General features: G+C 72.5%; 45 protein-coding genes, 1 tRNA gene and 2 pseudogenes (1 of these 48 running past the window's edge). 25 read left to right on the top strand and 23 right to left on the bottom strand.

Features of this window, described 5'->3' with window-relative positions; genetic code table 11:
• From KUM39_RS20840 to KUM39_RS20815, 6 genes are all read left to right on the top strand, one after another.
• Positions 1-1,195, top strand: the 3' portion of a protein-coding gene (locus KUM39_RS20840) for an aspartate aminotransferase family protein (RefSeq protein WP_217787251.1). 89 nt of this gene lie to the left of the window's left edge; the window shows 1,195 of its 1,284 coding nt (coding positions 90-1,284); its start codon lies off the left edge, out of view; it ends in the stop codon at positions 1,193-1,195.
• Between the two features lie 32 nt (positions 1,196-1,227).
• Positions 1,228-2,823, top strand: a complete 1,596-nt coding sequence (locus tag KUM39_RS20835) for a PucR family transcriptional regulator (RefSeq protein ID WP_217787250.1) — start codon at positions 1,228-1,230, stop codon at positions 2,821-2,823.
• A gap of 174 nt (positions 2,824-2,997) precedes the next feature.
• On the top strand, positions 2,998-3,840 hold the full coding sequence (locus KUM39_RS20830) for a nitrilase-related carbon-nitrogen hydrolase (protein WP_217787249.1): 843 nt from the start codon (positions 2,998-3,000) through the stop codon (positions 3,838-3,840).
• A gap of 103 nt (positions 3,841-3,943) precedes the next feature.
• Positions 3,944-5,347 (top strand): dihydropyrimidinase, encoded by a 1,404-nt coding sequence (hydA, locus tag KUM39_RS20825; RefSeq protein WP_217787248.1) that lies wholly within the window; start codon positions 3,944-3,946, stop codon positions 5,345-5,347.
• A gap of 11 nt (positions 5,348-5,358) precedes the next feature.
• Positions 5,359-6,381, top strand: a complete 1,023-nt coding sequence (locus KUM39_RS20820; protein ID WP_217787247.1) for a TIGR03842 family LLM class F420-dependent oxidoreductase — start codon at positions 5,359-5,361, stop codon at positions 6,379-6,381.
• A gap of 201 nt (positions 6,382-6,582) precedes the next feature.
• A complete protein-coding gene (locus KUM39_RS20815) occupies positions 6,583-8,118 on the top strand; it encodes an NCS1 family nucleobase:cation symporter-1 (RefSeq protein ID WP_217787246.1) in 1,536 nt (511 codons plus the stop codon).
• A 343-nt stretch (positions 8,119-8,461) separates the two neighbouring features.
• Here KUM39_RS20815 and KUM39_RS20810 read toward each other — a convergent pair.
• Positions 8,462-9,130: pseudogene (locus tag KUM39_RS20810) on the bottom strand (hypothetical protein); the annotation flags it as partial.
• A 304-nt stretch (positions 9,131-9,434) separates the two neighbouring features.
• Here KUM39_RS20810 and KUM39_RS20805 point away from each other — a divergent pair.
• The 3 genes and pseudogenes from KUM39_RS20805 (at position 9,435) to KUM39_RS20795 (ending at position 13,402) form a co-directional block, all read left to right on the top strand.
• A complete protein-coding gene (locus tag KUM39_RS20805; RefSeq protein ID WP_217787245.1) occupies positions 9,435-10,304 on the top strand; it encodes a hypothetical protein in 870 nt (289 codons plus the stop codon).
• Between the two features lie 607 nt (positions 10,305-10,911).
• Positions 10,912-11,718, top strand: a pseudogene (locus KUM39_RS20800) (SigB/SigF/SigG family RNA polymerase sigma factor); the annotation flags it as partial.
• A 184-nt stretch (positions 11,719-11,902) separates the two neighbouring features.
• A complete protein-coding gene (locus tag KUM39_RS20795) occupies positions 11,903-13,402 on the top strand; it encodes an MFS transporter (protein WP_308288190.1) in 1,500 nt (499 codons plus the stop codon).
• A 27-nt stretch (positions 13,403-13,429) separates the two neighbouring features.
• Here the strand turns inward: KUM39_RS20795 and KUM39_RS20790 are convergent, their stop codons facing one another.
• The 4 genes from KUM39_RS20790 to KUM39_RS20775 all read right to left on the bottom strand — a co-directional run bounded on the left by KUM39_RS20790 (position 13,430) and on the right by KUM39_RS20775 (position 19,277).
• A complete protein-coding gene (locus KUM39_RS20790; protein WP_217787242.1) occupies positions 13,430-13,861 on the bottom strand; it encodes an ankyrin repeat domain-containing protein in 432 nt (143 codons plus the stop codon).
• A gap of 167 nt (positions 13,862-14,028) precedes the next feature.
• Complete coding sequence (locus KUM39_RS20785; protein WP_217787241.1) at positions 14,029-14,919, bottom strand: SPFH domain-containing protein; 891 nt, start codon at positions 14,917-14,919, stop codon at positions 14,029-14,031.
• A 379-nt stretch (positions 14,920-15,298) separates the two neighbouring features.
• The gene (locus KUM39_RS20780) at positions 15,299-18,166 is read right to left on the bottom strand and encodes an SUKH-4 family immunity protein (protein ID WP_217787240.1); all 2,868 of its coding nucleotides are present in this window, start codon (positions 18,164-18,166) and stop codon (positions 15,299-15,301) included.
• A gap of 10 nt (positions 18,167-18,176) precedes the next feature.
• The gene (locus KUM39_RS20775) at positions 18,177-19,277 is read right to left on the bottom strand and encodes an SMI1/KNR4 family protein (protein ID WP_246620482.1); all 1,101 of its coding nucleotides are present in this window, start codon (positions 19,275-19,277) and stop codon (positions 18,177-18,179) included.
• A gap of 325 nt (positions 19,278-19,602) precedes the next feature.
• Here KUM39_RS20775 and KUM39_RS20770 point away from each other — a divergent pair, with 325 nt between their 5' ends.
• Together KUM39_RS20770 and KUM39_RS20765 are read left to right on the top strand one after the other, a co-directional pair.
• The gene (locus tag KUM39_RS20770; RefSeq protein WP_217787239.1) at positions 19,603-20,118 is read left to right on the top strand and encodes a YwqJ-related putative deaminase; all 516 of its coding nucleotides are present in this window, start codon (positions 19,603-19,605) and stop codon (positions 20,116-20,118) included.
• 202 nt (positions 20,119-20,320) lie between these two features.
• The gene (locus tag KUM39_RS20765) at positions 20,321-20,812 is read left to right on the top strand and encodes an SUKH-3 domain-containing protein (protein WP_217787238.1); all 492 of its coding nucleotides are present in this window, start codon (positions 20,321-20,323) and stop codon (positions 20,810-20,812) included.
• 22 nt (positions 20,813-20,834) lie between these two features.
• On the opposite strand, the gene KUM39_RS20760 is transcribed toward KUM39_RS20765, so the two are convergent.
• Positions 20,835-22,160 carry a sensor histidine kinase gene (locus tag KUM39_RS20760; RefSeq protein WP_217787237.1) on the bottom strand — a complete coding sequence of 442 codons (1,326 nt, stop codon included), beginning with the start codon at positions 22,158-22,160 and terminating at the stop codon, positions 20,835-20,837.
• A 146-nt stretch (positions 22,161-22,306) separates the two neighbouring features.
• On the opposite strand from KUM39_RS20760, the gene KUM39_RS20755 reads away from it, so the two are divergent.
• The 7 genes from KUM39_RS20755 to KUM39_RS20725 all read left to right on the top strand — a co-directional run bounded on the left by KUM39_RS20755 (position 22,307) and on the right by KUM39_RS20725 (position 28,226).
• The gene (locus KUM39_RS20755; protein WP_217787236.1) at positions 22,307-23,188 is read left to right on the top strand and encodes a terminase gpP N-terminus-related DNA-binding protein; all 882 of its coding nucleotides are present in this window, start codon (positions 22,307-22,309) and stop codon (positions 23,186-23,188) included.
• Positions 23,189-23,199: 11 nt separating this feature from the next.
• Positions 23,200-23,270: transfer RNA gene (locus KUM39_RS20750), tRNA-Gln, on the top strand.
• A gap of 133 nt (positions 23,271-23,403) precedes the next feature.
• Positions 23,404-24,852, top strand: coding sequence for a bifunctional UDP-N-acetylglucosamine diphosphorylase/glucosamine-1-phosphate N-acetyltransferase GlmU (gene glmU / locus KUM39_RS20745; protein ID WP_217787235.1), 1,449 nt, complete (start codon positions 23,404-23,406; stop codon positions 24,850-24,852).
• A 150-nt stretch (positions 24,853-25,002) separates the two neighbouring features.
• Entirely contained in the window at positions 25,003-25,983 is a 981-nt protein-coding gene (locus tag KUM39_RS20740) for a ribose-phosphate diphosphokinase (protein WP_217787234.1), read from the top strand.
• Positions 25,984-26,228: 245 nt separating this feature from the next.
• The gene (locus tag KUM39_RS20735; protein WP_217787233.1) at positions 26,229-26,831 is read left to right on the top strand and encodes a 50S ribosomal protein L25/general stress protein Ctc; all 603 of its coding nucleotides are present in this window, start codon (positions 26,229-26,231) and stop codon (positions 26,829-26,831) included.
• A gap of 169 nt (positions 26,832-27,000) precedes the next feature.
• Positions 27,001-27,606, top strand: coding sequence for an aminoacyl-tRNA hydrolase (gene pth / locus KUM39_RS20730; protein WP_217787232.1), 606 nt, complete (start codon positions 27,001-27,003; stop codon positions 27,604-27,606).
• 122 nt (positions 27,607-27,728) lie between these two features.
• Complete coding sequence (locus KUM39_RS20725) at positions 27,729-28,226, top strand: hypothetical protein (RefSeq protein WP_246620481.1); 498 nt, start codon at positions 27,729-27,731, stop codon at positions 28,224-28,226.
• 81 nt (positions 28,227-28,307) lie between these two features.
• On the opposite strand, the gene ppc is transcribed toward KUM39_RS20725, so the two are convergent.
• Complete coding sequence (gene ppc / locus KUM39_RS20720; protein WP_217787230.1) at positions 28,308-31,043, bottom strand: phosphoenolpyruvate carboxylase; 2,736 nt, start codon at positions 31,041-31,043, stop codon at positions 28,308-28,310.
• 321 nt (positions 31,044-31,364) lie between these two features.
• On the opposite strand from ppc, the gene KUM39_RS20715 reads away from it, so the two are divergent.
• Together KUM39_RS20715 and KUM39_RS20710 are read left to right on the top strand one after the other, a co-directional pair.
• Complete coding sequence (locus tag KUM39_RS20715; protein ID WP_217787229.1) at positions 31,365-32,366, top strand: acyl-CoA desaturase; 1,002 nt, start codon at positions 31,365-31,367, stop codon at positions 32,364-32,366.
• Entirely contained in the window at positions 32,363-33,067 is a 705-nt protein-coding gene (locus tag KUM39_RS20710) for a TetR/AcrR family transcriptional regulator (protein WP_217787228.1), read from the top strand. Before KUM39_RS20715 ends, KUM39_RS20710 begins: the two co-directional genes overlap by 4 nt.
• Positions 33,068-33,175: 108 nt before the next feature.
• Here KUM39_RS20710 and KUM39_RS20705 read toward each other — a convergent pair whose 3' ends face one another.
• The gene (locus tag KUM39_RS20705; RefSeq protein ID WP_217787227.1) at positions 33,176-34,033 is read right to left on the bottom strand and encodes a trans-aconitate 2-methyltransferase; all 858 of its coding nucleotides are present in this window, start codon (positions 34,031-34,033) and stop codon (positions 33,176-33,178) included.
• Positions 34,034-34,121: 88 nt separating this feature from the next.
• Here KUM39_RS20705 and KUM39_RS20700 point away from each other — a divergent pair, with 88 nt between their 5' ends.
• Positions 34,122-34,619, top strand: a complete 498-nt coding sequence (locus KUM39_RS20700) for a MarR family winged helix-turn-helix transcriptional regulator (protein ID WP_217787226.1) — start codon at positions 34,122-34,124, stop codon at positions 34,617-34,619.
• Here KUM39_RS20700 and KUM39_RS20695 read toward each other — a convergent pair.
• Positions 34,578-35,348: a LuxR C-terminal-related transcriptional regulator gene (locus KUM39_RS20695; RefSeq protein WP_217787225.1), complete on the bottom strand. Its 771-nt coding sequence runs from the start codon at positions 35,346-35,348 to the stop codon at positions 34,578-34,580. The two genes, KUM39_RS20700 and KUM39_RS20695, sit on opposite strands and share 42 nt — an antisense overlap.
• Positions 35,349-35,628: 280 nt before the next feature.
• Between KUM39_RS20695 and KUM39_RS20690 the strand changes: the two genes are divergently transcribed.
• Complete coding sequence (locus KUM39_RS20690) at positions 35,629-36,069, top strand: GNAT family N-acetyltransferase (RefSeq protein WP_246620480.1); 441 nt, start codon at positions 35,629-35,631, stop codon at positions 36,067-36,069.
• Positions 36,070-36,097: 28 nt separating this feature from the next.
• On the opposite strand, the gene KUM39_RS20685 is transcribed toward KUM39_RS20690, so the two are convergent.
• The 4 genes from KUM39_RS20685 to galT all read right to left on the bottom strand — a co-directional run bounded on the left by KUM39_RS20685 (position 36,098) and on the right by galT (position 40,166).
• A complete protein-coding gene (locus tag KUM39_RS20685; protein WP_217787223.1) occupies positions 36,098-36,844 on the bottom strand; it encodes a class I SAM-dependent methyltransferase in 747 nt (248 codons plus the stop codon).
• A 147-nt stretch (positions 36,845-36,991) separates the two neighbouring features.
• Positions 36,992-38,146, bottom strand: a complete 1,155-nt coding sequence (gene galK, locus KUM39_RS20680; protein WP_217787222.1) for a galactokinase — start codon at positions 38,144-38,146, stop codon at positions 36,992-36,994.
• Entirely contained in the window at positions 38,146-39,108 is a 963-nt protein-coding gene (gene galE, locus KUM39_RS20675) for a UDP-glucose 4-epimerase GalE (RefSeq protein WP_217787221.1), read from the bottom strand. Before galE ends, galK begins: the two co-directional genes overlap by 1 nt.
• Positions 39,105-40,166: a galactose-1-phosphate uridylyltransferase gene (gene galT / locus KUM39_RS20670; protein ID WP_217787220.1), complete on the bottom strand. Its 1,062-nt coding sequence runs from the start codon at positions 40,164-40,166 to the stop codon at positions 39,105-39,107. The genes galE and galT overlap by 4 nt, the downstream gene beginning before the upstream one ends.
• 224 nt (positions 40,167-40,390) lie before the next feature.
• On the opposite strand from galT, the gene KUM39_RS20665 reads away from it, so the two are divergent.
• Both KUM39_RS20665 and KUM39_RS20660 read left to right on the top strand, forming a co-directional pair.
• A complete protein-coding gene (locus KUM39_RS20665) occupies positions 40,391-42,085 on the top strand; it encodes a sodium:solute symporter family protein (protein ID WP_217787219.1) in 1,695 nt (564 codons plus the stop codon).
• A 21-nt stretch (positions 42,086-42,106) separates the two neighbouring features.
• Positions 42,107-42,460: an NUDIX hydrolase gene (locus tag KUM39_RS20660; protein ID WP_246620478.1), complete on the top strand. Its 354-nt coding sequence runs from the start codon at positions 42,107-42,109 to the stop codon at positions 42,458-42,460.
• 84 nt (positions 42,461-42,544) lie between these two features.
• Here KUM39_RS20660 and KUM39_RS20655 read toward each other — a convergent pair whose 3' ends face one another.
• The 10 genes from KUM39_RS20655 to rsmI form a co-directional block, all read right to left on the bottom strand.
• Complete coding sequence (locus KUM39_RS20655; RefSeq protein WP_217787218.1) at positions 42,545-43,258, bottom strand: helix-turn-helix transcriptional regulator; 714 nt, start codon at positions 43,256-43,258, stop codon at positions 42,545-42,547.
• 154 nt (positions 43,259-43,412) lie between these two features.
• The gene (locus KUM39_RS20650; RefSeq protein WP_217787217.1) at positions 43,413-45,269 is read right to left on the bottom strand and encodes an outer membrane protein assembly factor BamB family protein; all 1,857 of its coding nucleotides are present in this window, start codon (positions 45,267-45,269) and stop codon (positions 43,413-43,415) included.
• An 88-nt stretch (positions 45,270-45,357) separates the two neighbouring features.
• Positions 45,358-47,157 (bottom strand): outer membrane protein assembly factor BamB family protein, encoded by a 1,800-nt coding sequence (locus tag KUM39_RS20645; RefSeq protein WP_217787216.1) that lies wholly within the window; start codon positions 47,155-47,157, stop codon positions 45,358-45,360.
• 292 nt (positions 47,158-47,449) lie between these two features.
• The gene (locus KUM39_RS20640; RefSeq protein WP_217787215.1) at positions 47,450-49,255 is read right to left on the bottom strand and encodes an ABC-F family ATP-binding cassette domain-containing protein; all 1,806 of its coding nucleotides are present in this window, start codon (positions 49,253-49,255) and stop codon (positions 47,450-47,452) included.
• A gap of 166 nt (positions 49,256-49,421) precedes the next feature.
• Positions 49,422-50,318, bottom strand: a complete 897-nt coding sequence (locus KUM39_RS20635; protein WP_217787214.1) for a 4-(cytidine 5'-diphospho)-2-C-methyl-D-erythritol kinase — start codon at positions 50,316-50,318, stop codon at positions 49,422-49,424.
• Positions 50,315-51,214, bottom strand: a complete 900-nt coding sequence (gene rsmA, locus KUM39_RS20630) for a 16S rRNA (adenine(1518)-N(6)/adenine(1519)-N(6))-dimethyltransferase RsmA (RefSeq protein WP_217787213.1) — start codon at positions 51,212-51,214, stop codon at positions 50,315-50,317. The genes KUM39_RS20635 and rsmA overlap by 4 nt, the downstream gene beginning before the upstream one ends.
• Positions 51,215-51,286: 72 nt before the next feature.
• Positions 51,287-52,594, bottom strand: coding sequence for a resuscitation-promoting factor (locus tag KUM39_RS20625; RefSeq protein ID WP_217787212.1), 1,308 nt, complete (start codon positions 52,592-52,594; stop codon positions 51,287-51,289).
• A 184-nt stretch (positions 52,595-52,778) separates the two neighbouring features.
• Complete coding sequence (locus tag KUM39_RS20620) at positions 52,779-53,663, bottom strand: TatD family hydrolase (RefSeq protein WP_217787211.1); 885 nt, start codon at positions 53,661-53,663, stop codon at positions 52,779-52,781.
• A 141-nt stretch (positions 53,664-53,804) separates the two neighbouring features.
• Positions 53,805-54,212, bottom strand: coding sequence for a hypothetical protein (locus KUM39_RS20615; RefSeq protein WP_217787210.1), 408 nt, complete (start codon positions 54,210-54,212; stop codon positions 53,805-53,807).
• Between the two features lie 357 nt (positions 54,213-54,569).
• Positions 54,570-55,418 (bottom strand): 16S rRNA (cytidine(1402)-2'-O)-methyltransferase, encoded by an 849-nt coding sequence (rsmI, locus tag KUM39_RS20610; protein WP_217787209.1) that lies wholly within the window; start codon positions 55,416-55,418, stop codon positions 54,570-54,572.
• Positions 55,419-55,569: 151 nt separating this feature from the next.
• Here rsmI and KUM39_RS20605 point away from each other — a divergent pair, with 151 nt between their 5' ends.
• Entirely contained in the window at positions 55,570-57,318 is a 1,749-nt protein-coding gene (locus KUM39_RS20605) for a dolichyl-phosphate-mannose--protein mannosyltransferase (RefSeq protein ID WP_217787207.1), read from the top strand.
• The last annotated feature ends 353 nt before the right edge of the window (positions 57,319-57,671 follow it).

Below are 57,671 nucleotides of genomic sequence, written 5' to 3'. Positions count from 1 at the left end.
GGGCCGCCACGTGTGGGACGCGGACGGCAACCGCTACCTGGACTTCTTCGGCGGCATCCTCACCACGACGACCGCGCACGCACTGCCCGAGGTCGCCAAGGCGATCGCCGAGCAGGCCGGGCGGATCATCCACTCCTCCACGCTCTACCTCAACCGCCCGATGGTCGAACTCGCCGAGCGCATCGCCCGGTTGAGCGGCATCCCGGACGCGCGGGTCTTCTTCACCACCTCCGGCACCGAGGCCAACGACACCGCGCTGCTGCTCGCCACCACCCACCGGCGCAGCAACACCGTGCTCGCCATGCGGAACAGCTACCACGGGCGTTCCTTCAGCACCGTCGGCATCACCGGCAACCGGGGCTGGTCCCCGACCTCCCTGTCCCCGTTGCAGACCCTCTACGTGCACGGCGGGGTCCGCACCCGCGGCCCGTTCGCGGAGTTGGACGACCGTGCCTTCACCGCCGCCTGTGTCGCGGACCTGCGGGACGTGCTCGGGCACACCCGGCCGCCCGCCGCGCTGATCGCGGAACCGGTGCAGGGCGTCGGCGGGTTCACCTCCCCGCCCGACGGGCTGTACGCCGCGTTCCGTGAAGTGCTGGACGAGCACGGGGTGTTGTGGATCGCGGACGAGGTGCAGACCGGGTGGGGCCGCACCGGTGACCACTTCTGGGGCTGGCAGGCCCACGACCGCAACGGCCCGCCCGACATCGTCACCTTCGCCAAGGGCATCGGCAACGGCGCCTCCATCGGCGGAGTGATCGCCCGCGCCGAGATCATGAACTGCCTGGACGCCAACAGCATTTCCACCTTCGGAGGCAGCCAGCTCACGATGGCGGCCGGACTCGCCAACCTCGACCACCTGATCGAGCACGACCTCCAGGGCAACGCCCGCCGGGTCGGCGGCCTGCTCATCGAACGGCTGCGGACCATCGCCGCCCCGCTCCCCGGCGTCCGCGAGGTGCGCGGACGCGGCCTGATGATCGGCGTCGAACTCGTCAGACCCGGCACCGACGAAGCCGACCCCGCGGGAGCCGCCGCCGTCCTGGAGGCGGCCCGCGCCGGGGGCCTGCTCATCGGCAAGGGCGGCGGCCACGACACCAGCGCCCTGCGCATCGCCCCACCCCTGTCCCTCACCGTCGCGGAGGCCGAGGAGGGCGCCGCGATCCTCGAACACGCCCTGCGGAGCACCCGCTAGAGACCTTCTTCCGAGAGGCGGGCGCCCACCCCGTGACCACCTTCGCGCGACCTCCGCACGCCCCGCCGCCCGAACCCGAGCCCGAACTCGCCCTGACCGTACGGCAGGTGCTCGCACTGGAACGGGTGCAGGCCGGGGACCCCGAGGTGGTGGCCGGTGCCGCGCGGCTCGACCGGGCGGTGCGCTGGGTGCACGTCGCCGAGGCCGCCGACGTGGGCGTCATGCTCACCGGCGGCGAGATGGTCCTCACCACCGGGGTACTGCTCGCCGGTGACCCCGCCGAACAGGCCGCCTACGTACAGTCGTTGCACCGCGCGGACGCCGCCGCGCTCGTCCTCGGGCTCGGCCGCGCCTTCCCCGCCCCGCCCGAGGCGATGCGCCGGGCCGCCGAACGCTGCGGGCTGCCGATGATCGTGCTGCACCGCCCCTTCCCGTTCGCGGAACTCACCGAAGAGGTCCAATCACGGCTCGTACGAAGGAAGTTTGCAGCCGTCAGCCTCTCCGAGAGCGTCCGCACCGCCCTCACCGCGCTCATCACCTCCGGCGCCCCGCTGCAACGCCTGCTGGACGAGATCGCCCGGCACGCGGGCTGCCCGGTCGTCGTCACCAACCTCGCCCACCGGGTGCTCGGCACGGCCGGGGAACGGCCCGCCGTGGACGACGTGCTGCGCGACTGGGAACGCGTCGCCCGGCAGGCCGGAGCCGCCGAGGCCGACGGCTGGGTCCGCGCCGAGCTGGGCGGCCGGGGCGAGAGCTGGGGGCGGCTGCTGCTGTGCGGGCACCGGGGCGGCCCGGCGACCGGACGGCTGCTGGCCGACCGCGCCGCCGAGGCCCTGGTCCTGCACCGGATGCTCGGCGGCCCCACCGCGCCCAGCTGGGAGGAGCAGTCCGCGCGCGATCTGCTCACCGACCTCGCCTCCGGTGTCGTACCGCCCGCCCGGCTGCTCACCCGTGCGCGCGCGGCCGGACTCCCCGTCAACCGGCGGACGTTCGTGCCGCTCGTCGTACCCGGCACCGAACCCGCCTCCCTGGAACGCCTGTTGCGGCTGCTCGGACTCGCCGGGCTGGCCGGGGAACTCGGGGACGGCGCCACCGCCGTGCTGCTGAGCCTCGCCCGCGACCAGCACGCCGAGACGCTGACCGCGCACTTCGCGGAGCGGCTGCGGCACGAGACCGGCCGCCCGGACGCCGTGGTCGCCGCCGCCGGACCGTGCGCCGACTGGGAGGCCGTACCCGCCGCGCTGCGCGAGGCACGGCATGTCGCGGACGCCGTCACCGGCCCCGCGGCGGCCCTGCCCCCGCCCGCCGTGGTCCGCCTCCGCGATGTCCATCTGCGCGGTCTTGTACGGCTGTTGCGGGACGATCCGCAGGTGCAGTCCTTCGCGGAACGCGAGCTGGACGGGCTGCTAGGGGACACCGACCCCGAACTCCTCGACGTGCTGCGCACCTACCTCGCCACCGGCCGCAACAAGTCCCGCACCGCCCAGCTCCACCACGTCTCCCGGCCCGCGCTCTACCGCCGACTCGAAGCGATACACGCCCTGCTCGGCATCGACCTGGACGACTTCGAACAGGCCGCCTCGGTGCACATCGCGCTGCTCGCCCACGACGCCCAGCGCCGCCGCTGACCCCACCCGCACCCGCCCCGTACCCGTACACCCCGCACGACTTGGGAGAACGATGGCCCCGCCGACCCGTGACACGGTGACACGCACCGCCGCCCCGGACGTGACACGCTGCCCGTCGCCCCGCGCCCGCGCGCTTCCTAGGCTCACCGCACACCCAGCCGACGGAGGTTCCCGATGAGCCGAGTGATCCGCGCCGCCCTCTTCCAGACCGCCTGGACCGGCGACAAGGAGTCCATGATCCAGGTGCACGAGCGGGCGGCCCGCGACGCCGCCGCCCAGGGCGCCCAAGTCCTGTGCTTCCAGGAGCTGTTCTACGGCCCCTACTTCTGCCAGGTCCAGGACAAGGCGTTCTACGAGTACGCCGAACGCATCCCCGACGGTCCCACCGTCCGCCGCTTCCAGGACCTCGCCCGCGAACTGAACCTCGTCCTCGTACTGCCGATGTACGAGGAGGAGCAGCCCGGCGTCCTCTACAACACCGCCGCCGTCATCGACGCCGACGGCAGCTACCTCGGCAAGTACCGCAAGACCCACATCCCCCAAGTGCAGGGATTCTGGGAGAAGTTCTACTTCCGCCCCGGCAACAGCGGCTGGCCCGTCTTCGACACCGCCGTCGGCCGCATCGGCGTCTACATCTGCTACGACCGCCATTTCCCCGAGGGATGGCGGGCGTTGGGCCTGGAAGGCGCCGAGATCGTCTTCAACCCCTCCGCCACCTCACGCGGACTCTCCCGCTACCTCTGGCAGTTGGAGCAGCCCGCCGCCGCCGTCGCCAACGAGTACTTCGTCGGCGCCATCAACCGCGTCGGTGTCGAGGACCTCGGGGACAACGACTTCTACGGCACCACCTACTTCGTGGACCCCGAGGCCCAGTTCGTCGGGGAGGTGGCGAGCGACAAGGAGACCGAACTCGTCGTCCGCGACCTCGACCTCGCCAAGCTCCGCGAGGTGCGCGACCGCTGGCAGTTCTACCGGGACCGCGCGCCGGGCGCCTACGGCCCGCTGACCCGGCCCTGACCGCACCGGCCCCGACCGCTCCGGCCCGCCCGGCCCGGTCCGCGCCGGTCACCCGGCCCCGATCCGCACCGTTCACCCCGCCCGCCGGGAGGAGAGAGGGAGCATGAGCAGCCGTACCGTCATCCGGGGCGGTCTCGTCGTCACCGCGGCCGACGAGATGCACGCCGACGTCCTGATCGAGGACGGCCGCGTCGCCGCCCTCGCCGCCACCGGCACGCCCGCCGCCGAGGCGTTTGGCGACGCGCGGACCGTCGATGCCACCGGGAAGTACGTCATCCCGGGCGGGGTGGACGCCCACACGCACATGGAGATGCCGTTCGGCGGCACCACCGCCGCCGACACCTTCGAGACCGGCACCCGCGCCGCCGCCTGGGGCGGCACCACCACCATCGTGGACTTCGCCATCCAGAGCGTCGGCTCCACCCTCCGCGAGGGACTGGACGCCTGGCACGCCAAGGCCGAGGGCAACTGCGCCGTCGATTACGGCTTCCACATGATCGTCTCCGACGTCAACGAGGAGACCCTGAAGGAGATGGACCTGCTGGTGGAGGAGGGGATCACCTCCTTCAAGCAGTTCATGGCCTATCCGGGCGTCTTCTACTCCGACGACGGCCAGATCCTGCGGGCCATGCAGCGGGCCGCCGACAACGGCGGGCTGATCATGATGCACGCCGAGAACGGCATCGCCATCGACGTCCTGGTCGAACAGGCCCTCGCGCGCGGCGAGACCGACCCCCGCCACCACGGCGAGGTCCGCAAGGCGCTGTTGGAGGCCGAGGCCACCCACCGCGCCATCCGGCTCGCCCAGGTCGCCGGTGCCCCGCTGTACGTCGTGCACGTCTCGGCCACCGAGGCCGTCGCGGAACTCGCCCGCGCCCGCGACGAGGGGCTGAACGTCTTCGGCGAGACCTGCCCGCAGTACCTGTTCCTCTCCACCGACAACCTCGCCGAACCCGGCTTCGAGGGCGCCAAGTACGTGTGCAGCACCCCGCTGCGGCCCCGCGACCACCAGGCCGCGCTCTGGCGGGGGCTGCGCACCAACGACCTCCAGGTGGTCTCCACCGACCACTGCCCGTTCTGCTTCACCGGGCAGAAGGAACTCGGCCGCGGCGACTTCTCCAAGATCCCCAACGGGCTGCCGGGCGTGGAGAACCGCATGGACCTGCTCCACCAGGCCGTGGTGGACGGGCACATCACCCGGCGCCGCTGGATCGAGATCGCCTGCGCCACCCCGGCCCGCATGTTCGGCCTCTACCCGCGCAAGGGCACCATCGCCCCCGGTGCCGACGCGGACATCGTCATCTACGACCCGCGCGCCGAGCAGATCATCTCCGCCGACACGCACCACATGAACGTGGACTACTCCGCCTACGAGGGCCGGCGGATCACCGGCCGCGTCGAGACCGTGCTGTCGCGCGGCGAACCCGTCATCACCGAGCGGGAGTTCACCGGGCGGGCCGGGCACGGCGCCTTCACCCCGCGCGGCACCTGCCAGTATCTGAACTAGGAGTGGCGCCGATGGACTTCGGACTCGTCCTGCAGACCGACCCGCCCGCCTCCCGCGTCGTCAGCCTGATGAAGCGGGCCGAACGCAACGGCTTCACGTACGGCTGGACCTTCGACTCCGCCGTGCTGTGGCAGGAACCGTTCGTCATCTACAGCCAGATCCTCGCCCAGACCGAACGGCTCACCGTCGGCCCGATGGTCACCAACCCCGGCACCCGCACCTGGGAGGTCACCGCCTCCACCTTCGCCACCCTCAACGACATGTTCGGCAACCGCACGGTCTGCGGCATCGGGCGCGGCGACTCCGCCATGCGCGTCGCCGGACGCAAGCCCAACACCCTCGCCCGGATCAGCGAGGCCATGAAGGTCATCCGCGCCCTCGGCCGGGGCGACGAGGCCGACCTCGGCGGCACCGTGATCCGCTTCCCCTGGATCGGGCCCGGCGCCCGACTCCCCGTCTGGATGGCCGCGTACGGGCCGAAGGCGCTGAAGATGACCGGTGAGGAGGCCGACGGGTTCATCCTCCAGCTCGCCGACCTCTACCTCACCGAGTACATGGTCAAGGCCGTCCGCGACGCCGCCTCCGCCGCGGGGCGCGACCCGGCCGAGGTCACCATCTGCGTCGCCGCACCCGCCTACGTCACCGAGGACGACTCGCCCGAGGCGCTCGCCCACGCCCGCGACCAGTGCCGCTGGTTCGGCGGCATGGTTGGCAACCACGTGGCCGACCTCGTGGAGAAGTACGGCGCCGACTCCGCCGCCGTACCCGCCGAACTCACCGACTACATCAAGGCCCGCCAGGGCTACGACTACGCCCACCACGGGCGCAGCGACAACCCGGACACCCGGTTCGTGCCCGACGAGATCGTGGACCGCTTCTGTCTGATCGGGCCGCCCGAGGCGCACATCGAGAAACTGGCCGCGCTGCGCGACCTGGGCGTGGACCAGTTCGCCGTGTACGACATGCACGACGCGCAGGAGGCCGTCATCGACGCCTACGGCACCCGGGTCATCCCGGCGCTCGACGCCCGCTGACCGCAACCCTGTCGATCTCCCCCTTCCCCCGACCGGGGAAGGGGGCCAGGGCGCTCGCACCGCACCACGACATGTGACAGCGCCACATGTGACAGCACCACATGTGGCGCCACCACATACGGCACGGCGATCGGGCGCACCCCCCCTCGGAGCCACCCGCACGGCCTCCTCCGTTCCGTCCCTCTCCGATTGGGCCCGCCCATGACCGACACCGCTCCCTCCGCCATACCGCCCACCGCCCAAGTCACCCTGGCCGACGGGCGGGTGGAGATCGCTCCCGGCGCCGACGCGCCCAGCGGCCCGTACGCCAACGCCGACCTGCTGCCGGTCCCGGCGTCCGGGCGTACCTGGACGACGTACAACTTCTCCGCGCTCTGGGTCGGCATGGCCCACAACACGGCCTCCTGGACGCTCGCCTCGGGGCTGATCGCGGTCGGCATGGACTGGAAACAGGCCGTTTTCACCATCGCGCTCGCCAACCTGATCGTGCTGGTGCCGATGCTGCTCACCGGGCACGCCGGACCCAAGTACGGCATTCCGTTCCCGGTGTTCGCCCGCGCGTCCTTCGGGGTGCGGGGTGCCAACCTGCCCGCTGTCGTACGGGCGTTGGTGGCATGCGGCTGGTTCGGCATCCAGACCTGGATCGGCGGCGAGGCGATCTTCTTCCTCGCCGGGAAGCTGATCGGCGGCGGCTGGGCGGACGCCTCGGAGGTCGCCGGGCGGCCGTGGACGATGTGGCTGTCGTTCGTCGTCTTCTGGCTGATCCAGCTCGCCATCATCTACCGGGGCATGGAGACCATCCGCCGCTTCGAGAACTGGGCCGCGCCGTTCGTGCTGGTCGGCGCGTTCGTGATGCTGTGGTGGATGAGCGACAAGGCCGGTGGCCTCGGCCCCCTCTTCGACCAGCCCTCCCGGCTCGGCTGGGGCGGCGACTTCTGGAAGCTGTTCTGGCCCTCCCTGATGGGCATGATCGGCTTCTGGTCCACGCTCTCGCTGAACATCCCCGACTTCACCCGCTACGGCAGGAGCCAGAAGGCCCAGACGCTCGGCCAGGCCCTCGGACTGCCCACCACCATGACGCTGTTCGCGTTCCTGTCCGTCCTCGTCACCTCCGGCAGCGCCGCCGTCTACGGCAAGCCGATCTGGGACCCGGTCCAGCTCGCCGCCAAGACCGACAGCACGGTCGGGCTGATCTACGCCCTGGTCACCGTGCTGGTGGCGACCCTCTCCGTCAACATCGCCGCCAACCTGGTCTCCCCGGCGTTCGACTTCTCCAACGTCGCCCCCCGCAAGGTGAGTTTCCGCACCGGCGCGCTGATCACCGCCGTACTCGCCGTCGTCATCTGCCCGTGGAGGCTGTACGCCGACCCGCAGGGCTACATCTTCACCTGGCTGGGCCTGGTCGGCGGCCTGCTCGGCACGGTCGCGGGCATCCTCGTCGCCGACTACTGGATCGTCCGGCGCACCCGCCTCGCCCTCGCGGAGCTGTACCGGGCCCAGGGCCGCTACTGGTACGCGGGCGGCTGGAACTGGCGGGCCGTTGTCGCCTTCGTCGTCGGCGGTGTCCTCGCGGTCGGCGGCGCCGACTTCCACCCGCTGATCGACGGCCGCCCGATCCCCGCGCTGCGGCCCCTCGCGGACTACGGCTGGGCGGTGGGACTCGGGACCTCGCTGGTGCTGTACCTGCTGCTGAGCCTGCCGGTGGCACGGCGGGAGCGGGAGACGAGCGCGGCCTGAACCTCCTCGGCCCGCGCGGGCCGAACTCCCGGGGCGGGGGCGGCCGGTACGACACCGGGCGCCCCCGTCGCCGTACGGGCTCCGGGGGACCGGCCGCTCAGCCGGACGTGCCGCTGCCCGAACCGTCCGTCGTACCCGAGCCCTTGGAGTCACCAGCGTCACCGGCGTCACCGGAATCATCCGATCCGGAACCGCCGGGCTTCTCGGAGGACGACGAACTCGGCTTGTCGGAGGGCGACTTGGATGCGTCCGACGTGCCCGAGTCATCGGGCTTCCCGGAGGACGAGGGCTTCCCCGACCTCGAACTCCCTCCGCCGGAACCAGAGTTGCCCGAGCCTCCACCGGCCGCACGCCCCTGAAGGGCGGCCACCGCGGCCTTCGCCGCCCTGATCGCACCCTTGTTGATCTCGTCCGTGTCCGGCGCCTTCTTCGTCTCGAAGTCGCTGCCGTTGTACGTGACGACGACCAGCGCGTTGGCGACCCGGACCAGCACCACACCCTCGCGGGTCTGCTGCTTGTCCTGGGTGGTGAGGTTCACGACGGAGTACGCGCTGTCCCCGAGTCCGGGCACGGCGCCACCGCCGCTCTTCTCGGACACCCGCTGCTGATACTCCCGCGTGGCCTCCTGGTTGGACTCCGCGACCTCGAACGACACGTCCAGCCAGCGGTAGTCGAAGCCCCGCAGCGCGTTCCAGGAGCAGGTGCGGCGCAGCTTGGCGTCGGTGGACGGGATCTCCTTCCCGGCCGTCTTAGCCCCCGGCACCAGGGACTTGAGGGTGTCCACCGGCACGCTCGTACAGGGCGCGGGCGCGCCGGAGTAGGAGGGCGGGGCGGTGCTGGAGCCGTCCGACGGGACGGCGCCGTCCCCGGTGGCCGTGCCGGACCGGTCCGAGGAGTGCTCGGCGGACGTCGGCGCGGCGGGGCCGGAGGTCAGCGCCCACCCGGCGCAGGCGAGCACCACGACCGGGGTCAGGCGCGCGGTCAGGGCGAGCGGCAGAGGCAGAGAACGCACGTCGCACTTCTCGTGGGGGAGCGGGGCGGAGGAGGGTCCGCAGGTGGACGGGGACGCCAGTCTCACACGGGAGTCCGCGCGGCGGAAGGAAAAACTCGCTCCGTGGCCGCACGGTCACCGCCACCCCGGTGAGGGGCGCGGTATGCGGGTGTTTGTGGCGCTGTCACGGCCCGGCGGCGTTCCCCGCGCGCGTCGGACAGGTTTCACACAGCACCCACGACGCGTCCGACACGCTGTCAGCAGTTCACCCGTTGCGCATCCGGCGGTCGTCCGGAGATCACCGTACGCCGTCATCCTCCTGCCCATGAAGATCACTTCTCGTGCCGCCCGCCTCCGTCCCGCCACCGCAGCGGCGGTGGCCCTGGCCGCTTCGGCGTCCCTGTTCGCCGCGACGGCCCCGGCGCAGGCCGCGTCCAACGCGGTGCCGACCTACGAGGTCAAGGTCAACCTCACGACCGCCGCGCTCGACTCCTCGCACGCGCCGCTCGCCGCCGTGAAGTCGGCGTTCGGCATCACCGGCTCCGCCAAGGCGCGTTCGTACGCCTACTTCGACACCGGCGCCCTCGACCTCAACGGCCAGGGCTGGGACGCACGGCTGCGGCACAAGAGCGGTTCCTCCTTCGAGGAGACGTACAAGATGCGCTTCCCCGTCAGCAACGGCGACATCAACGGCGCCCTCACCACGGCCAACGCCGCCGGGTTCGACAGCAGCGACACCAACTACGACGCCGAGGTGGACTGGGGCTACTCCAAGCAGACCCTCAGCTTCAGCAACGAGAAGTCCCACAGCGCCTCCGGCTACTCCGGCACCGCGCTGCCCGCGTCGAGCACGGGTCTGGGCTGGCTGGTCGCGGACATCCCCGGCAAGCTCCAGGACTGGAAGTCCAAGGGCTGGGGCAAGACCACCCTCCAGGCGTCCCGCCAGCACGGCCCCGTCACCTCCCAGGTCTGGGGCGGTGCCTGGGAGGTCTCCGACGACGCCAGTATCGAGGTCGTCCCGGTCGTCAGCGCCTCCGGCTCCGGCACCGAGTACATCACCGAGCTGTCCTTCAAGACCGACAACTACAACGACGCCGCCAAGCTCCACGCCGACGCCATCAGCGTCGCCGACTCCCACGGCTGGCTCTACAAGGGCGACATCCTGAAGACGGGCCTGATCCTGGACCGCTACTGAGCGGACCGGACGAACCGGACGAACCAGACGGCCCACACGGGCCACACGGGCCCACACGGGCCGGGCTGACCTCGCGGACTGGCCGGGCAGCCACAACTTCCGTCCGCCATATGTGCGCTGACCACATGGGGCCGACCTCCACCCAGGAGGTCGGCCCCATGTGTGTGGGCAGGGGTGCCCGACCCCGTGGGCACGTCTCACCACGCCGGAGCACCGCGCCCGCCCCGCTCATGCACGCGGGCCGCCGGAGACACCCCGTGCCGGGCGGTGAGCGGCCTTCCGGGGAGCGGGTCCCCGGAAGGCCACCGGGGCTGGCTGCTCAACCCCGTGCACCGCGAGTACCGGGAGTGGCGCCATCCACACCCGGCAGTTCGCCACGTGTCGCGGGCCGGAACCGGGGCGGACGGCGTGTTTGCGTGTCCTCCCGCCGGGCAGACGGGAGTTCGTGCTTCGGACTGGAGGCGCACGCCCAGCGGAAACGCCCGGCGGCCGGACCTCCAGTGACCGGGCGCCTCTCGCCGCTGCGGTGATCCCTGACAACGCCTTCGGGCCCGGACCGGACCGCATCCGGCCGCGCCCTGGAATCACAGCTCAGGAGCGATTCCGCATGCCGACCGACATGTCACCGAGCCGATCCCGCACGCCCGCGGCCACCCGCCGCCCGCACGACGACGCCCCCGACACGGCCGTACTGTTCACCCGGATGGCCGAACTGGACGACGGACCCGCGCGGGACGCCGTGCGCGACCGGCTGATCGCCGCCTGGCTGCCGATGGCCCACCGCATAGCGAGCCGCTTCCGAGACCGGGGCGAGGCCGTCGAGGACCTGCGCCAGGTCGCCGCCCTCGGACTGGTCAAGGCCATCGACAAGTACGAACCCGAGCGCGGCGCCTTCGAGAGCTATGCCGTACCCACCATCACCGGCGAGGTGAAACGGCACTTCCGGGACCGCATGTGGGCCGTACGGGTCCCGCGCCGCGTCCAGGAACTGCGCAACCGTGTCCGGGTCGCCCGGCGTGAGCTCATGCGGTACGCCGACGGCCCCGAACCCGGCACCGCCGAGCTCGCCGCCCGCACCGGACTGACCGAGGAAGAGGTCATCGACGGTCTGGAGGCCCTGGAGAGCTTCAGCACCCTCTCCCTGGACGCCGAACTCACCACCTCCGACGACGGCTACCACCTCACCGACACGCTGGGCGTCGCCGAGGCCGCCTACGACACCGTGCTGGACCGGGAAGCCGTGAAGGAGGGACTGCGCAGGCTGCCGGAGCGCGAACGCGCCATCCTGTACATGCGGTTCTTCCAGGACCGCACCCAGAGCAGCATCGCCCACGAGCTGGGCATCTCCCAGATGCACGTCTCCCGGCTGATCGACCGCAGCTGTGCCCGCGTACGCGCCCAGGCCCTGGGCGAACCGCCCCGCACCCGCCGCACCCCCCCGCCCCCCCCCCCCCCCGCCCCCCGCCCCCCCCCCCCCCCCCCGGCCCCCCCCCCCCCCCCCCCCCCCCCCCCCCCCCCCCCCCCCCCCCCCCCCCCCCCCCCCCCCCCCCCCCCCTGGCCCCGCCACATCCCCCGGCCCAGCCGCGCCCCCCGAGCCCATCGGAGCCCCCCTCAAGGGCTCCCCTCCCCCCACCCCGAGACGCAGAGGCGCCGTCGTCGCCGCGCTGATGCTGTCGATGGCGCTGGCCGCGCTCGACGCGACCATCGTCTCCACCGCCGTCCCGCAGATCGTCGGTGACCTCGGCGGTTTCTCCGTCTTCTCCTGGCTGTTCTCGGGCTACCTGCTCACCGTGACCGTCACCCTCCCGGTGTACGGCAAGCTGTCGGACACCTTCGGCCGCAAACCCGTACTGGTCGCGGGCGCCGCCCTGTTCCTCCTCGGATCGCTGCTCTGCGCGGGCGCCTGGAACATGGCGGCGCTGATCGCGTTCCGGGTCGTACAGGGCCTGGGCGGCGGCGCGTTGCAGGGCACCGTGCAGACGCTCGCCGCCGACCTCTACCCGCTCGCCGAACGCCCCCGCATCCAGGCACGGCTGTCCAGCGTCTGGGCGGTGTCGGCGGTCGCCGGGCCGGGACTCGGCGGACTGCTCGCCGCGTACGCCGGATGGCGCTGGATCTTCCTCGTCAACCTGCCGATCGGCGCCGCCGCGCTCTGGCTGATCGTCCGCCACCTGCACGAACCCGACCGGGCACGGCCCGAGCGGACCCGCGTGGACTGGGCGGGCGCGCTCTCGGTGTTCGCGTGCGGCGGGGTGCTGCTGACCGCGCTCGTCCAGGGCGGAGTGGCCTGGCCGTGGCTGTCCGCGCCCTCGCTCGGCCTGTTCGGCGCGGGCCTCGCCCTGGTCGCCCTGGTCGTACGGGTGGAGCGGCGCGCGGCGGAGCCGATCATTCCGGGGTGGGTGTGGCGGCGTCGCACCATCGCCGCCGTCAACCTCGCCCTCGGCGCGCTCGGCCTGCTGATGGTGGCGCCCTCGGTGTTCCTGCCGACCTACGCGCAGTCGGTGCTCGGACTCGGCCCGGCGGCGGCCGGACTGGTGCTCTGCGTCTGGACGTTGACCTGGTCCGCGTCCGCCGCGCTCAGCCAGCACGTGTACCGGCGCATCGGCTTCCGCGACACCGCGCTGCTCGGCATCGGCCTCGGCGCGCTCGTCCTGCTCGCGTTCCCGTTCCTGCCCTACCCCGGCGCCTGGTGGCAGCCCGCGCTGCTGATGCTCGTACTCGGCGCGGTCCTCGGCCTGTTCCAGCTGCCGCTGATCATCGGCGTGCAGTCCACCGTCGGCTGGTCCGAGCGCGGCACCGCCACCGCCTCGATCCTCTTCTGCCGCCAGACCGGCCAGACCCTCGGCGCCTCCCTCTTCGGCGCCATCGCCAACGGCGTCCTCGCCGCCCGCCTCGGCGGCACCGGCGACCTCGACTCCGTCACCCGCGCCCTCGACACCGGCGCCGCCCCCGAAGCCACCCGCCGCGCCATCGCCGCAGCGGTCCACGCGGTCTACTTCGGCGCCTCCTGCGCGGCGGCCCTGGCCTTCCTGGCACTCCTGCTGATCGCCCCGCGGGTGTTCCCCGTACGACAGGAGGGGGCGCGCCAGGTGCATTGATCACGAGACCTGGCGCTACGAGACGGGTCACGTGGCTCGGCTGTGAGGTCGGGCGCCCGCAGCGAGCAGTACGTCGATCGTTTCGGGGTGAGGCCCGGTCATCGCCCATTCGAGCGGGGAACGGCCCGTGCCGTGGTCTTCGCGGAGATTGGGGTCGGCACCGTGGGCGAGGAGTGCGTGCACCGTTTCGGTGTGGCCCCAGCATGCGGCCGCGCACAGGGGTGTGCCTTCCGTGCCGCGTCCGCTCTCGGCGTTGGGCAAGGCCCCGGCTGCCAGCAGGCACAGGACGTTGTCGGTGGCTCCGGTGACGGATGCCGCGTACAGAGGGGTGGTGTCCTCGGCGTTGGTCGCCTCCGGGCGAGCCCCGGCTCGCAGCAGAGTGTTGATCTGGGCGCTGTCGCCGAAGGTCGCCGCCTCGACGAGACTCTTGGACAGTTTCTTCTGCCGCCGTCTGTTCACGGTCGCTCAGACTAGCCAGGGGGTGAGCCAGACGTCTGGTCACGAACACTCGTTGACGACCGCAACAAGGACGGTCGCGGGCGCCCGGCGCGCACCCGCACACAGCCCGCCCCACAGCCCCGCGCCGCCCCACGACCCTGCGCCCTCCCCGGAACCCGCTGCACCCCTCACTCCGGGTGCGCGGCGCCGCCGGTCAGGGAGGTCAGGCGGGTGCGGGCCGAAGCCATGTGGGTCTGGACGTCGTCCCAGGTCTCGCTGTGGTCGCGCAGGACGCGTTCGGTGTCGTGGGCGAGGCGCTGCTCGTGGGCGCGGGCGGCGGTGAGGAGGTCGGTGGCGCGGGTGTGGGCCTCGTCCTGGCAGCGCCGGGCGGACTGCTCGGCGCGGGCGAGGGTGCGCTCGGCGTCCGCGAGGGCGAGTTCGGCGCGGGCGGTGCGCTCGGCGTACTCCGCCTCGAACGACGCCTCGCGCTCCGCCTCCTCCCGCTCGAACGCCGCCCAGCGGTCGGCCTGTTCACGGTTCTGCCCACCGAACAGCGCGCCGGTGCGCTCCCGCACCTCGCGCAACCCCGTGAGCGCCGCCGCGCGCCCCTCCCGTACCGCCCGGCGGGCCCCGATCCGCAGGGCGTCGGCCTCACCACGGGCCGCCGCGAGCACCTGTACGGCGTACTCCTCCGCCTCCGCGCGCAGCGCGCGCGCCGTGTCGCGCGCCTCCTGGCGCACGTCCTTCGCGCGCGCCTCCGCCCGCGCGACCCGCTCCTCACCCTCCCGCAGGGCACGCTCCCGCGCGTCGGAGGCCTCCTGCACCGCGAGCCGGTAGAGGTGACGCGCCTGCTCACCGAGGGTCTCGTAACTGTGCGGAACCAGCGCCTCCACGGCCGCCCGCCACCGCGCCGCCTCCGCCTCCATGTCCCTGACCAGCACGGTCAGCCGCGCCGCGCGCTCCCACGCGGCGTCCCGCTCCCCCGACAGGGTCCCGGTGAACGCGTCCACCTGCGCGGGGCGGTACGCGCGCCCCCTGACGGTCGGGAAGCCGTTTTGCGTGGACGATGCGCTGCTCACCCCGGAAACCCCTCTCCACCGGACATGCATGACGGAACGACGTCCGCACATCTTGATGGATTGGTCATACGGGTTCATAACGCGACACTCCGCATATACGACCCGCATCACCCGGCGCCCGACCCACACGGACCCCGGCGCACGACCCACATCCACCCCGGCGCACGACCCGCGAGGAAACCCGCGCACCCCCCCGCGCACAACCCGCGTCCGCCCCAGCGCCCCAGCGCCCCAGCGCCCCAGCGCCCCAGCGCCCCAGCCGTACGGCACACCCCTCCGCGCCCGCGTACGACAACGGCCGGAGGACCCCGTGAGGTCCCCCGGCCGCGCCGCGCCTACCCAGCCACGTGGCCGGCTACCCGGCTACCTGACCACCCGCCTACAGCAACCCGTCCCACATCTGCTCCAGCAGCACCGACCACCAGCTCTCCGGCGACGCCAGCGCCGACGGGTCCAGGGACGCCAACTGGGCCTGGAAATCGACCGTCCAGCGGCCCGCCTGCTCCTGGTTCAGCCCGAACCGCAGCCGCCACATCCGGCCCAGCAGCGCCAGGCACCGCGTGAACTCGGGCAGCCCCGTGTTCACGAACTGCGGCGGCACCGGCGCCCCGCCCGGACCGGCCTCCACCGGCACCGCGACGATGTGCGCCGTCCCGTACTGCACGCACACGGCCTTCCCGAAGTCCGTGCCCAGCACCAGATACGACCCGGCGTCCGACGCCGGACGCACCCCGCGCTCCGCCGCCAGCTCGGCCAGCGTCGGCACCGGACGGCCCGGCTGCGCCTGCGCCCAGAAGAACGGGCCCATGTCCAGCGGCAGCCCGGCCGCCATCAGCGTGTGCGCCACCACCGGCGGCACACCCTGCCGGGACACCGCCCGCTGGTCGAACCGGAACACCCCCGGCCCGAACGCCGCCGCCAGCTCCTGCGCGATCGCCTCCGGCGGCAACGGCGCGACCGGCTGCACCGGCGGCAACGGCGCCCGCACCGGCGCGGGCCGCGCGGGACCGTCCGCCACCTGATGCAACTCACCCTGATGAGCGAGCAGTTGGGCCATGCCCTGCTGCCTGCTCGCGTGATCGGTGCCGTACGGCGCGATGCTCGTGATCCGCGCCTGCGGCCACTGCTCCCGGATCATCCGCGCGCAGTACGCCCCCGGCAGCTCACACGACTCCAACTCCGTGTGCAGCTCCAGCACTTGACCCGGCGGCACGTTCATCGCGCGCAGCTCGTGGAATATCTGCCACTCCGGGTGCGGGGTGCCCGGCGCCGAACGCCGGATCAGCTGCTGCTCCGAGCCGTCCTGCGCGCGGTAGCGCAGCACCGCCTGGTACCCCGGCCCCACCGTCGGCTGCCCCGGCTGCGGATACCCGTACGCGGACGGAGCACCGGGTACGGCACCCGGCGGCGGCATCGCACCGGGAGGCGGCATCGCGCCCGGCGGGGGGATGGCACCGGCAGGAGGCATGGCGCCCGGCGGAGGCGGCGGCATGGCACCGGCGGGCGGCGGCATCGCACCCGGCGGCGGGGGCGGCGGCACGCCGGGGCCACCGGTCACCGAGGGCGTGGCCAGCATGGTCGCCGCGTAGGGCACGGGGCCGGGGACGCCCGGAGCACCGGGGGCCGAGGGGGCACCGGGGGCGGGCGGCGGCGTACCGGGGGCGGCGGGCGCGGCGGGGGCGGCGGACACGCCCGGGTTCGCCAGCATCGTCGCCGCGTGATGGACCCCGCCGGGGGGCGTACCACCGGGGGCACCCGGAGCGGCGGGCGGCGCGGGCGGAGCAGGCGGCGCGGGCACACCCGAAGCACCCGGAGTGCCCGGAGTGCCTGGAGTGCCTGGAGTGCCTGGAACACCGGGAGTACCCGGAGTACCCGAGCTGCCCGGCGCACCCGGTCCCGCAGGACCCTCCGGACCCTCCAGCCCCTCCGGGCCGAGGGAGGCGACGAGCTGCGTCGGCACGTACCCCCCGGCCGAAGCACCCTGCGCACCCGGCACACCCGGAGCTTCAGGCGCGGCAGGCGCGCCCGGAACACCCGGCACGCCGGGCGGGGCGGGCGGGGCGGGCGGAGGCGGCGGGGTCGCGCCACCCCGGCCCTTGCGCGGCGGCGGGGCCGCCTTGCTGGTCGCCGCGTCCGCGATGTCCCCCGCGTTAGGCGCCAACTTCCTTTGCTGTGAAGGCTGTTGGGCAGCAGGTTGCGGATGCGCGTACGCCGAAGCGTCCGGCGTACCCGGAGCCGTACCGTCCGCCGGGGTACCCGACTGCGGCGGAGGCGTGCTGCCCTCCGGCGCCCCGACCATCGGCGTGACAGCGGTGGGCGGCAACTGGCTGCCCCCGGAGATCATGGCGGTCTGCGCGTCCGGCGCCGAGACGGGCGGGCGCGGCACACCGGGGCCCGCTTCCCCGAGCGGCGGTGCGAACACGGTCTGGGGCAACGGCACCGAACGGTCCTCGCCCACCTCGGCGTTGGTGTCCGTACCGGCCCACGGTGTGGCCCCGTCCGGCACCCCCGCGCTCTCCGCCTCCCCCGCCGCACGCGGCCACGCGGCACCACTGTCCGGCGTGGAACCCTCCCGCCCGACAAGGGAGTTGGACCCCGAGGACCCGGACCCGGACCCAGACCCGGACCCGGACTCGGCACTCGGCACCACATCGCCCCCCGGACGCGCATCCACCGAACCCGAACCGGGCACACCAGCCTGCGTACGAGCAAGCCCCGCACCGGAGTCGGACCCCGACGAACCCACACCGGAACCCGCACCAGCACCCGCACCGGAACCCGCACCCGGGCGCGCCGCGTCCCCCGCGTCCCCCGCCGGAACAGCACCCGCACCCGTCCCCGACGCCGACCCCGACTCCCGCCGGTCCGGAATCCCCAACCGGTCGGCCGCCTCCTGCAACCACTCCGGAGGAGTCAGCAGGAAGGACGTCTGGTTGAGGTCAACCCGCGCCGGAGCGGGTGCCGGGACCGCGTCCTCGACCGCGTCACCCCGGCCGTACTCCTCCTCGTACCGGCGGATCACCTCACCCACCGGCAGCGCGGGCCAGAGCGTGGCCTCGCCGCTGTCACGGGCGATCACCAGCCGGGCCGCGCCCGCGTCCGAACGCGGGCCGTCCGCGCGGTCCTCGCCCCACACCACGAACCCGAGGCCGAACTCCCGGACCCGCACCTCACGGTGCTGGTACGCCGGGACGTCCCCGTTGATCCACTCCTCGGCGCGCTCCTGCGCCTGCGCGAAAGTCACCATCGTCCGCCGCTCACTCCCCCGCCGACTCGGACGCCACAGACACGGGCCCGCCTGCGTCCCCGGAACCGGCACCGGAACCCGCACCCGCACCCGCACCCGCACCCGCACCCGCCACCGGCACCACGCGGGCGAACCCGCCCTCCACCATCAGATCCGCCACCGTCTCCAGCTCCGGCGGACTGCCCGCCAGCCGCGACAGGAACGCGTCGAAGTCGTCACCGCACGGCAGCAGCAGCCGCGCCACCCGCTCCGCCGGGGACCACGATGGATCGGTGTCCCGCGCGTCGTCGTACGCGCAGAACCACACCGAACCCGGCCGCTCGCCCTTCACCTTCACCGCGAGCAGACCGCCCTGCACGAACCCGACGCCCAGATAGTCCTTGGTCAGATGGTCGCGCAGACACTTGTTCACGTACACGAGGTCATTCACCGCCGCCTCGTCCCGCACCGTGAAGAACGGCTGGTCCAGCAGCAGCCCCAACTCCGCGTCCAGCGCCGTACCCACCGGCGCGGAGCCGCCCGCCGCCTTCAGGAACGAGCGGTACGCACCCGGCAGGCGGTACCCCAACTCCTCCTCGACGCCCTGTACTTGCGTCTCGGTGACCGCGACACCCGACCTCGGCAGACCGAAGTGCGCCGGACGCGTCTCCTGCAACGGGCGCGTGCCCCGCTTGCCCTGATCCACGTCCGCCGTCGCGATCCCACCGTGGTGCCGCAGCAACGCCTTCACCTCGACCGGCACCAGCTCAAGACGGCGCGAACCCGCCACGTGGTGCCACGTCCAGCCGTGCGGCGTCGCCACGTCCGGCACCGTGTCCCACAACGCGTGCCCCGACGCCGCCAGCGCCGCGTTCGCCGACACGTAGTCCGTCAGCCGCAGTTCGTCCACGCCGAAACCCTCAGGCGGCTCGGCGATCTCCGCCGCAGCACGCGCGTACGGCGAGAAATCCGGGAAACCCCGCTCGTCCACCCGTACCCCGCGCGGGTGACGCGCCGCCCGCACCGGGTCCGGGAAGTGCACGACCTGCCCGGCGTACGCCGCGTTCGGCGCGGTGAGTCCCCCGGCCTGACGGCCGGGAGGAGCCCCGAGCCCGAGCCGACCTGTCGTCATGGCGGTTGCCCCCTGCGGCGTCCCTCTGGCCCGTACGGCCGTGTCGATCGCGGATGCCGACAGCCTATGCGGTACCCGCGACGCGGTCACCGGCCCACCCGCACCGCACCCCGGACCACCCCCACACCCCACCCGCACCGCACCCAGGACCGCCCCCACGACCCCGCCCACCGCGCACCCCGCCCGTCCACGTGACCCCCCGTCACCCCGCCGTCACCGCCCACCCCGAACCTGGCGTGTCGCACCGCCCCAGCTTCCGCACAAGCCACGGCATTTGGCACTCTGTGTCCTTCCGGGGGACACCCTCCGGGGAGGGAAGGCGATCATGAGCACCGTGCAGACCGGCGGCAACGACCTGCGCGCCGGAGACCCCCGCGTCGGCTGGAGCAGCGCCGACGCGCCCACCGCCCCCACCCTCCAGCACCGCCGCGACGGCATCTCCCCCACCGTCGCCGCCGCCCTCTCCGTACGCGGCGCCACCCTCACCGGCACGGCGGCACGCGGCGACCAGCCCCCCACCCTCCACCCACTCGTGCAGGACTTCCTCGACACCCTCACCAGCGCCCAGAGGGACCGTTTCACCGGCCGCTGCGCCGAGACCATCCTCATCTCCCGGCACCTCGCCGCCGCCGACGCCGCCCGCAGCAAACGCGCCGCCCGCAAGGCCATGACCAACGGCGAGGCCCGCAAGGCGCTCAAGCAGGCCAAACTCACCACCCGCCGCATACGGGAGGACGGCGACCCCCTGCACGGCGCCTTCGCCACCCCCTGCCGCGCCTGCACCGCCCTCACCGCCCACTTCGGCGTCCGCGTCGTCGATCCCGCCGACGCGGAGGACTGAGCCGGAACGCACCGGAAGACCGAGCCGGAGCACACCGGCCCGCTGAACACCGTACGGACACGACCCGTACCCCTCGACGAAACCGCACCCGCACCCGCACCCCAGCGGGACACACCCCGCACACCCCACCCGCACCCCGCGGGACACACACCCCGGCCGCCCCACCCGCACCCGCACCTGGCACCGCCACGAACGAAGGCCCATGCACCCCGACCGCACCTCCACCCGCTTCCCCGTCCCCGTGGACGCCGCCCTGCGCACCGCGGGCTGGCAGCCCGGACGCTGGGACATAAAACAGGCGGAATACTGGGCCGACACCCTCCGCGACCACGTCTCCCCCGCCGGACACCGGCACACCGTCTTCCCCGCCGCCGTCGAAGCCTGGGCCGAATTCGGCGGCCTCCGCCTCACCCCGGCCGGACCCGGCCGCCAGGTCGCCCCCGCCGCCCTCCACCTCGACCCCCTGCACGGACTCCACCTCGCCCGCACCCTCGGCGACCTCGGCCGCGCCCTCGGCACCGAGGTCTGCCCCCTCGGCGAGGAGACCGACACCGCCGCCCTCCTCGCCATCGACACCGAAGGCCGCGTCTACACCCTCGACCACACCGGCGACTGGTACGCCGGACCCGACATCGACACCGGCCTCACCACCCTCCTCGCCGGCAACAGACCGACCCGGCTGACAGTGGCCTGAACACCCGACCCCGGCACCACCCCTACACCGCCGGAACCACCGCCGGAATCACCGCCGACACCCGGAAACCCCCCGCCTCCGTGGGCCCCGACACGAACACCCCGCCCAACGCCAGCACCCGCTCCCGCATCCCCAGCAGCCCATTGCCGCCCGACGGCAGACCGGCGGCCGACGCGGCGGACGCGACCGGCGGGGACTCGTTCTCCACCTGCATGGCGATCTCCGCGCCACGATGCGCCAGCCGCACCCGCGTCGGCGCCCCCGCCGCATGCTTGTGGACGTTCGTCAACGCCTCCTGCACCACCCGGTACGCCGTCTGCTCCACCTCCGCCGCATACGCCCGCACCTCCCCCTCCACCGACAACCGCACCACCATCCCGGCCGCCGCCGACTGCCCCACCAACTCCTCCAGCTCCGACAGACACGGCCCCTCACCCACCACGTCCACCGCCGCCAGCGAAGCCGCCCGCACCGCCGCCTCCCGCACCGCCGCCAACGGCACCGACCCCACCTCCCGGCGCCCCTCGCCCTCCCCGCTGCGCAGCACCCCGAGCATCTCCCGCAGCTCCGTCAACGCCTGCCGACCCATGTCACCGACCAGCTCCGCGTTCCGCACCGCCTTCTCCGGATCCTTACGGGCCACCGCCTGCAACGCCGCCGCGTGCACCACCATCAGACTCACCCGGTGCGCCACCACATCGTGCATCTCCCGCGCGATCCGCGTCCGCTCCTCACCCCGCGCCCACTCCGCGCGCTCCTCCGCACGCTCGGCCAGCAACTGAAGCTCCCGCTCCAGGCTGTCCGCCCGCTCCCGCAGGCTCTCCATCAACCGGCGCCGGGCACCCACATACAGCCCCAGCAGCAACGGCGGCGCCGTCAGACCCACCGCCGTCGTGATCGACGCGAACGGCACGAACCAGTCACCCAGCGTCAGATCGCCCCGCGCCATGTCCTGACGCACCCGCACGAACGTCACGATCATCGTGCCCAGCAGCGACATCCCCGACAACGCCGCCAGCACCCGGCGCGGCACCTCGCACGCCGCCAGGGTGTACAGCCCCACCACGCTCAGCAGCAGACCCATCTGCGCGGGCGTGATGGCGATCGCCACCAGCACCACCGCGATCGGCCACCTCCGCCGCACCAGCAGCACCGCACCCGCCACCAGCCCGAACACCACACCCAGCCACAGCGGAACCCCCGCGTCCCGCGCGAACGGGACCCCCTCCGCCGCGCACTCCGCCGCCGACGCCACCGCCAGCACCGAGTCCAGCACCGCGCCCCGTCTGCGCCCCCACCACCACGGCCCCGCTCGGGCCGTCTCGCGCTCTTCCCCCGTCGTGGTCATGGCCTCCAGCCTACGGGCGACCCCCACCCCCTTTCCGGTGAGTTTCCCCTCCCCACCCGACCCCCCATACCCACCCCATTGAGCCGAACGGGTGAACATCACCCTTTCGCACCCAGAACACGCGTTCCCGTCCGCAAAGTATGCCTATGGCACATCCAGAGGGCACCCACAGCGACCAGCGGAACTTCGAGGATCTCCGGGAGCGGGCGGTCGCACTGCGCCGCCAGGGGCTCAGCCTCCGGCAGATACGCGACGAACTGAAGGTCTTCAACAACGACCTCCTCCACCGCCTGGTCAAGGGCGAACCCGCACCCGAGTGGACCAAGCGCCCCAACGCCAAGGACGACCTCCGCCAACGCGCCCGCGAACTGCGCCTCCAGGGCTGGACCTACGACCGCATCCAACTCGAACTGGGCTGCTCCAGGAGTTCGGTCGCCCTGTGGGTCCGGGACGTACCCGTACCCGAAAGGAAACGGACCCCCGAAGAGGCGTCGGAGATCGGGCGACGCGGCTGGGAGGTGCGGCTGCGCCGCCGAGAGGAAGAACGGCAGCAGGCGAAGAGCACGGCCCGGCAGGCGGTCGGCGCACTCTCCGAGCGCGAGCTGTTCCTGCTGGGCGTGGGGCTCTACTGGGCCGAGGGCGCGAAGGACAAGCCGTACGCCCGCCGCGAGAACGTCGCCTTCGTGAACAGCGATCCGACGATGATCGCGACGTTCCTCGCCTGGCTCCGGCTCATCGGCGTGGAGCCGGAACGCCTCCGGTTCACGGTGATGATCCACGAGAGCGCGGACGTGCGTGGCGCCGAGGAGTACTGGGCCGACCTGGTCGGCGCGGCCTCGTCCGCCTTCTACAGGACGACGCTGAAGAAGCACAACCCCAAGACCGCCCGTAAGAACACCGGTGAGAACTACCGGGGCTGCCTGGTGATCAAAGTCCTCCAGTGCGCCGAGTTGTACCGTCGCATCGAGGGCTCCTGGTACGGCATAGTGGAGGCCGCGCACGCGACCGATCATCAAAATCGGACATAGTGTGCGAACTATCCCGGATCGTCTAAAGGTAGGACAAACGGTTTTGGTCCGTTGAATGAGGGTTCGATTCCTTCTCCGGGAGCACACAGGAAAGTCCACAAATGTCCGGGTCCCGACCGTCACGCACGGTCGGGACCCGCTCTCGTTTCATCGCACACCCATCCCGGTATCCTGCGCCTGTCACCCCCACCCATTCAGAGCCGAAGGGCAACCCCGTGAGCGCCATCCGCCCGGCCGCCGTCGTCGTTCTCGCAGCGGGTGAGGGCACCCGTATGAAGTCGGCCACGCCGAAGGTCCTGCACGCCATCTGCGGCCGATCCCTGGTCGGCCACGTGCTGGCCGCCTCCCGCGAGCTGGACCCCGAGAACCTGGTCGTCGTCGTGGGCCACGCCCGTGAGCAGGTCACCGAGCACCTGACCGCGACCGACCCGGCCGTCCGTACCGCCGTGCAGGAACGCCAGAACGGCACCGGCCACGCCGTCCGCATCGCGCTGGAGGAGCTGGGCGGGTCCGTCGAGGGCACGGTCGTCGTCGTGTGCGGCGACACCCCGCTGCTGACGGCGGACACGCTGAAGGCGCTGGCCGCCGCGCACGGGGCCGACGGCAACGCCGTGACCGTACTGACCGCCGAGGTCCCCGACGCGACCGGGTACGGCCGCATCGTGCGGGACGCGGAGAGCGGCGCGGTGACCGCGATCGTGGAGCACAAGGACGCCTCGGCGGAGCAGCTCGCGCTGCGGGAGATCAACAGCGGGGTGTTCGCGTTCGACGGGCCGCTGCTGGCGGACGCGCTGAAGAAGGTGCGGACGAACAACAGTCAGGGCGAGGAGTATCTGACGGACGTGCTCGGCATCCTGCGGGAGGCGGGGCACCGGGTCGGCGCGTCGGTCGCCGGGGACCACCGGGAGATCGCGGGCATCAACAACCGGGTGCAGCTGGCCGAGGCGCGCCGCATCCTGAACGACCGGCTGCTGACGCGGGCGATGCTGGACGGTGTGACGGTGATCGATCCGGCCACCACGTGGGTGGACGTGACGGTGACGTTCGGGCAGGACGCGGTGGTGCATCCGGGTACGCAGCTGACGGGTGCGACGCGGCTCGCGGAGGGCGCGGAGGTCGGTCCGAACAGCCGGTTGCACGACACGGGGGTCGGTGCGGGCGCCCGGGTGGACAACACGGTGTCGGACGGCGCGCGGATCGGCGCCGGGGCGTCGGTGGGTCCGTACGCGTATCTGCGGCCGGGTACGCGGCTGGGTGCGGGGGCGAAGGTCGGTACGTATGTGGAGACGAAGAACGCGGCGATCGGTGAGGGGACGAAGGTTCCGCACTTGTCGTACGTGGGGGACGCGACGATCGGTGATCATACGAACATCGGTGCGGCGAGTGTGTTCGTGAACTACGACGGGGAGAACAAGCACCACACGACGGTGGGTTCGTACTGCAAGACGGGTTCGGACAACATGTTTGTGGCTCCTGTCACGGTCGGGGACGGCGCGTACACCGCCGCGGGGTCCGTGATCACGAAGGACGTACCGGCCGGTTCGCTGGCCGTGGCCCGTGGCCAGCAGCGGAATATCGAGGGTTGGGTGGCGCGGAAGCGGCCGGGGAGTGCGGCGGCGAGGGCGGCCGAGGCGGTGTCGCGTCCGGCTGCCGACGAGGACTGACCGGAAACGGTGGCGTCAAAGTCGGCGTACCGTGATAAGTGCACATCCGCGTGAGTGCGTGACGCACTCCTACCAGCCGATTTGCCTCTCGCGTCCGCCGGAGGGGTGGTGCGCAGTCGGCCGGCTGAGACCCTCTGAGGAGACAGTGCTGTGACCGGGATCAAGACGACCGGCGAGAAGAAGATGATGTTCTTCTCCGGCCGCGCCCACCCCGAGCTTGCCGAGGAGGTCGCGCAGCAGCTTGGCGTAGAGGTCGTACCGACGAAGGCGTTCGACTTCGCCAACGGTGAGATCTATGTCCGCTATCAGGAGTCCGCGCGGGGTGCGGACTGTTTCCTGATACAGAGCCACACCGCTCCGATCAACAAGTGGATCATGGAGCAGTTGATCATGATCGACGCGTTGAAGCGGGCGTCGGCGCGGTCGATCACGGTGATCGTGCCGTTCTACGGGTACGCCCGGCAGGACAAGAAGCACCGTGGTCGTGAGCCGATCTCGGCGCGGCTGATCGCCGATCTGATGAAGACGGCGGGTGCGGACCGGATACTCACCGTGGATCTGCACACGGATCAGATCCAGGGCTTCTTCGACGGTCCGGTGGACCATCTGTTCGCGTTGCCGCTGCTGGCGGACTACGTGGGCCGGAAGGTGGACCGGTCGAAGCTGACGGTGGTGTCGCCGGACGCGGGCCGGGTGCGGGTGGCGGACCGGTGGTGCGACCGGCTGGGCGCGCCGCTGGCGATCGTGCACAAGCGGCGTGACAAGGACGTGGCGAACCAGGTGACCGTCCACGAGGTCGTGGGTGAGGTCGAGGGCCGCGTGTGTGTGCTGGTGGACGACATGATCGACACCGGTGGCACGATCTGCGCGGCGGCGGACGCGTTGTTCGCGCACGGTGCGGAGGACGTCATCGTGACGGCGACGCACGGTGTGCTGTCGGGTCCGGCGGCGGACCGGCTGAAGAACTCGCGGGTGAGTGAGTTCGTGTTCACGGACACGCTGCCGACGCCGGGTGAGCTGGGCCGGGACCTGGACAAGATCACGGTGCTGTCGATCGCTCCGACGATCGCGAGTGCGGTGCGTGAGGTGTTCGAGGACGGTTCGGTGACGAGCCTGTTCGACGAGCAGTGAGTGCGGGGTGAGGACGCGGTGACGTTTCCTCACCTGCCGCACGGCCGCTCCGGGGGCCGTTGAAGATCCTTTTGGGTACGGCCTCTCCTGCCGAGTAGACTGCGTGTGTTGCTCGGCGAGGGAGGCCGTTTCCCGTGTGCGGATCGCATGCGTGGGCGGTTGTCCGTTATCGACGCGCTCTTCGTAGCAGGCCGTTCGTGGCCGGGTGACCATGTCCGTCCCTGTTCTACGAGGAGTTGATTCCCATGTCCGAGGTGAAGATCGGCGCCGAGGCCCGCACCGAGTTCGGCAAGGGTGCCGCCCGTCGCATCCGTCGTGACAACAAGGTTCCCGCGGTGCTGTACGGCCACGGTTCCGAGCCGCTGCACCTGACGCTGCCGGGTCACGAGCTGCTGCTGGCGCTGCGTACGCCGAACGTCCTGCTCTCGCTGGACATCGACGGCAAGACCAACGAGCTGGCGATCCCGAAGGCCGTGCAGCGTGACCCGCTGAAGGGTTTCCTGGAGCACGTTGACCTGCTGCTGGTGAAGCGTGGCGAGAAGGTCACCGTCGAGATCCCGGTGCACGCCGAGGGCGAGCTGGCTCCTGGCGGCAACCTGCTGGAGCACGTGCTGAACGCGCTGCCCGTCGAGGCGGAGGCGACGCACATCCCCGAGTCCGTGACCGTGTCGGTCGAGGGCCTGGAGGCCGGTGCGTCCGTGCACGCCAAGGACATCGAGCTGCCGTCGGGTGTCTCGCTGGCCGTCGAGGGTGACGCGGTGGTGCTGCAGGTGCTGCAGGCGCAGGTCGAGGAGGCTCCGGAGGGCGAGGAGTCCGAGGCGGCCGAGGACGAGTCCGCCGAGGCGTGACCTTCCGGGGTTCGGCGGTCCCGGTGAGCGGTGCCTTCTGAAGGCGCCCGGTGCTGTCCGTCGTGCCCACCCGTTCCGCTCCGCGGAACGTTTGCCCACTGTGGTGGCTCGAGCCGTCGCTCTCCCGTGTCCGCGGGAGGGCGACGGCTCGCCGCGTATATGAGGAGACATGGACGACGTGAGCACGGCTGCCGATGTGCCCTGGCTTGTTGTCGGGCTCGGGAATCCGGGTGCGGAGTACGCGATGAACCGGCACAACGTGGGGTTCATGGTGGTGGATCTGCTGGCGGAGCGGATGCGGGGGAAGTTCAAGCGGGCGGGGAAGGCGCAGGCGCAGGTGGTGGAGGGGCGGTTGGGTCCGGTGGGCCCGGCGGGGCGGCGGGTGGTGCTGGCGAAGCCGTCGTCGTTCATGAATCTGTCGGGTGGCCCGGTGAACGCGCTGCGGGACTTCTACAAGGTGCCGCTGGCGAACGTGCTGGCGGTCCATGACGAGCTGGACATCGATTACGGGACGCTGCGGCTGAAGCTGGGCGGTGGGGACAACGGGCACAACGGGCTGAAGTCGATGACGAAGGCGATGGGTGCGGAGTACCACCGGGTGCGGTGCGGGATCGGGCGTCCGCCGGGGCGGATGCAGGTGGCGGACTTCGTGCTGCGGGACTTCTCGTCGGTGGAGCGCAAGGATCTGGACTGGTTCGTGGACCGGGCGGCGGACGCGGTGGAGGCGCTGGTGACGGAGGGGCTGGAGCGGGCGCAGAGTGCGTACAACACGTGAGGTGCGTGGTGCGTACAACACGTGAGGTGAGTGCGGACAACTGCTGACTTGTCGGGGCGGACTTCGGGCGTCCCACGAGCGGGAGTTGACCGGTTGTGCGGGTATGGCCAATGATCCCGGCCATGCCTGCCTCCTCCGCTGCCGCCCGCCGGAATTCCACGACCGCGCTGCGGTTCGGTCAGTCCTCGTTCATGGCGGTGCTGGCCGCGCTGATCCTGTTCGGCGGGGTGTGGGGGTCGTGGGGTACGGCGCAGCACGTGATGCTGGAGCGGGGCCGGGTGCAGGGCTCGCTGAAGGTGGTGTCGTGTGCCGGTGAGGTGTGTGCGGGGCCGTTCACGCGGTCGGCGTCGGCGGGTCCGGGCGGTCCGGACAGCGCGGTGATCGCGCGGTCGGTGGCGGTGCGGGCGGGGCGGTCGTACGACGTGGTGCTGAAGCCGGGGACGCGGGAGGCGGTGCGGGCGGGTACGGCGGGGGTGCTGTACGCGTGGGTGCCGCTCGGCGGTGCGCTGCTGCTGGCGTCGGTGGTGGTGGCGGGCGGGATGCGGTTGCGCCGGGCGGGGTGGCTGCTGGGGCTGGCGGGTGGGGCGCTGCTGACGTCGGCGTTCTTCGCGGTGCGGTAGGCGCGGGCGCGCTTGCGGACAGACCGGTGCCCCCGGGTCGTACGGACTCGGGGGGCACCGGTGTGTCCGGGTGGCGGTCGGTCAGCCGGTGTTGCGGAGGCCGGCGGCGACGCCGTTGACGGTGAGGAGGAGGGCGCGGGCGAGCAGCGGGTCGGGTTCGGTGCCGGATTCTGCGGCGTCGCGCTGGCGCTTGAGCAGGGTGACCTGGAGATAGGAGATCGGGTCGAGGTAGGCGTCGCGGATGGCGAAGGTCTGCTTGAGGTCGGGCTGCGCGGCGAGGAGTTCGCTCTCGCCGGTGACGCGGAGGACTTCGCGGAGGGTGAGTTCGTGTTCGGCGCGGATGGTGTCGAAGACGTGCTTGAGCTCGTCGGGGACGAGGGTGTCCACGTAGTGCTGGGCGATGCGCAGGTCGGTCTTGGCGAGGGTCATCTCGACGTTGGAGATGAAGTTGCGGAAGAAGTGCCACTGGCCGTGCATCTCGTCGAGCACGGTGTCGAGCCCGGCCTCGCGCAGGGCCTTGAGGCCGGAGCCGACGCCGAACCAGCCGGGGACGATCTGCCGGGACTGGGTCCAGCCGAAGACCCAGGGGATGGCGCGCAGGCCGTCGAGGGAGACGCCGGAGCCGGGGCGGCGGGAGGGCCGTGAGCCGAGGTGCATGTCGGCGAGCTGATCGACCGGGGTGGAGGCGAGGAAGTACGTCGGCAGGTCGGGGTCCTCGACCAGCGCGCGGTAGGCGGCGTGGGCGGCGTCGGAGACGACGTCCATCGCGGCGTCCCAGCGGGCGAGGGCCTCGTGGGACTGGCGGGGCGCGGTGTGCAGGGCGGATGCCTGGAGGGTGGCGGCGACGGTCAGTTCGAGGTTCTCGCGGGCGAGGGACGGGATGAGGTACTTGTCGGAGATGACCTCGCCCTGTTCGGTGACCTTGATCTCGCCCTCCAGGGTGCCCCAGGGCTGGGCGAGGATGGCGTCGTGGGAGGGGCCGCCGCCGCGGCCGACGGTGCCGCCGCGGCCGTGGAAGAGGCGCAGGCGTACGCCGTAGCGGTGGGCGACGTCGCGCAGGCGGCGCTGGGCGCGGTGGATCTCCCACTGGCTGGTGGTGATGCCGCCGAACTTGGAGGAGTCGGAGTAGCCGAGCATGACCTCCTGGACGTCTCCGCGCAGGGCGACGAGGCGCCGGTAGGAGGGGTCGGAGAGCATGTCCTCCAGGATGGTGTCGGCGGCGCGGAGTTCGTCGGTGGTCTCCAGCAGGGGGACGATGCCGATCCTGGCCCAGCCCGCGTGGAGGTCGATGAGTCCGGCCTCGCGGGCGAGGACGGCGGCGGCGAACACGTCGTCGGCGCCCTGGCACATGGAGATGATGTACGACTCGACGACCTCGGGGCCGAAGACGGCGAGGGCGCGGCCGACGGTGCTGAAGACGCCGAGGGTCTTCTCGCCCGCGGCGTCCACGGGGGCCGGGGTGGGGGCCAGCGGGCGGCGGGAGCGGAGTTCCTTGGCGAGGAGCTTGGCGCGGTAGTCGCGGGGCATGTCGGCGTAGCGCCAGGATTCCTCGCCGAGCCGGTCGAAGAGCTGGCCGAGGGCGTGGTGGTGGGCGTCGGCGTGTTCGCGCACGTCGAGGGTGGCGAGCTGGAGGCCGAAGGCGGCGAGGGTGCGGATGGTGCGGGCGAGGCGGCCGTCGGCGAGGAGGCCGCCGCGGTGGGCGCGCAGGGAGGTCTGGACGACGCGGAGGTCGGCGAGGAGTTCGGCGGTGCCGAGGTAGTCGCGGCCGTCCTCGTGGGGGGTGCCGGTGGCGAGGCGCTGCTTGGTGTTCTCCAGCTTCTGCCGGACGCAGGTGGCCTTGAGCCGGTAGGGCTCCTCGGCGTTGAGGCGCTTGTAGCGGGGGCTGATCTCGGGGAGGCGTTCGAGGTCGGCGTCGAGGGAGGTGAGGAGTTCGTCGGTGGCGCCGGTGTAGCGGATGGAGTTGGAGAGCAGTCCGCGGAGTTCGTCGATCATCTCCAGGGCGTCGTTGATGCCGTGTTCGTGCTGGAGGATGAGGACGTCCCAGGTGACCTGGGGGGTGACGTTGGGGTTGCCGTCGCGGTCGCCGCCGATCCAGGAGCCGAAGGTGAGGGGGCGGGTCTCGTCGGGGAGGCGGACGCCGACGCGTTCGAGTTCGGCGGTGAGGTCCTCCAGGACGTCGCCGACGGCGTGGGCGTGGAGTTCGTCGAGGTAGTAGATGGCGTTGCGGGCCTCGTCGGCGGGTTCGGGGCGGACGACGCGGAGTTCGTCGGTCTGCCAGACGAGGTCGATGTTCTCGGCGAGGCGGGTGTCGAGCCGGCGCCGGTCGGACTCGATGACGGGGGTTTCGAGGAGGGCGGCGACGCGGCGGAGCTTGTTGAGGACGGAGCGGCGGGCGGCCTCGGTGGGGTGGGCGGTGAACACCGGGCGGACGTTGAGGTTGCGGACGGTCTGCCGGAGGTGTTCGGGGTCGGCGTCCTTGAGGCGGTCGGCGGTGCGGGCGAGGAGGCCGCCCTCGGCGGCGCGGCGGGCGCGCAGTTCCCGGCCCCGGTGCACCTGTTCGGTGACGTTGGCGAGGTGGAAGTAGGTGGAGAAGGCGCGGACCAGTTTGGCGGCGGTCTCCAGTTCGGTGCCGCGCAGCAGTTCGGCGGCTGCTTCGCCGTCCTCGCGGGTGAGGCGGCGGACCTTCTCTACGAGGTCGAGGAGTTCGGGTCCCTCCTGCCGTACGAGGGTCTCGCCCAGCAGGTCGCCCAGGCGCCGGATGTCGGCGCGCAGGGCGCTGCCGGCGGTCGTGGTGGTCTGGTCGTCGGCACTGCTCACAGGTGCGGCTCCTTGCAGTGTTGAAGCTCGTCCGGGAGGGAACTCGGGGCGTCCGGCGGTCGGGCGGCGGTGCCGTTCGGGGGCCGGGGCGTCCGGGCTGTATTCAGAGCGGACCGCGCTGTCCGACCGAGTCCAAGGATAGGTGTCCACGGGGACGCGCAGGCTCGTGGGCTCTTGCCGCCGCCCGGCGCACTGCCATACTTACGACGCCGTAGGTTACGGAACCGTAGGGAAGTGGGGTCGGTGATCCCGTCCCGCGCCCTTTCTTCCGGTTCCGGTGCCCGGCACCTGCCTCGACCCTCGACCCCACAAGGGGACCGCATGACCTCCAGTTCCGATGTGCTAGACGATGCCCCCCGGACCGGCGACGCCGGTTCGGCCACGCTGGGCGGTGAGCAGAAGCGGTCGATCGAGCAGATCTCGCTGCTGGGCTTCATCATCGTCCCGTTCCTCGCCCTGCTGGCGGCGGTGCCGCTGCTGTGGGGGTGGGGGGTGAGCTGGCTCGATCTGGGCCTGATGGTGTTCTTCTACTACCTGGGGTGCCACGGCATCACGATCGGGTTCCACCGGCATTTCACGCATGGTTCCTTCAAGGCGAAGCGGCCGTTGAAGATCGCGCTGGCGATCATGGGGTCGATGGCGGTGGAGGGGCCGTTGGTGCGCTGGGTGGCGGATCACCGCAGGCATCACAAGTTCTCCGACGCGGAGGGCGACCCGCATTCGCCGTGGCGGTTCGGTGAGACGCTTCCGGCGCTGATGAAGGGCCTGTGGTGGGCGCACATCGGGTGGATGTTCGACGAGGAGCAGACGCCGCAGGAGAAGTACGCGCCCGATCTGATCAAGGACCCGGCGCTGCGGGCGATCTCGCGGCAGTTCGTGCTGTGGACGGCGGTGTCGCTGCTGCTGCCGCCGCTGATCGGCGGGCTGGTGACGATGTCGTGGTGGGGCGCGTTCACGGCGTTCTTCTGGGGTTCGCTGGTGCGGGTGGCGCTGCTGCATCACGTGACGTGGTCGATCAACTCGATCTGTCACGCGGTGGGCAAGCGGCCGTTCAAGTCGCGGGACCGGTCGGGCAACGTGTGGTGGCTGGCGGCGCTGTCGTGCGGTGAGTCGTGGCACAACCTGCATCACGCGGACCCGACGTCGGCGCGGCACGGGGTGATGCGCGGGCAGATCGACTCGTCGGCGCGGCTGATCCGCTGGTTCGAGCTGGCGGGGTGGGCGTACGACGTGCGCTGGCCGTCACGCTCGCGTATCGATTCGCGGCGCGACGGGGGCGAGGACGGCTCCCGGCGCCGGAGGGCGGCCGCCGAGGCGGCATGATGGAGGCCGTGGCGACCGATTCGAGCAGTGGTTCCGGTACTTCTGGTATTTCCGGCACGTCCGGCAGTGAGAGGCCGAGGCGCGCCCGCCGTACGCGGATGAGTGGCGCCGAGCGGCGTCAGCAGTTGCTGGAGATCGGTCGCACCCTTTTCGCGGCGAAAGGGTTCGAGGGCACGTCGGTGGAGGAGATCGCGGCGAAGGCCGGGGTGTCCAAGCCGGTGGTGTACGAGCACTTCGGCGGCAAGGAGGGGCTGTACGCGGTGGTGGTGGACCGGGAGATGCGGCGGCTGCTGGACATGGTGACCGGCAGTCTCACGGCGGGGCATCCGCGTGAGCTGCTGGAGCAGGCGGCGTTCGCGCTCCTCGACTACATCGAGGAGTACACGGACGGTTTCCGCATCCTGGTCCGTGACTCGCCCATCCCCCAGTCCACGGGCACCTTCGCCTCGCTGATCTCGGACATCGCCACGCAGGTCGAGGACATCCTGGGCCGCGAGTTCAAGAACCGGGGCTTCGAACAGAAACTGGCCCCCCTGTACGCCCAGGCCCTGGTCGGCATGGTCGCCCTGACGGGCCAGTGGTGGCTGGACGTCCGCCGTCCCAAGAAGGCCGAGGTCGCCGCCCATCTGGTGAACCTCGCCTGGAACGGCCTGGACGGCCTGGAACAGAAGCCCCGTCTGGTGGGCCACCGCAAGAACTGACGCCCACGAGGCGGACGGCGCCCCTCGGCCCCTCAGCCCGTCAGCCCCTCGGCCCGTCCGCGCGCCTGAGCACCGCGGTGCGGTACTCACCGGCTGATCACCGGCTGATCACCGGCGGGCCTCCTTCACGGCCGCCGCGAACAGTCGCCGGAAGGGCAGGACCGTGCCGTACGGGGTGGTCGGGTACGCCTCGCGGAGGCGGGCGCGGTAGTCGGTGAGGAAGGCGTCGCGGGCTTCGGGGTCGTCGGCGAGGGTGGTGAGGACGGGGCGGAGTCCGGAGCCCTTGACCCAGTCGAGGACGGGGTCCTTGCCGGGGAGGACGTGGAGGTAGGTGGTCTGCCAGACGTCGGCGGCGCAGCCGAGGCGCGCGAGGCGGTCGAGGTAGACCTCGGGGGTGTGGATGGAGTCGGCGCGGCGGAGGACTCCGGCGAGGCGGGGTGCCCAGCGGGGGGTCTCGGTGAGGTCGCGCAGCAGGACGTGGAGGGGCGCGTCGATGTTGTCGGGGACCTGGAAGGCGAGGGTGCCGCCGGGGGCGAGGGCGGACACCCAGTCGGCGAAGCGGTCGAGGTGGCCCGGCACCCATTGCAGGGCGGCGTTGGAGACGATCACGTCGTACGTCTCGTCCGGCGTCCACACGCGGGCGTCGGCGGCGGCGAAGTCGAGGCGTCCGCCTCCGGGCGTGGGGCCCTCGTACTCCGTGTGGGCGCGGTCGAGCATCTCGGTGGAGGTGTCATAGCCGGTGATGTGCGCGGCGGGCCAGCGGGCGGCGAGCAGGGCGGTGACGTTGCCGGGGCCGCAGCCGAGGTCGGCGACGCGGGGCGCGGGGGCGGCCGGGTCGGGGACGCGGGCGAGGAGTTCGGTGAAGGGGCGGGCACGGTGGTCGGCGTGGCGCAGGTACTGGGCGGGGTCCCAGACGGGGGTGGCGGGTGCGGCGGGTGCGGGGTGTTCGGCGGTGGGCTCGGTCATGGCTCCACTCTCCCCACCCCACTCTCTTGATGTCAAGAAACTCGACGCCAAGAGACTTCATGTCGAGCGAACCACTACACTGATCGTCATGGAGGACGAGGTCGATCGGCTGGTCGCTGCGTGGCGCCGGGAGCGCCCGGACCTCGACGTGGAGCCGCTGGAAGTGCTGAGCCGGGTGAGCAGGCTGGCCCGGCACCTGGACCGTGCCCGCAGACTCGCCTTCGCCGAGCACCAGCTCGAACCCTGGGAGTTCGACGTGCTGACCGCGCTGCGCCGCGCGGGCACGCCGTACCAGCTCTCCCCCGGCCAGTTGCTCACCCAGACGCTGGTGACCTCGGGGACGATGACCAACCGCATCGACCGGCTGACGACGAAGGGCCTGGTGGAGCGGCTGCCGGACCCCAGCGACCGGCGCGGTGTGCTGGTACGGCTCACCGACACCGGGCGGGACCGCGCGGACGAGGCACTGGCCGGACTGCTGGAGCAGGAGCGGGCCATCCTGGGCGAGCTGTCCGAGGCCCAGCGCGCGGAACTCGCAGCGCTGCTACGCCAGTTGACCGCCCCGTTCGACAACATCCCCGGTTAGGTCGGCGGGCCCGACGCCCGCCCGGCGGGCCAGCGCGACGGCGGCCAGGGTGGAGTGGACGCCGAGCTTGCCGAGGACGTTCTGCATATGGGTGCGCACGGTGTGCGGGGAGAGGAACAGCCGTTCCGCGACCGCCTTGCGGCCGAGCCCGGCGACCATGCAGCGCAGCACCTCCCGCTCGCGCGGGGTCAGCGACTCCACCAGCCGCTCGCTCTCGGTGCGGTGCTTGCGGGCCGCGGTCAGCTCCCTGAGCACGCCGGTGAGCAGCGCGGGCGGCAGATGCGTCTCGTCGCGCAGCACACCGCGTACGACGGTCAGCAGCCGGGACAGCGAGCAGTCCTTGGCGACCCAGCCGGAGGCACCGGCCTGGAGGGCGTGCGCGGCGCGGCGGGCGTCGTCGCGTTCGGCGAGGACCACCGCGCGGACGGACGGCTGGGTCCGCCGCACCCCGGCGACCAGGGCGATGCCGTCGGCGGGGCCCTCCGCCTGGCCCTCGCGCACGGGCACGGGCGGGCGTGGGCCGGGCGGAGGGGTGGCGCCGAGGTCGGCATCGACCAGGACGACGTCGTAGCGGCGGCCCTCGGCGGCGCCGCGCTCCAGGCAGCGCAGCGCGGCCGGGCCGCTGCCCGCGGCGAAGACGTCCACGTCGGGCTCGGCCGCGAGCGCGGCGGCCAGCGACTCGGCGAAGATGCGGTGGTCGTCCACGACCAGGACTCGGATGCGCACCACGAAACCCCCTTCCCCGAAACTCCGCGCGGAGCAAGGGGATAGCCAAGGTCCGGCAGGACTGCGGCCCGCACGGGCCGGGCTCCGGCGGCCGGAGGACCGCACCGCGTACGGGCCGTGCCGTCGCGGAGACTGCTACCCCCGGCGCGGGTGCCGTACCCGCTGTCGCGTCCCCCGATCCGTACCGGCCCCCCGCCGGTACCGCTCATCAGAGTACGGACGGCGGCCCGAGGCGGGAGGGGATTCCCGGAACTGCCCATCGTGCGCGTTTATGGTGTGCCGCATGTTTCGTATCGAGGCGGAAGTGGACAGGGAACGGCGGGATCTGCTCCGGTCGCGGCTGCTGGCGACCAACACGGCGGCCTCCCCGGTGCTGGCGGCGCTGCGCGGCACCCCGCGTGAGCGGCAGGTCCCGCTGGAGGTGTGGGGGCTGACGGAGGACGGCACGCTGGCGGGCGGGCTGGTCGGGCACACCTGGGCGGACTGGCTGCACGTCACCTACCTGTGGGTGGACGCCCGCCTGCGCGGCACCGGCCTCGGTACCCGCCTCCTCGCGGACGCCGAACACCACGCCCGCACCCGCGCCTGCGTCGCCGCCCGCCTGGAGACCTGGGACTTCCAGGCCCCCGCGTTCTACCAGAAACACGGCTACACCATCGCCGGCACCGTCCCGGACTATCCGCCGGGGATCACGGAGTACACCCTGACGAAGCGGCTGGACTAGAGCGTGTCCTCAAAGTCCCCGTCCGGGGTCAGGGCCTGTGGGTCACCCAGAGCAGTTCCGCGGGCCAGCGGTGTGCCCAGTCGGGCGGGTCGGTCTCGTTGTAGCCGTTGGGGGTGCCGCGTTCGGGGCGGGGTTCGACGAGGTCGTCGATGACGAGGCCCGCGCCGCGCAGGACCCTGACCCAGTCGCCGTAGGTGAGCTGATAGCTGGTCGCGCCCTGGTCCTCGTCCTCGGCGATGGTGTCCAGGCCGAAGTAGTCCCGCTGGAGCGTCGTGGTCACGCGGCCGGCGGCCTCGTCGCAGCACGCCTCGAACCACGGCCCGGCGACGTTGAACACCAGGCGCCCGCCCCGGCGCAGGACGCGTGCGGCCTGCGGGACGGCCAGGTGCGGGGGCGCCCAGCTGAGCCCGCCGAAGTCGCAGAAGACGAGGTCGAAACTCTCGGCGGCGAAGGGGAGTTGTTCGGCGGCGCCCTGCACCAGCGGGTACCGTGCCGCGCCCATCGCACCTGCCGCCGCGGCGAGTTGGGCCTCCGACAGATCGAACCCGACCACATCGGCGCCCTCGGCGGCGAGCGCCCTCGACCACTGGCCCGCACCGCAGCCGAGTTCGAGGACGCGCCTGCCGGTCACGTCCCCCAGCGCGTTCAGGTGCGCGTCGGGAATGGAGTACATCCCCCACAGCCGGGGTGTGGCCCCGATCCGGGCATCGTGCTCGTCCTGATAGGCGCCGCTGATCCGGTTCCAGAAACGCCGATTGGCGGAGATGCTGTCCACCCCCCGACTCCAGCACCACCCACCGGAGCCGGTCAACAGGATTGCGGCACCGCCCGCCCGCGCCCCGTCTCCACCCGCCTCCGGTGCCCGCCGACCGCGTTCGGCCCCCCGCACCCGAAAGCGCGAGGGGCCGGGCCGGGCCGGGGGTCAGTCGAGGCGGGTTGCGCCCGGGGACGGGGTGGCTTCGAAGGTGCGGGGTGTTGTGTGGCCCGCTTCGGTGAAGGTTTTCTCCAGGGCCGCCGTCAGGGACGGGACGGCGGCGGAGTCGGTGAGGATGATGGCGGAGCCGCCGAAGCCGCCGCCGGTCATGCGGGCGCCGAGGGCGCCGTGGGCGAGGGCGGTGTGCACGACGAGGTCCAGCTCCGGGCAGGAGACGCGGAAGTCGTCGCGGAGGGAGGCGTGGCCCTCGGTGAGGACGGGGCCGATGGCGCGGACCTCACCGGCGGCGAGGAGTGCCACCACCCGCTCGACCCGGTGGTTCTCGGTGACGATGTGCCGGACCAGCCGCCGGACCTCCTCCTCGTCACCGAGCCGGGCCAGCGCGTCGTCCAGGGTGTCGTACGGCACGTCGCGCAGGGCGTCCACGCCGAGCAGCGCCGCGCCCTTCTCGCAGCCCGCGCGGCGCTTGCCGTACTCGCCGGAGCTGTGCGCGTGCTGGACGCGGGTGTCCACCACGAGGAGGCAGAGCCCCTCGGCGGCGAGGTCGAACGGGATCTGCCGCTGGGCCAGGTCGCGGGTGTCGAGGAAGAGCGCGTGGCCCTCCTCGCAGCACGCGGACGCGGTCTGGTCCATGATCCCGGTGGGGGCGCCGACGTAGACGTTCTCGGCGCGCTGGCACAGGCGGGCCAACTGCCAGCGTTCCAGGCCGAGTTCGTAGAGGTCGTTCAGCGCGAGGGCGACGACGATCTCCAGGGCGGCCGAGGAGGACAGGCCCGCGCCGGTCGGCACGGTGGACGCGAGGTGGATGTCCGCGCCGGTGACCGGGTGCCCGGCCTCGCGCAGTGCCCAGACCACGCCCGCCGGGTACGCGGTCCAGTCGGTGTCGGACTCCGGTGCCAGCGCGTCCGCCGCGAGTTCCACGACTCCGCCGTCCACGTCCGCCGAGTGCAGACGCAGGACGCCGTCGGTGCGCCGGGAGACGGCGGCGACCGCGCGGTGCGGCAGCGCGAACGGCATCACGAAGCCGTCGTTGTAGTCGGTGTGCTCGCCGATCAGGTTGACCCGGCCCGGCGCCGCCCACACCCCCTCGGGTTCCGCTCCGTACAGCTCGGTGAAGCGTGCCCGGACCTGCTCTGCCCCCACTAGTGCTCCCCAGCGATCTTCTGCGTGAACTCCCACGCGTCCGCCACGATCCCGGCGAGGTCCGCGCGGGTCGGGTTCCAGCCCAGCTTCTCGCGGGCGGTGTCCGCGGAGGCGACCAGCACCGCCGGGTCGCCGCCGCGCCGCTCCGCGACGACCTCGGGGATCGGGTGCCCGGTCACCGCGCGGACGGTCTCGATGACCTCGCGCACGGAGAAGCCGTTGCCGTTGCCGAGGTTGCAGATCAGGTGCTCGCCCGAGCGCGCGGCGGTCAGCGCCAGCAGATGGGCGTCGGCCAGGTCCGCGACGTGGATGTAGTCGCGGACGCAGGTGCCGTCCTCGGTCGGGTAGTCGTCGCCGAAGACGGAGATCGCCTCGCGGCGGCCCTGCGCGACCTGGAGGACGAGCGGGATGAGGTGCGACTCGGGGTCGTGGCGCTCGCCCTGGTCGCCGTAGGCACCGGCGACGTTGAAGTAGCGCAGCGACACCGCGGCCAGCCCGTGGGCGTGCGCCTCACCGGTGATCATGTGGTCCACGGCGAGCTTGCTGGCGCCGTAGGGGCTGGTCGGGCGGGTCGGGGCGGTCTCCCGGATGGGGACCTCCTCGGGCTCGCCGTAGGTGGCGGCGGTGGAGGAGAACACCAGCGTGCGCACCCCGGCCTCGCGCATCGCGCCGAGCAGCGCCATCGTGCCGCCGACGTTGTTCTCCCAGTACTTCTCCGGCTTCACCACGGACTCCCCGACCTGGGAGAACGCGGCGAAGTGCAGCACGCCGTCGAAGGAGGGGTCGAGCCACTTGCCCGTGTCGCGGATATCGGCCTCGACGAAGGCGGCACCGGCGGGCACGCCCGCGCGGAAACCGGTGGAGAGGTTGTCGAGGACGGTGACCTCGTGGCCGGCCTCCAGCAGGTGCTGAGCGACCACACTGCCGACGTATCCCGCGCCACCCGTGACCAGGTACTTCATGAACTCGCTACCTCTCGCAATCGCTCGGCCGCACGCTCCGGTGGCACGTCGTTGATGAAGACGTCCATGCCGGACTCGGAGCCCGCGAGGAACTTCAGCTTGCCCGAAGTCCGGCGAATGGTGAAAAGCTCCAGGTGGAGTGCGAAGTCGTCGCGCGTCACCCCCTCGAAGTCGGGCAGCGTCCCGAAGGGCGCCTGGTGCCAGGCCGCGATGTACGGGGTGGGGGGCTCGCCCGCGCCGAAGATCCGGTCGAAGCGGCGCAGCAGCTCCAGGTAGACGCGCGGGAACTCGGCGCGCGCGGCCTCGTCCAGCGCGAGCAGGTCCGGCACCCGCCGCTTGGGGTAGAGGTGCACCTCGTACGGCCAGTGCGCGGCGTACGGCACGAAGGCCGCCCAGTGCTCGCCCTCCAGGACCAGCCGCTCACCGGCGCGTTCCCGGGCGAGGACGTCGTCGAAGAGGTTCTGCCCGCCGGTCGCCTCCTTGTGTGCGGCGAGCGAGCGCAGCATCAGCGCGGTGCGGGGGGTGGTGAAGGGGTAGGCGTAGATCTGGCCGTGCGGGTGACCCAGCGTCACACCGATCTCGGCACCCCGGTTCTCGAAGCAGAACACCTGCTCGACACAGGGCAGATGGGACAGCTCGGACGTCCGGTCCGTCCACGCGTCCAGCACCAGCCGGGCCTGTTCCTCGGTGAGCGCGGCGAAGCTCGCGTCGTGGTCGGAGGTGAAGCAGACCACCTCGCAGCGGCCGGAGTCGCCCGCGAGGGAGGGGAAGCGGTTCTCGAAGACGGCCACGTCGTAGGAGGAGTCCGGGATCTCGCTGAGCCGGTCGCCCCGGCTCGGGCAGAGCGGGCACTGGTCGGCCGGGGGGTGGTAGGTGCGGCCCTGCCGGTGCGAGGCGATGGCGACGGAGTCGCCGAGCAGGTCGTCGCGGCGGACCTCGGAACTGGTCCGCGTGGGCTCCAGGGGCCGCCGGTCGGGCGCGTCGCGCACGGTGTCGTCGCGCAGGTCGTAGTAGATCAGCTCACGACCGTCGGCCAGCCGGGTCGAGGTCTTCTTCACGCCGGACTCCTTGTTCGGCCCCGAGGAACACGGCCCCGAACGGCTCGGTCCCCCAAGGGTGTGCCCGCACCCACTCACTCAACACAAGCAAACATAACAAACCAGAACAGCACCAGATCTGAACGATCACGATCCAACAAAGAACACCATCGGAACCGTGCGGGCCGTGCGAACGGACGCACAGGTTCCGCCCCGGATCGGTTCGCCCGACGAAGCGAGTTCATGTGCAGACCCCCTCATACGCCGCCGCCGCGTACCAGGCGGTGGAGCTGCGGCTCCCGACCAACTGGCTGGACTACTCGATCCTGGCGATCTACTTCGTCGTCGTCCTGGGCATCGGCCTCGCCGCCCGGCGCTCGGTCAGGACCAGCCTCGACTTCTTCCTCTCCGGCCGCTCCCTGCCCGCCTGGATCACCGGCCTCGCCTTCGTCTCGGCGAACCTGGCGGCCACCGAGATCCTGGGCATGGCCGCCAACAGCGCCCAGTACGGCGCCTACACGGTGCACTGGTACTGGATCGGGGCCATCCCCGCGATGGTCTTCCTGGGCCTGGTGATGATGCCCTTCTACTACGGCAGCAAGGTCCGCTCGGTGCCCGAGTTCCTGCTGCTGCGCTTCGACAGGGCCGCCCACCTGCTGAGTTCGGTCCTGTTCGCGTTCGCCGCCGTCCTCATCGCGGGCGTCAACCTGTACGCCCTGGCCATCGTCGTGCAGGCGCTGCTGGGCTGGCCGCAGTGGGTGGCGATCGTGGTCGCCGGTGCGTTCGTGCTGGCGTACATCACCCTGGGCGGGCTGTCCTCGGCGATCTACAACGAGGTGCTCCAGTTCTTCGTGATCCTGGCCGCGCTGATCCCGATCACCCTCCTCGGCCTGCGGAAGGTCGGCGGCTGGGGCGGGCTGACCGACCGGCTGACCGCGCGGCACGGGCACGACTTCACCACCGCCTGGGGCGGCACCGGCATCGGCAGCGCCAACCCGCTCGGCGCCAACTGGCTGACCATCGTGCTCGGTCTGGGCTTCGTGCTGTCCTTCGGCTACTGGACGACCAACTTCGCCGAGGTGCAGCGCGCGCTGTCCGCGAGGAACCTGTCCGCCGCGCAGCGCACCCCGCTGATCGCCGCGTACCCGAAGATCTTCATCGTCTTCCTGGTGATGATCCCCGGCCTGGTCGCCGCCGCGCTGGTGCCGGACATCGGCACCTCCGCCTCGGGGCTCCAGTACAACGACGCCATCCCGTACCTGATGCAGGAGCTGCTCCCCAACGGCGTGCTCGGCATCGCGGTCACCGGGCTGCTCGCCGCGTTCATGGCGGGCATGGCCGCCAACGTGTCGTCGTTCAACACCGTGTTCACCAACGACATCTGGGCGAAGTACGTCAGGCCCGGCCGCGCGGACGCCCACTACGTGCGCTTCGGGCGGCTGATCACCGTGATCGGTGTCGCCGCCTCGGTCGGCACCGCGTTCCTGGCCAGCTCGTTCTCCAACATCATGAGCTACCTCCAGACGCTGTTCTCCTTCTTCAACGTGCCGATGTTCGCGGTCTTCATCGTCGGCATGTTCTGGAAGCGCGCCTCCGCCCGGTCCGGCTTCTGGGGCCTGCTCGCGGGCACCGTCACCGCGATGGTCAACTACTTCGTGTTCTACCGGGAGGGCATCGTCCCGATCCCGTCCGACCAGGGCGCCAACTTCGTGTCCGCCATCGCCGGGTTCGTCGCGGGCGCGGTCGTGATGGTCCTCGTCTCGCTGTTCACCGGGCCCAAGCCCGCCGCCGAACTCCAGGGCCTGGTCCACGGCACCCGGTCCCCCGGCATGTCCGAGGCACCGGCCGCCGGTGACGACGCCTGGTACCGGCGCCCGGCGCTGCTGGGCTGGGGCGCGATCGTGCTGGCCGCCGTCTGCTACATCCCGTTCTCGTTCTGATCGCGGGAGGATGAGGAAACCATGACCGAGAACCGCCCCGAGCCCGGCGGCGCCCCCGAGCCCTCCGGCACCCCCGAGGATGCCCTGCGCCGCGAGGTCACCGACCTGGAGAGCCGGTCCGCCACGGCGGCCCGCATCTTCGACCTGCGCCGCATCATCGGCGGCCTGTTCGTGCTGTACGGCGTCATCGTGACGATCACCGGGATCACCGACTCACCGGCCGCCATCGCCAAGGCCGAGGGCGTCAACATCAACCTGTGGACCGGCCTCGGCATGCTGCTGCTGGGCGTCTTCTTCCTCGCCTGGCTGAAGCTCCGCCCCACCCCGCCGCCCGTCCCGCGGGAGGACGGGGACGAGCACGAGCGGGGCGCGTAGCACCAACCACCGTGCCGGGGGCCGGAGTTACGTGGGGCCTCTCCTACGACTCCGGTCCCCTCCTACGAGTCCGGTCCTCCCCTCCTACGACTCCGGTCCCGGCGGTGTCTCCGGGGCCTGCCGGGGCGGGGGCAGGGGGGCGGCGCGGTCCAGCAGGCCGGTGCGGGCGGCGAGGGCGGCGGCTTCCAGGCGGGAGCCGACGCCCAGTTTCATCAGCACCCGCTGCACATGGGTGCGGGCGGTGGACGGCGCGATGCGCATCCCGGCCGCGATCAGCCGGGTGTCCTCGCCCTCCGCGACCCGGACCAGCACCTCCACCTCACGCGGGGTCAGCATCCGCAGCAGCCGCCGGCCCTCGTCGTCGGGCTCCGCCTCCGGGTGCAGCAGGTCGTGGAAGGCGCCCTGGAGCAGTTGCGGGGCGACGGCGGCCTCACCCGCCCTGGCCTTCACGATGGCCCGCTCCACGCCCTCGATCCGCTCGTCGTGCCGTACGTAGCCGGAGGCGCCGGAGGCGAAGGCCGCCGCGATGCCCCGGGGCGAGGGCACCGGGCCCAGCACCACCACGGCCACCTGGGGCCGCTCCCGCTTGATCCGCACCACCGGGTCGAAGGCGCCGGGACCGGCGGGCGCGGCCGTGCCCAGCAGGCACACCTCGGGCGCCCGCGCGATCACCAGCTCGGCCGCGCCCGCCACTGGTGCCGCGGCGGCGAGCACCCGGTGCCCGCGCAGCTTCAGCGCGGACGCGAGCGCCTCCGCGAGCAGCCGGTGGTCGTCCACGACCATCAGCCGAACTCCCATAGAGCGCCCCCCATTTCCCCCTGGGGCCGCCCGGCCCGTCATGCCCCCGGAAGCTACACGCTTGTTCGACGTCCCGCCGCCCCATGCGCGGAAGTGCCCCGGATCGGTGGACCCGGAGCACTTCCCGTACGGGTTCCCCCTCGGGGGGAGGGTGTCAGCCGTCGGTGCCGAAGGCGATCACCAGTTGCTCCCTGCCGGCGGTCACCTTGTGGGCGTACACGGCCGACATGTAGAGCCGTCCGTCGCCGTAGAGGATCTCGGCGTACTGGGGGAGCATCGCGGCCTCCGCCCGGCGGTCGTCCTGGTCGGCGGGGTTCTTGAGCAGGGTGGTCTCCTTGAAGGAGGCCGCGTCGTAGCGGACGATCCGCCCGCCCTGGTCGTACGGCGGGCGCTTGTAGGCGATCAGGTCGCGGCCGTCCATGCGGAGCGGGCTCAGCGTCCAGCCGTCGCCCGCCTCGGCGCGGCGGCCGGTCTCCTTGCCGGTGGCGAGGTCGAAGACGACGATCTCGTTGGTCTTGCTGAACTGCTTGGTGCCGTCGTGCTCCTCGGTCGGCACGAACAGCTTGCCGTCCCCGGCGACGACCTCCCGGCAGTCCTCGACGCGGGAGATGCCGTCGCAGCGGCCCGCGTACGTCTTGCCGGGCGCGGAGATCCGGGCGAGCAGCCTGCCGGTGCGGTTGTCGATGGAGAAGTAGTCGGAGACTCCGCTGCCGTCACCGGCGGCGTCGCCGACGTCGGCGGCGGCGACCAGCGGGTCGGTGGAGACGATGCTCGCGTACTCGACGCCCGGCGGCATCTTGTAGTCGGCGATGACCTTGCCGGTGGCCGGGTCGATGTTCTGGATGTGCAGCTGCCGGTCGTCGTAGCCGCCGCACTTGCGGACGACGGCCATCCTGGTGCCGCCGCCGTAGCCCGCGTCGAAGCAGGAGTCGCCGGGCTTGGGCTGCCACAGGGACTTCCCGGAGGCGATGTCGAAGGCGGCGCCTCCGTCGTTGCTGCCGACGGCGACGGTGTGCTGGGCGACCGTCACGTTGTCCAGGTTGACCGGGGCGTCACCGGTCCGCACGGTCTTCGTCCACAGGAGGCGGCCGGCGTCCAGGTCGAGCGCGGCGACCTGGCTGCATCCGGCGCTGGAGCCCTTGGCGGGCATCTTCGGCTGGAAGACGATCGCCGTCCGGTCGTCGGAGGTGACGTGGTCGGTGACCGCGCACACCGGGCCGGGGAGCTTCACCTTCCACCGCTCGGCGCCGCTCGCCGGGTCGTGGCCGACGATCTCCGCGATGCCGGACTTGGCGTAGACCTCGCCGGTCAGCCAGGAGCCCGAGGTGACGACGGTGTCGTCGGTCTTCGGCATCGGCACCGTGAAGAGGCTCTTGGCGTCCGGGTCGGCCGGTACCTTCTCACGGGCGCCGGAACCGCCGCCGGAACCGTCCTTGTCACCGCCGCCGGACGCGGCGGTCACGGGCTTCCTGCCGTCGTCACCCGACCTGTTGGCGTACAGCACGCCCGCGCCGACGATCAGGGCGATGGCGACGACAGCGGCCAGCACGATGAACACCACGGCGTTGCTCCGGCCGCCGGAGCCCCCGGGCGTCACCGCGGTCGGCGGCAGCGGGCCGCCGGGGTGGCCGTAGCCGGGCTGCTGCCCGTACGGGGGCTGCCCGTAGGGGGCCTGCCCGTACGGGGTGTGCGGCTGGGCGTACGGGTTCTGCTGGGCGCCGGGGCCGGGGTAGCCGTAGCCGGGCTGGGGCGCGGGCGGCTGCTGGGGGTAGCCGTAGCCGGGCGCGGGGGCGGGCCCCTGCGGGTGGCCGTAGCCGGGCTGCGGGTGGCCGTAGCCCGGCTGGGGGTGGCCGTAGCCCGGCTGGGGCGCGGCGGGGGGCTGGGCGGACTGGGCCGGGGGCTGCGCGGGCTGGGCCGGGGGCTGCGGGGGCTGCTCCTGGGGCGGGCCGAAACCGCCCTGCTGCGGGGGCTGTTCGGAGGGCTGGTGGGGCGGCGGGGGCGGCTGGGTCATGGCGAAGGCACCTCGGTGAGGCTCGGGCCGGGCGGCGGGAGGAGGGCGGGAGGACCGGACGGGAGACCGGGAAGGGGGCCTGGGCTGCTCACTTGCCGAAGGCCGTCATCAGTTTCTGGTCCGCGTCGCCGGTGCCCGAGAGCCGGTTGGTGGCGAGGTAGAAGCGGCCGTCCACCCAGGCCGTCAGCGGGCTGAAGTACGTCCGCTCGACCTTCGCGGCGCCGGGCGGGTTCCGCAGCAGCGTGGTGAAGGGGTGGGTTCCGCCCGTGGTCGGCACGGACACCACCTGGCCGCCCGCGTCGTACGACGGTGCCACATAGGCGGTCAGCCGACCGCCCCCGGTACCGAGCGGGACCATCGTCCGGCCGTCCGGGGCCTTGATCCGCCACTTCTCCTTGCCGGTGGTGAGGCTGAGGGCGACGATCTCGTTGGGTCCGCCGGTGGCCTGGGTGGGCAGGTAGAGCGTGTCGGCGTCGGCGGCGACGCCCTGGCAGCCCTGGAGGGCGCGCTGGAGGATGGCGAAGCCGCAGGACGGCTGGAACTTCTCGTCCACCTTGACCTCGGAGCGGAACCTGCCGTCGTCGCCGACGGTCGAGATGTTCCACGCCTTCTTCTCCTGGTTGGTCAGATAGACCACCAGCGGGTGCAGCGAGTACGTCCGCGCGACCCGCCATCCGGCCGTGACCTTCCGGGTCCAGCGGGCCTTTCCGGTGGCCGGGTCGAACTCCTGGATCTCGTCGTGCGCGGTGGACTTGCCCGCCTCGCAGGAGGCGACCTGGATGATCCGGCTGTCGTCGCCCGCGAACGCGGCCGGGTAGCAGGCGGTGCCGTACTTCTTCTTGTCGTAGAGCTTGTGACCGGTCGCCAGGTCGAGCGCGGTGCCGGACTGGGACCGGCCCACCATCAACGTCTTGCCGCTGACGGTGAGTTCGATGTTCAGGGTGCTGTCGAACAGGGCGCCGTCGGCGACCTCGGTGTGCCAGCCGCGCTTGCCGGTGGCCAGGTCGATCTGCTGGAGCTGGTTGCACTCCGCGCGGTCGCTGACGCCGTCCATGTACGCGACGACGACCTTGCCGTCGGCGGACGGGCGGGCGGTGACGGCACAGATCTTCTGCGGGAGGGTGATCGGCGCCCAGGCGGGCCCGCCGTCCGTGACGCGGTAGGCGAAGACCTGCTTGTACGCGGGCTTCACCACGGCCGTGCCGGTGACCCAGAGGCCGGGCGCGGCGGCGCCGCTGCCGGGCACTTGGGGGGCGGTCTTGTTCCAGAGCACCTTGCCGTCGCCCGCCTTGCGGCCCGCGTTGAGGTCGTCGGTGCCGCCGTTGCCGGTGCCGTCGCCGTCGTCCACCGAGGCGGAGGCGGACGGGCCGCCGGAGGGCTGCTTGGCGTCGTCGCTCCGCCCCGCGACCGGCTTGCCGCCGTCCCCGCCGCCGCTGGTGAAGGCCCACACGGCACCGCCGACGAGGGCCAGCGCGGTGACGGCGGCGGCGACGATCAGGGCGGTACGGCCCTTGCGGGACGGCCGGTCGCCGCCGGGAGTGCCGGGACCGCCGGGGTACGGGGGGTAGCCGTAGCCGGGCTGCCCCGGCGGGGGCGGGGGCTGCTGGGGGTAGCCGTAGCCCGGCGGGGGCGGCGGCTGGGCCGGGGTGCCGTAGGGGCCGGGCGGCTGAGCGCCGTAGGGGCCCGGCTGAGCACCGTAGGGGCCGGGGGGCGGTGACCCGTAGGGTCCGGGGGCCGGGGTGCCGTACGGGCCGGGCTGCGACCCGTAGGGGCCGGGGGGCGGGGACTGCGGCAGGCCGTGGCCGCCGGGCGGGGGCGGCTGGGGCGGCTGGGGTTCCCGCGGTGCTCCGAAGCCGTCCTGCGGCGGCTGACCGGGTGGCTGGGTCATCAGCGCTCACATCCCCCTTGTTCACTGCTTTCGCGCCACGCTCCCCAGGGGCGTTCCAGGACCCCGAGGGAGCAGTACGACACGTTCTCGACGGTCTTTCTATCACCAGGCCCGGCCCGCGCAGGGGTCCCGAACGGGGCCTGTGCCCAAGGGAGAACCGGGCTGTGATGCCGCCGTTACGCGCCTTCACGCCCCCTCCACGCGGCGCGCGCACCCACCCCGCACGCGCCGCGCACGCCGTGAGCGCCCCGCGAACGCACCCGCGAACGCCCCCCCTGGCCCCCGTCGGGTCTTACGCGTCCTCGGCCAGTTCCAGCCAGCGCAGCTCCAGTTCCTCCCGCTCACCGGCGAGGTCGCGCAACTGAGCGTCCAGTTCGGCCACCCTGGCGAAGTCGGTGGCGTTGTCCGCGATCCGGGCGTGCAGCTTGGCCTCCTTCTCGGAGACCTTGTCCAACTGCCGCTCGATGCGCTGGAGTTCCTTCTTCGCCACCCGCTGGTCGGCGGCGCTGCGCTCGGTCGTGGCGGGCTTGGCGGCGGCCGGGGTCCGCACGGCGACGGCCTCCTCCATCCGCTGCCGCCGCTCCAGGTACTCGTCGATGCCGCGCGGCAGCATCCGCAGCGCGCCGTCCCCGAGCAGCGCGAAGACGCGGTCCGTGGTGCGCTCCACGAAGAACCGGTCGTGCGAGATGACGATCATCGAACCGGGCCAGCCGTCGAGGACGTCCTCCAGCTGGGTGAGGGTCTCGATGTCCAGGTCGTTGGTGGGCTCGTCCAGGAAGAGGACGTTGGGCTCGTCCATCAGCAGCCGCAGCAGCTGGAGGCGGCGCCGCTCACCGCCGGACAGGTCCCCGACCGGCGTCCACTGCTTCTCCTTGCCGAAGCCGAAGGTCTCGCAGAGCTGCCCGGCCGTCATCTCCCGGCCCTTGCCGAGATCGACGCGCTCCCGCACCTGCTGCACGGCCTCCAGCACCCTGAGCGCGGGGTCGAGTTCGGCGACCTCCTGGGAGAGGTACGCCAGCTTGACCGTACGGCCCACCGCGATACGGCCCGAGGCGGGCTGGGTCTCGCCCTCGGAGCGGGCGGCCTCCGCCATCGCGCGCAGCAGCGAGGTCTTGCCCGCGCCGTTCACCCCGACCAGGCCGATGCGGTCGCCGGGGCCGAGCTGCCAGGTGAGGTGCTTCAGCAGCACCTTCGGCCCGGCCTGCACGGTGACGTCCTCCAGGTCGAACACCGTCCTGCCCAGCCGGGACGAGGCGAACTTCATCAGCTCGCTGCTGTCGCGGGGCGGCGGCACGTCCGCGATCAGCTCGTTGGCGGCCTCGACCCGGAAGCGGGGCTTGGAGGTGCGGGCGGGGGCACCGCGCCGCAGCCAGGCCAGCTCCTTGCGGATCAGGTTCTGCCGCTTGGCCTCCTCGGTGGCCGCGATGCGCTCCCGCTCGGCGCGGGCGAACACGTAGTCCGAGTAACCGCCCTCGTACTCGTAGACGTCGCCGCGCTGCACGTCCCACATACGGGTGCACACCTGGTCCAGGAACCAGCGGTCGTGGGTGACGCACACCAGCGCGGACCTGCGCTCCCGCAGATGCCGGGCGAGCCAGGCGATGCCCTCCACGTCCAGGTGGTTGGTGGGCTCGTCCAGCACCAGCAGGTCCTGGTCCTCGATGAGCAGCTTGGCCAGCGCGATCCGGCGCCGCTCACCGCCGGACAGCGGGCCGATCACCGTGTCCAGCCCCTTGGGGAAGCCCGGCAGGTCCAGCCCGCCGAACAGCCCGGTCAGCACGTCCCGCACCTTGGCGTTGCCCGCCCACTCGTGGTCGGCCATGTCCCCGATGACCTCGTGGCGGACGGTCGCCGCCGGGTCCAGCGAGTCGTGCTGTGTCAGCACCCCGATCCGCAGCCCGCCCGAGTGCGTCACCCGCCCGGTGTCGGCCTCCTCCAGCCTGGCGAGCATCCGGATCAGCGTGGTCTTGCCGTCCCCGTTCCGGCCCACCACCCCGATCCGGTCCCCCTCGGACACCCCGAGCGAGACACCGTCCAGCAGGGCACGGGTGCCGTACACCTTGCTGACGTTCTCGACATTGACCAGATTGACGGCCATTTCACTCCTGCCAGGGGGATGGATCGACCTTCCAGCGTAGGCCCTCCGGGCGGGGTGGCCTTCCGCGAGGGGGCGGTCACTCGTTGTGGTGACGTCCGCCGGAGCCGACCGCGGACCGTCTGTTCACGCCACCGGATCTCCCGCCGCACGCGGAGCTGATCGCGCTCTAGGACACCACCGTCGCGCCCGCCGCCGGTGCCGTGGCCACGCGGACCGTCCGGCAGGTGCCGGAGTCGCGGAGGGCCGCGGCGATGTGGTCGGCGGTGGCCCGGTCGGGAGCGAGGTGGGCGGTGGTCGGGCCCGAGCCGGAGACCAGGGTGGCGAGGGCGCCCGCCGCGCGTCCGGCGGCGAGGGTGTCGCAGAGGGCGGGGAAGAGCGAGAGCGCGGCGGGCTGGAGGTCGTTGGTGACGGCGGCGGCGAGCGCCTCCGCGTCACCCTTGGCCAGGGCGTCCAGCACGGGCTGGGAAGCGGCGGGTTCGGGCACCGTACGGCCCGCCGTCAGCCGGTCGAACTCGCGGAACACCGCCGGGGTGGACAGCCCGCGCTCGGCCAGCGCGAACACCCAGTGGAAGGTGCCGCCGACCTCCAGCGGGGTCAGCACCTCGCCGCGCCCGGTGCCGAGGGCCGCGCCGCCGACCAGGGAGAACGGCACGTCGCTGCCCAACTCGGCGCAGATGTCGAGGAGTTCGGCGCGGGACGCACGCGTGCCCCACAGCGCGTCGCAGGCGAGGAGGGCGCCCGCGCCGTCCGCGCTGCCGCCCGCCATGCCGCCCGCGACGGGGATGTCCTTGTCGATGTGGAGGTGCACGGCCGGGTCGATGCCCCGGCGCGCCGCGAGCGCGAGGGCGGCGCGGGCGGCCAGGTTGGAGCGGTCCAGGGGGACATGGGCCGCGTCCGGGCCCGCGCAGGTGACCCGGAGTTCGTCGGCGGGGGTCACGGTGACCTCGTCGTACAGGCCGACCGCGAGGAAGACGTTGGCGAGGCCGTGGAACCCGTCCGGGCGGGCCGCGCCCACCCCGAGCTGGACGTTGACCTTGGCCGGGACCCGTACGGTGACGCTCACTCGCCCTGCTCCTCGCCGTCCCGCCGCTCGCCCCGCTGGGCCCGGTGCTCCGCGATCCGCGCGAACTCCTCCACGGTCAGCGACTCCCCGCGCGCCTGCGGGGAGACCCCGGCCGCGACGAGGGCCGCCTCGGCGGCGGGGGCGGACCCGGCCCAGCCGGACAGCGCGGCGCGCAGCGTCTTGCGGCGCTGCGCGAACGCCGCGTCCACCACGGCGAAGACCTGCTTCTTCGTGGCGCGCGTCCGCACCGGCTCGGTGCGCCGCACCAGCGAGACCAGGCCGCTGTCCACGTTCGGCGCGGGCCAGAAGACGTTGCGCCCGATGGACCCGGCGCGCTTCACCTCGGCGTACCAGTTGGCCTTCACCGAGGGCACGCCGTACACCTTGGAGCCGGGCGGGGCGGCGAGCCGGTCGGCGACCTCGGCCTGGACCATGACCAGGCTGCGCTCGATGCTCGGGAAGGTGGCGAGCATGTGCAGCAGCACCGGGACGGCCACGTTGTACGGCAGGTTGGCGACCAGCGCGGTGGGCGGGGGGCCGGGCAGCTCGGTGACCTGCATCGCGTCGGAGTGCACCAGCGCGAACCGTTCGGCGCGCTCGGGCATCCGGGCGGCGACGGTGGCGGGCAGCGCCCCGGCGAGTACGTCGTCGATCTCCACGGCGGTGACCCGGTCGGCCACCTCCAGCAGGGCCAGGGTGAGGGAGCCGAGTCCCGGCCCGACCTCCACCACCGTGTCGTCCGGGCGCACCTCGGCGGTCCGCACGATACGGCGGACCGTGTTGGCGTCGATCACGAAGTTCTGGCCGCGCTGCTTGGTGGGACGCACACCGAGCGCTGCCGCCAGCTCACGGACGTCTGCGGGACCGAGGAGGGCGTCGGGGAGGGGGCTGCTCACGGGACACAAGGGTACGGGGCCGGACGGACCCCTCCGGACGGCACCCGCGGGCACGGCACGAAGACGCGCCCCTCACCCCCGCAGCCGTCCCCCGCAGTGCGGCCAGGGCGCGGCCCCCCTGCTGACGTACAGCTTCTTCGCGCGCGCCGTCTGCTCCTCCGCGCTCGCGTCCTGCGGGCGGCCGGTGCCGCCGAGGGTGTGCCAGGTGCGGGTGTCGAACTGGTAGAGGCCGCCGTAGGTGCCGGAGGGGTCGGTGGCGTGCGGGCGCCCGCCGGACTCGCAGGCGGCGAGCGCGGACCAGTTCATCCCGTCGGCGCCCCGCACGGAGGTGGGCCGGGGTTTCGTGCCGTACCGGACGAGCTGGCGGCGCGGCCCGCGGACCACCTCGGTGCTCTCCCGGCGCGGCTTCTCGCGGACGCCGTTGACGGTGCGCACCAGCCAGGTGGTGCGGCGCAGTCCGGGAACGCCGGGGCGTTCGACGACCTCGGTGCCCTGGAACAGCCCGGCGTCCCCGGTGCGCTCCTCGTCGTACGGGATCTCCTCCTCGCGCACCTCGCGGACCCCGGTGACGCGGAGCACGGTCACCGTCTGCCCGTCGCGCGGGAACCCGGTGCCGGGCACGGAGGTGGTGTCCTGGCCGCGCAGGGTGATCCCGGCCTCCTCGACGGCCTCGCGCACGGTGGCCGCGTTGGTGCGGATCGTGCGGGCGCGGCCGTCGGCCAGGATCGTGACGGCGCGCTCGGTGCGTACGTCCAGTGCGAGCCCGGTGCGCCCGATGGTCCGGGAGCGCGAGGCGGACAGATACGCGCCCTCCGCGCGCACCCCCAGCTCCCGGAGCGCCCCCTCGACCGTGTCGGCCGTCGTCCACACCTCGCGCCGCTCGCCGTCGAGGGTGAGCCGCACCGGGCGGCCGTAGCGCACGGCGATCTCGTCGCCGCTGGTCAGCTCGGTGCCGGGGGCGGGCGCGACCATGTCGTGCGCCCCGACGGCGAGTCCGCGCTCGGCGAGGAGTCCGGAGACGTCGTCGGCGAAGGTGTGCAGGGTCTGCGGGTGGCCGTCCACGGTCAGCTCGACGGCCTTGTCCTCCGCGACGAACGCGGTGGTGCCCCCGGCGAGGAACGCGACGACGAGGGCCTGCGGCAGCAGCCGCCGTACGGCGTCCCGGCGTCCGGGCCGGGGGCCGCCCGCTCCCCGCGCCTCTTCCGCCCGCTCCGGCTCCGCGCCCTGCCGCGCCGTCTCCGTGACGAGGAGGGCCTCCGCCTCGTACGCGGGCCGGTAGGTGTCCGGGTGCCCGGCGTAGGTGTCCGGGTGCCCGGCGCCGCCGTACGGCAGCGTGGCCGCCGGGTACGGCTCGTAGGTCTCGTACTGGGTGTTGCTCACGCCGACACGCTCCAGAGGTGCCAGAGGGGTCCCGATCAGGGCCCCCAGAACCTAGCGGAGCGTTCGTCACTCTCCAAAGCGGCACGGCTACGGACCGTCGCGGGTCGAACGTACGGGCGGCCGGGCGGTGTTGTGGCGGGCGGTGTTGTGGCGGGCGGGGGTGTCGGCCGACGGGCCCGGCGGCTCAGTACCCGAAGGCGCGCGCGGTGTTGGCGCCGAGCGCGGTGGCGAGGGTGTCCTCGTCGGTGCCGCGCACGGCGGCCATCGCGCGCACGGTGACCGGGATCAGATACGGCGCGTTGGGACGGCCCCGGTAGGGCGCCGGGGTGAGGAACGGCGCGTCGGTCTCGACCAGGACGAGTTCCGGCGGGGCCACGACCAGGGCGTCCCGCAGATTCTGGGCGTTCTTGAAGGTGACGTTGCCGGCGAAGGACATGAAGTAGCCCTCGCGGGCGCAGAGTTCGGCCATGTCGGCGTCACCGGAGTAGCAGTGGAAGACGGTGCGCTCGGGGGCGCCCTCCTCCTTCAGCACGCGCAGCACGTCGGCGTGCGCGTCGCGGTCGTGGATGACGAGCGCCTTGCCGTGCCGCTTGGCGATCTCGATGTGCGCCCGGAACGACCGCTCCTGCGCGGCCATGCCCTCGGCCCCGGTACGGAAGTGATCGAGCCCGGTCTCCCCGACCGCCTTGACCTGCGGCAGCGCGGCGAGCCGGTCGATCTCCGCGAGCGCGTCGTCCAGCGCGGCATCGCCACCCGGGCGGCGGGCGCCCTGCCGGGACCAGCCGTCGGGGTCTCCGTGCACGATGCGCGGCGCCTCGTTGGGATGCAGCGCGACAGCGGCGTGCACGGAGGCGTACGCGGCGGCCGTCTCCGCCGCCCACCGTGACCCGGCCACATCGCACCCGACCTGCACGACCGTGGCCACTCCGACCGACGCGGCCCTGGCCAGCGCCTCCTCGACCGTCGCGGACTGCATGTCGAGATGCGTGTGCGAATCCGCCACAGGCACCCGCAGCGGCTCGGGCAGAGGGGGCGCGGCGGTCTTGTCCTGCTTGTCCTGAGAGGGCATGCCCCGATCCTACGAACCCCCTGGCGGCCCACGGCACGGGCCCACTGGTCAGGGGCTCGCGCGAACTCCTCAAGGGGCGCGGGGGAACCGCGTGCAAGAACGCGGCGGGCCCGCACCGGTACGGCACGGGCCCGCCCCGCCTCAGCTGGCCCTGCGCTGGAAGGGATGCAGCAGATCGGACAGGCGCCAGTGGTGCTCCCGCCCCACGGCACCTCCGGGCACCACCGGGACCACCACGGGTCCCGCCATCGGCGCCGAGGTGCGCTGCGCACCGCCGACCCCCCGCACGGCCGACACCTGTCCGGCCCGCATGATCCGCACCACGTGCCCGTCACAGTTCTGGCACTCGGGGCGGCTCAGCGGCGACGGCACGACCCGCTCGTCCACGACGTACAGCACGAACTCGTGCCCGTCCCCGTCGGTGTGGTGCTCTATCTCGTACGACTGCTCCCAGCCGTGCCCGCAGCGCATGCAGGCGAAGGCGTACGACTCGTGGACGACGGCGTTGGCCGAGCCCTGACGGCCCGTGCGCCCTGCGATCTCACTCATGGCAGCTCCTCTTGTCCACCGGACAAGCGCCCCCCTGCCGGGATTCCCCCCGCAAGCCTGGGCGTGGGACGGGTACGTCCCTTCGCCCAGTGGACGCCCGGACGACCACGAATGCACGGGGCCTGTCAAGTGTTGGAGCCGTCTTGGACGTTCCTTGCCAAAACGGGCTCAGCGGGCCGACCGACTTTGCCTGACCCGCCCCGCCTTTTGCCCACTCATAGCCCGCCCGCCCGTTTGCGGAACGGGTTGCTCAGAACGGCATTTATGCAGGTGGGGGCGCGTTTCAAGCAAGCGGGGGGGCGCGCGTCGTCCCGGCCGCGCACCGGCGTGAGCGGCAGCCCCCCCTGCCCTCCGCCCCTACCCCTCGCCCCGCTTCGCCGCCACCACCGCGTCGAACACCACCCGCTTGGGCAGCCCCGCCTCCACGGCGACGGCCGCGATCGCCTCCTTGCGCCGCTCCCCCGCCTCCTCGCGGACCCGCACCCGCCGGACCATCTCCGCCGCGTCGAGTTCCTCGGGCCCGGCGTCGGGGGCGCCCTCGACGACGACGGTGATCTCACCCCGTACGCCCTCGGCGGCCCACGCGGCCAGGTCGGCCAGCGGGCCCCGGCGGACCTCCTCGTAGGTCTTGGTCAGTTCGCGGCAGACGGCGGCGCGCCGGTCGGCGCCGAAGACCTCGGCCATCGCGGCGAGGGTGTCGTCGAGGCGGTGCGGGGCCTCGAAGTAGACGAGGGTGCGGCGCTCGGCGGCGTTCTCGCGGAGCCGGGACAGCCGCTCGCCCGCCTTGCGGGGCAGGAACCCCTCGAAGCAGAAGCGGTCCACGGGCAGCCCGGACAGCGCGAGCGCGGTGAGGACGGCGGACGGGCCGGGTACGGCGGTGACCTTCACATCCCGTTCCACGGCGGCGGCGACGAGCCGGTAGCCGGGGTCGGAGACGGACGGCATCCCGGCGTCGGTGACGAGCAACACCCGCGCCCCGCCGAGGAGTTCGTCCACCAGCTCGGGCGTACGGGCGGCCTCGTTGCCCTCGAAGTACGACACGACGCGCCCGCGCGGGGTCACTCCGAGCGCCTGGGTCAGCCGACGCAGCCGCCGGGTGTCCTCGGCGGCGACGACATCGGCGGCGGCGAGTTCCTCGGCGAGCCGGGGCGGCGCGTCCGCGACGGCGCCGATGGGGGTACCTGCGAGGACAAGGATTCCAGTCACTCCCCCATCCTCCCAGGGCGGCCGGGTGACGGACCCGGCCGGACCGCCACCCGGCCGCGGAACACGGCGGGCACCCCGCTTTCCCCGGCCACTTCCCACCCGTACCACCCATGCACGGGACTCCCACAGTCCCGTTCCCTACGATGGCGCGGTGACCAGTACCGCGTCCTCCACGGACTTCCGTCAGGGCCAGGCACCGCACGACCAGCGCCCGGCCTGGCGGCAGCGGCTGCGCCGATTCGGCTACGTCCCCGTGCCGGGGGCGCCGTCCGGCGACGTACGGGACCGGCTGGTGCCGCCGTACGCCGAGCCGCACCCCCGGCTGTGGCGGGCGCTCGGCGTGCCGCCGGTGCTCGCGGACCGCGTCACGCGCTGGTCGGGCTGGGGCGGGCCGCTGCTGGTGACGCTGCTGGCGGGCCTGATGCGGTTCTGGCACCTGGGCAGCCCGCGGGCGGTGATATTCGACGAGACGTACTACGCGAAGGACGCGTGGGCGCTCGTGCACCGGGGCTTCGAGGTCAACTGGGACAAGAACGCCAACGATCTGGTGCTCCGGACGCACGGGCACCTGCCGATCCCGGCGGACGCGGCGTACGTGGTGCATCCGCCGGTCGGGAAGTACGTGATCGGGCTCGGCGAGCTGATGTTCGGGTTCGACCCGTTCGGCTGGCGGTTCATGACGGCGCTGCTCGGCACGCTGTCGGTGCTGCTGCTGTGCCGGATCGGGCGGCGGATGTTCCGCTCGACGTTCCTCGGCTGCCTGGCGGGCATGCTGATGGCGGTGGACGGCCTCCAGTTCGTGATGAGCCGCACCTCGCTGCTCGACGGGGTGCTGATGTTCTTCGTGGTGGCCGCGTTCGGCTGCCTGCTGCTGGACCGGGACCGGAGCCGGGCGCGGATCGCCGCCGCGCTGCCCGAGGACGCGGACGGCCGGGTGCGGCCGGACCGGGCGACCGGCGACACGTTCCGCTTCGGGTGGCGGCCGTGGCGGTGGGCGGCCGGGCTGATGCTGGGCCTGGCCATCGGCACCAAGTGGAACGGCCTCTACATCCTGGCCGCGTTCGCGGTGATGGCCCTGCTGTGGGACGTGGGCGCCCGCAAGGTGGCGGGCGCGCGGCACCCGTACGTGGCGGCGCTGAAGTACGACACGGGGCTGGCGTTCCTGGCGACGGTGCCGGTGGCGGTCGCGGTGTACGTGCTGTCCTGGCTGGGCTGGATCCTGTCCCCCACGAACGGCACCGGCGGCTACTTCCGCGACTGGGCGGCGACGGACGGCGGGAACAGCGCGTGGAACTTCCTCCCGGACTGGCTGCGCAGCCTGTGGCACTACGAGCACGAGGTGTACCAGTTCCACGTCGGCCTGACCTCCCCGCACACCTACCAGTCCAACCCGTGGAGCTGGATCGTGCTGGGCCGCCCGGTCTCGTACTTCTACGAGTCCCCGTCCCCCGGCACGGCGGGGTGCCCCTCGGACGCGGGCGAGAAGTGCGCCCGCGAGGTCCTCGCCATCGGCACCCCGCTCCTGTGGTGGGTCGGCTGCTTCGCCCTGCTGTACGTCCTGTGGCGCTGGCTCTTCCGCCGCGACTGGCGCGCCGGAGCCATCGCCTGCGCCGTCGCCGCCGGTTACCTCCCCTGGTTCCTCTACCAGGAACGCACCATCTTCCTCTTCTACGCCGTCGTCTTCCTCCCGTTCCTCTGCCTCGCCGTGGCCATGCTCCTCGGCGCCCTCATCGGCCCCCCCGGCTCCACAGACACCCGCCGCCTCATCGGCGCCGCCTCCACCGGCGTCCTGGTCCTGCTGATCACCTGGAACTTCATCTATTTCTGGCCCCTGTACACGGGGACCGCGATCCCGATCGACTCCTGGCGGGCGCGGATGTGGCTGGATACGTGGGTGTAGCTGCGCGAACACCCCACGAGGGCACGGCCGCTGGCCGTGCCCTCGTGGTCGTTGCTGGTCCTTGACCGTCGCTGTTGGCCACCCTCGGACGGCCCAGAGACGGCCCGGCGCTGGCTGCGGCAGATTTACCGTCCCCTCGCACTGATGCCTCAACGATCCTTCTGGCCCGTGCAGATGCAGCGGTCTGCGCACCCCGCAGCCAGTGCCGTCCGCGTCTAGTCCGTAGCGTTGGGCTCGCATCGCCCCTAAGGGTTGTCCCGTAACTGGCGGGGTCCCATCTCGGTGCGGTTCAGCCGATGCCGTTGAGAGCGAGCGAGTGCTGAGCGACAAAACCAGGTCGACGTAGGTCAGTG

This window comes from Streptomyces corallincola, from assembly GCF_019104725.1.
In the GTDB taxonomy this organism is placed as follows: Bacteria; Actinomycetota; Actinomycetes; order Streptomycetales; family Streptomycetaceae; genus Streptomyces; species Streptomyces corallincola.
The sequence above is the reverse complement of the archived record's forward strand: the minus strand, read 5'-3'. Positions and strand labels throughout refer to the sequence as shown.

Excerpts from the sequence above, each read along its gene's own strand:
- KUM39_RS20830 (WP_217787249.1), top strand. The coding sequence starts at position 2,998 with ATGAGCCGAGTGATCCGCGCCGCCCTCTTCCAGACCGCCTGGACCGGC.
- hydA (WP_217787248.1), top strand. The coding sequence starts at position 3,944 with ATGAGCAGCCGTACCGTCATCCGGGGCGGTCTCGTCGTCACCGCGGCC.
- KUM39_RS20820 (WP_217787247.1), top strand. The coding sequence starts at position 5,359 with ATGGACTTCGGACTCGTCCTGCAGACCGACCCGCCCGCCTCCCGCGTC.
- KUM39_RS20815 (WP_217787246.1), top strand. The coding sequence starts at position 6,583 with ATGACCGACACCGCTCCCTCCGCCATACCGCCCACCGCCCAAGTCACC.
- KUM39_RS20805 (WP_217787245.1), top strand. The coding sequence starts at position 9,435 with ATGAAGATCACTTCTCGTGCCGCCCGCCTCCGTCCCGCCACCGCAGCG.
- KUM39_RS20780 (WP_217787240.1), bottom strand. The coding sequence starts at position 18,166 with ATGGTGACTTTCGCGCAGGCGCAGGAGCGCGCCGAGGAGTGGATCAAC.
- KUM39_RS20775 (WP_246620482.1), bottom strand. The coding sequence starts at position 19,277 with ATGACGACAGGTCGGCTCGGGCTCGGGGCTCCTCCCGGCCGTCAGGCC.
- KUM39_RS20770 (WP_217787239.1), top strand. The coding sequence starts at position 19,603 with ATGAGCACCGTGCAGACCGGCGGCAACGACCTGCGCGCCGGAGACCCC.
- KUM39_RS20765 (WP_217787238.1), top strand. The coding sequence starts at position 20,321 with ATGCACCCCGACCGCACCTCCACCCGCTTCCCCGTCCCCGTGGACGCC.
- KUM39_RS20760 (WP_217787237.1), bottom strand. The coding sequence starts at position 22,160 with ATGACCACGACGGGGGAAGAGCGCGAGACGGCCCGAGCGGGGCCGTGG.
- KUM39_RS20755 (WP_217787236.1), top strand. The coding sequence starts at position 22,307 with ATGGCACATCCAGAGGGCACCCACAGCGACCAGCGGAACTTCGAGGAT.
- KUM39_RS20735 (WP_217787233.1), top strand. The coding sequence starts at position 26,229 with ATGTCCGAGGTGAAGATCGGCGCCGAGGCCCGCACCGAGTTCGGCAAG.
- pth (WP_217787232.1), top strand. The coding sequence starts at position 27,001 with ATGGACGACGTGAGCACGGCTGCCGATGTGCCCTGGCTTGTTGTCGGG.
- KUM39_RS20725 (WP_246620481.1), top strand. The coding sequence starts at position 27,729 with ATGCCTGCCTCCTCCGCTGCCGCCCGCCGGAATTCCACGACCGCGCTG.
- KUM39_RS20715 (WP_217787229.1), top strand. The coding sequence starts at position 31,365 with ATGACCTCCAGTTCCGATGTGCTAGACGATGCCCCCCGGACCGGCGAC.
- KUM39_RS20710 (WP_217787228.1), top strand. The coding sequence starts at position 32,363 with ATGATGGAGGCCGTGGCGACCGATTCGAGCAGTGGTTCCGGTACTTCT.
- KUM39_RS20705 (WP_217787227.1), bottom strand. The coding sequence starts at position 34,033 with ATGACCGAGCCCACCGCCGAACACCCCGCACCCGCCGCACCCGCCACC.
- KUM39_RS20700 (WP_217787226.1), top strand. The coding sequence starts at position 34,122 with ATGGAGGACGAGGTCGATCGGCTGGTCGCTGCGTGGCGCCGGGAGCGC.
- KUM39_RS20690 (WP_246620480.1), top strand. The coding sequence starts at position 35,629 with ATGTTTCGTATCGAGGCGGAAGTGGACAGGGAACGGCGGGATCTGCTC.
- galE (WP_217787221.1), bottom strand. The coding sequence starts at position 39,108 with ATGAAGTACCTGGTCACGGGTGGCGCGGGATACGTCGGCAGTGTGGTC.
- KUM39_RS20660 (WP_246620478.1), top strand. The coding sequence starts at position 42,107 with ATGACCGAGAACCGCCCCGAGCCCGGCGGCGCCCCCGAGCCCTCCGGC.
- KUM39_RS20655 (WP_217787218.1), bottom strand. The coding sequence starts at position 43,258 with ATGGGAGTTCGGCTGATGGTCGTGGACGACCACCGGCTGCTCGCGGAG.
- KUM39_RS20650 (WP_217787217.1), bottom strand. The coding sequence starts at position 45,269 with ATGACCCAGCCGCCCCCGCCGCCCCACCAGCCCTCCGAACAGCCCCCG.
- KUM39_RS20645 (WP_217787216.1), bottom strand. The coding sequence starts at position 47,157 with ATGACCCAGCCACCCGGTCAGCCGCCGCAGGACGGCTTCGGAGCACCG.
- KUM39_RS20640 (WP_217787215.1), bottom strand. The coding sequence starts at position 49,255 with ATGGCCGTCAATCTGGTCAATGTCGAGAACGTCAGCAAGGTGTACGGC.
- KUM39_RS20620 (WP_217787211.1), bottom strand. The coding sequence starts at position 53,663 with ATGCCCTCTCAGGACAAGCAGGACAAGACCGCCGCGCCCCCTCTGCCC.
- KUM39_RS20615 (WP_217787210.1), bottom strand. The coding sequence starts at position 54,212 with ATGAGTGAGATCGCAGGGCGCACGGGCCGTCAGGGCTCGGCCAACGCC.